42 protein-coding genes, 1 tRNA gene and 1 pseudogene (1 of these 44 only partly in view) are annotated in these 48,935 nt (G+C 57.7%); 21 read left to right on the plus strand and 23 right to left on the minus strand.

Annotation, left to right across the window (positions count from 1 at the left end; genetic code table 11):
* From folE2 to AC2FEE_RS01465, 4 genes are all read left to right on the plus strand, one after another.
* A protein-coding gene (gene folE2 / locus AC2FEE_RS01450; RefSeq protein ID WP_496862564.1) for a GTP cyclohydrolase FolE2 crosses the window boundary here: on the plus strand, positions 1-624 show its 3' portion. It extends 480 nt beyond the left edge of the window; only the last 624 of its 1,104 coding nucleotides appear in the window; its start codon lies off the left edge, out of view; its stop codon occupies positions 622-624.
* Between the two features lie 272 nt (positions 625-896).
* Positions 897-1,763, plus strand: coding sequence for a hypothetical protein (locus AC2FEE_RS01455; protein ID WP_496862565.1), 867 nt, complete (start codon positions 897-899; stop codon positions 1,761-1,763).
* 50 nt (positions 1,764-1,813) lie between these two features.
* A complete protein-coding gene (locus AC2FEE_RS01460) occupies positions 1,814-3,262 on the plus strand; it encodes a TrkH family potassium uptake protein (RefSeq protein ID WP_496862566.1) in 1,449 nt (482 codons plus the stop codon).
* The gene (locus tag AC2FEE_RS01465) at positions 3,262-4,836 is read left to right on the plus strand and encodes a thiamine pyrophosphate-binding protein (RefSeq protein WP_496862567.1); all 1,575 of its coding nucleotides are present in this window, start codon (positions 3,262-3,264) and stop codon (positions 4,834-4,836) included. The genes AC2FEE_RS01460 and AC2FEE_RS01465 overlap by 1 nt, the downstream gene beginning before the upstream one ends.
* A 52-nt stretch (positions 4,837-4,888) precedes the next feature.
* Here AC2FEE_RS01465 and AC2FEE_RS01470 read toward each other — a convergent pair whose 3' ends face one another.
* A complete protein-coding gene (locus tag AC2FEE_RS01470) occupies positions 4,889-6,628 on the minus strand; it encodes a serine protease (RefSeq protein ID WP_496862569.1) in 1,740 nt (579 codons plus the stop codon).
* A 205-nt stretch (positions 6,629-6,833) separates the two neighbouring features.
* On the opposite strand from AC2FEE_RS01470, the gene AC2FEE_RS01475 reads away from it, so the two are divergent.
* A complete protein-coding gene (locus AC2FEE_RS01475; protein ID WP_496862571.1) occupies positions 6,834-7,763 on the plus strand; it encodes a glycine--tRNA ligase subunit alpha in 930 nt (309 codons plus the stop codon).
* An 8-nt stretch (positions 7,764-7,771) separates the two neighbouring features.
* On the opposite strand, the gene AC2FEE_RS01480 is transcribed toward AC2FEE_RS01475, so the two are convergent.
* Entirely contained in the window at positions 7,772-8,404 is a 633-nt protein-coding gene (locus tag AC2FEE_RS01480; RefSeq protein WP_496862573.1) for a MarC family protein, read from the minus strand.
* A gap of 91 nt (positions 8,405-8,495) precedes the next feature.
* On the opposite strand from AC2FEE_RS01480, the gene AC2FEE_RS01485 reads away from it, so the two are divergent.
* The 8 genes from AC2FEE_RS01485 (at position 8,496) to glmM (ending at position 19,464) form a co-directional block, all read left to right on the plus strand.
* Positions 8,496-9,017 carry a DUF6446 family protein gene (locus tag AC2FEE_RS01485; RefSeq protein ID WP_496862575.1) on the plus strand — a complete coding sequence of 174 codons (522 nt, stop codon included), beginning with the start codon at positions 8,496-8,498 and terminating at the stop codon, positions 9,015-9,017.
* A 7-nt stretch (positions 9,018-9,024) separates the two neighbouring features.
* Positions 9,025-10,239, plus strand: a complete 1,215-nt coding sequence (gene gltS / locus AC2FEE_RS01490; protein ID WP_496862630.1) for a sodium/glutamate symporter — start codon at positions 9,025-9,027, stop codon at positions 10,237-10,239.
* Positions 10,240-10,248: 9 nt separating this feature from the next.
* Positions 10,249-12,468 carry a glycine--tRNA ligase subunit beta gene (gene glyS / locus AC2FEE_RS01495; RefSeq protein ID WP_496862576.1) on the plus strand — a complete coding sequence of 740 codons (2,220 nt, stop codon included), beginning with the start codon at positions 10,249-10,251 and terminating at the stop codon, positions 12,466-12,468.
* A gap of 64 nt (positions 12,469-12,532) precedes the next feature.
* Positions 12,533-15,073, plus strand: coding sequence for a putative PEP-binding protein (locus AC2FEE_RS01500; RefSeq protein ID WP_496862577.1), 2,541 nt, complete (start codon positions 12,533-12,535; stop codon positions 15,071-15,073).
* Between the two features lie 186 nt (positions 15,074-15,259).
* Complete coding sequence (locus AC2FEE_RS01505) at positions 15,260-15,901, plus strand: cell wall hydrolase (RefSeq protein WP_496862578.1); 642 nt, start codon at positions 15,260-15,262, stop codon at positions 15,899-15,901.
* Between the two features lie 269 nt (positions 15,902-16,170).
* Positions 16,171-17,091, plus strand: coding sequence for a dihydroneopterin aldolase (locus AC2FEE_RS01510; protein ID WP_496862580.1), 921 nt, complete (start codon positions 16,171-16,173; stop codon positions 17,089-17,091).
* Positions 17,088-18,086: a dihydropteroate synthase gene (gene folP / locus AC2FEE_RS01515; protein WP_496862581.1), complete on the plus strand. Its 999-nt coding sequence runs from the start codon at positions 17,088-17,090 to the stop codon at positions 18,084-18,086. The genes AC2FEE_RS01510 and folP overlap by 4 nt, the downstream gene beginning before the upstream one ends.
* Before the next feature lie 34 nt (positions 18,087-18,120).
* On the plus strand, positions 18,121-19,464 hold the full coding sequence (gene glmM, locus AC2FEE_RS01520) for a phosphoglucosamine mutase (protein ID WP_496862583.1): 1,344 nt from the start codon (positions 18,121-18,123) through the stop codon (positions 19,462-19,464).
* Here the strand turns inward: glmM and AC2FEE_RS01525 are convergent.
* Positions 19,461-20,363 carry a DMT family transporter gene (locus tag AC2FEE_RS01525; RefSeq protein ID WP_496862585.1) on the minus strand — a complete coding sequence of 301 codons (903 nt, stop codon included), beginning with the start codon at positions 20,361-20,363 and terminating at the stop codon, positions 19,461-19,463. The two genes, glmM and AC2FEE_RS01525, sit on opposite strands and share 4 nt — an antisense overlap.
* A 79-nt stretch (positions 20,364-20,442) precedes the next feature.
* Positions 20,443-21,465 carry a ketol-acid reductoisomerase gene (gene ilvC, locus AC2FEE_RS01530; protein WP_496862586.1) on the minus strand — a complete coding sequence of 341 codons (1,023 nt, stop codon included), beginning with the start codon at positions 21,463-21,465 and terminating at the stop codon, positions 20,443-20,445.
* A gap of 131 nt (positions 21,466-21,596) precedes the next feature.
* Between ilvC and AC2FEE_RS01535 the strand changes: the two genes are divergently transcribed.
* Positions 21,597-22,052 carry an Lrp/AsnC family transcriptional regulator gene (locus tag AC2FEE_RS01535; RefSeq protein ID WP_496862587.1) on the plus strand — a complete coding sequence of 152 codons (456 nt, stop codon included), beginning with the start codon at positions 21,597-21,599 and terminating at the stop codon, positions 22,050-22,052.
* Positions 22,049-22,507, plus strand: a complete 459-nt coding sequence (locus tag AC2FEE_RS01540; RefSeq protein ID WP_496862588.1) for an Lrp/AsnC family transcriptional regulator — start codon at positions 22,049-22,051, stop codon at positions 22,505-22,507. The genes AC2FEE_RS01535 and AC2FEE_RS01540 overlap by 4 nt, the downstream gene beginning before the upstream one ends.
* Positions 22,508-22,509: 2 nt before the next feature.
* Here AC2FEE_RS01540 and hutC read toward each other — a convergent pair whose 3' ends face one another.
* A complete protein-coding gene (hutC, locus tag AC2FEE_RS01545; RefSeq protein WP_496862589.1) occupies positions 22,510-23,211 on the minus strand; it encodes a histidine utilization transcriptional repressor HutC in 702 nt (233 codons plus the stop codon).
* Between the two features lie 233 nt (positions 23,212-23,444).
* Between hutC and AC2FEE_RS01550 the strand changes: the two genes are divergently transcribed.
* A complete protein-coding gene (locus AC2FEE_RS01550; RefSeq protein WP_496862590.1) occupies positions 23,445-24,572 on the plus strand; it encodes an aminotransferase class V-fold PLP-dependent enzyme in 1,128 nt (375 codons plus the stop codon).
* A gap of 10 nt (positions 24,573-24,582) precedes the next feature.
* On the opposite strand, the gene AC2FEE_RS01555 is transcribed toward AC2FEE_RS01550, so the two are convergent.
* From AC2FEE_RS01555 to AC2FEE_RS01565, 3 genes are all read right to left on the minus strand, one after another.
* Positions 24,583-25,779 (minus strand): UbiH/UbiF family hydroxylase, encoded by a 1,197-nt coding sequence (locus AC2FEE_RS01555; protein ID WP_496862592.1) that lies wholly within the window; start codon positions 25,777-25,779, stop codon positions 24,583-24,585.
* A gap of 77 nt (positions 25,780-25,856) precedes the next feature.
* Positions 25,857-26,105 carry a hypothetical protein gene (locus AC2FEE_RS01560; RefSeq protein WP_496862593.1) on the minus strand — a complete coding sequence of 83 codons (249 nt, stop codon included), beginning with the start codon at positions 26,103-26,105 and terminating at the stop codon, positions 25,857-25,859.
* A gap of 87 nt (positions 26,106-26,192) precedes the next feature.
* Positions 26,193-26,837: a pyrimidine 5'-nucleotidase gene (locus tag AC2FEE_RS01565; RefSeq protein WP_496862594.1), complete on the minus strand. Its 645-nt coding sequence runs from the start codon at positions 26,835-26,837 to the stop codon at positions 26,193-26,195.
* Between the two features lie 100 nt (positions 26,838-26,937).
* On the opposite strand from AC2FEE_RS01565, the gene AC2FEE_RS01570 reads away from it, so the two are divergent.
* On the plus strand, positions 26,938-27,585 hold the full coding sequence (locus AC2FEE_RS01570) for a GntR family transcriptional regulator (RefSeq protein ID WP_496862596.1): 648 nt from the start codon (positions 26,938-26,940) through the stop codon (positions 27,583-27,585).
* A gap of 3 nt (positions 27,586-27,588) precedes the next feature.
* Here the strand turns inward: AC2FEE_RS01570 and AC2FEE_RS01575 are convergent, their stop codons facing one another.
* Together AC2FEE_RS01575 and carA are read right to left on the minus strand one after the other, a co-directional pair.
* Positions 27,589-29,463 (minus strand): glycosyltransferase, encoded by a 1,875-nt coding sequence (locus AC2FEE_RS01575; RefSeq protein ID WP_496862597.1) that lies wholly within the window; start codon positions 29,461-29,463, stop codon positions 27,589-27,591.
* 85 nt (positions 29,464-29,548) lie between these two features.
* Positions 29,549-30,715 carry a glutamine-hydrolyzing carbamoyl-phosphate synthase small subunit gene (carA, locus tag AC2FEE_RS01580; protein ID WP_496862632.1) on the minus strand — a complete coding sequence of 389 codons (1,167 nt, stop codon included), beginning with the start codon at positions 30,713-30,715 and terminating at the stop codon, positions 29,549-29,551.
* A 183-nt stretch (positions 30,716-30,898) separates the two neighbouring features.
* On the opposite strand from carA, the gene AC2FEE_RS01585 reads away from it, so the two are divergent.
* Entirely contained in the window at positions 30,899-31,384 is a 486-nt protein-coding gene (locus tag AC2FEE_RS01585; protein WP_496862598.1) for a GatB/YqeY domain-containing protein, read from the plus strand.
* A 25-nt stretch (positions 31,385-31,409) separates the two neighbouring features.
* On the opposite strand, the gene AC2FEE_RS01590 is transcribed toward AC2FEE_RS01585, so the two are convergent.
* The 3 genes from AC2FEE_RS01590 to ctaD form a co-directional block, all read right to left on the minus strand.
* A complete protein-coding gene (locus AC2FEE_RS01590; RefSeq protein ID WP_496862599.1) occupies positions 31,410-31,901 on the minus strand; it encodes a DUF2244 domain-containing protein in 492 nt (163 codons plus the stop codon).
* Between the two features lie 44 nt (positions 31,902-31,945).
* Complete coding sequence (locus AC2FEE_RS01595) at positions 31,946-32,545, minus strand: 2-hydroxychromene-2-carboxylate isomerase (protein WP_496862600.1); 600 nt, start codon at positions 32,543-32,545, stop codon at positions 31,946-31,948.
* Positions 32,546-33,143: 598 nt separating this feature from the next.
* Positions 33,144-34,802, minus strand: a complete 1,659-nt coding sequence (gene ctaD, locus AC2FEE_RS01600) for a cytochrome c oxidase subunit I (RefSeq protein WP_496862601.1) — start codon at positions 34,800-34,802, stop codon at positions 33,144-33,146.
* A gap of 304 nt (positions 34,803-35,106) precedes the next feature.
* On the opposite strand from ctaD, the gene AC2FEE_RS01605 reads away from it, so the two are divergent.
* On the plus strand, positions 35,107-35,526 hold the full coding sequence (locus AC2FEE_RS01605) for an HIT family protein (RefSeq protein ID WP_496862602.1): 420 nt from the start codon (positions 35,107-35,109) through the stop codon (positions 35,524-35,526).
* On the opposite strand, the gene AC2FEE_RS01610 is transcribed toward AC2FEE_RS01605, so the two are convergent.
* Together AC2FEE_RS01610 and AC2FEE_RS01615 are read right to left on the minus strand one after the other, a co-directional pair.
* The gene (locus AC2FEE_RS01610; protein ID WP_496862603.1) at positions 35,527-35,811 is read right to left on the minus strand and encodes a MerR family DNA-binding protein; all 285 of its coding nucleotides are present in this window, start codon (positions 35,809-35,811) and stop codon (positions 35,527-35,529) included.
* A 30-nt stretch (positions 35,812-35,841) separates the two neighbouring features.
* On the minus strand, positions 35,842-36,072 hold the full coding sequence (locus AC2FEE_RS01615; RefSeq protein ID WP_496862604.1) for a MerR family DNA-binding transcriptional regulator: 231 nt from the start codon (positions 36,070-36,072) through the stop codon (positions 35,842-35,844).
* Here AC2FEE_RS01615 and AC2FEE_RS01620 point away from each other — a divergent pair.
* Positions 36,034-36,978 carry a cation diffusion facilitator family transporter gene (locus AC2FEE_RS01620; protein WP_496862606.1) on the plus strand — a complete coding sequence of 315 codons (945 nt, stop codon included), beginning with the start codon at positions 36,034-36,036 and terminating at the stop codon, positions 36,976-36,978. The two genes, AC2FEE_RS01615 and AC2FEE_RS01620, sit on opposite strands and share 39 nt — an antisense overlap.
* A 287-nt stretch (positions 36,979-37,265) precedes the next feature.
* On the opposite strand, the gene lipB is transcribed toward AC2FEE_RS01620, so the two are convergent.
* Positions 37,266-37,922, minus strand: coding sequence for a lipoyl(octanoyl) transferase LipB (gene lipB / locus AC2FEE_RS01625; RefSeq protein WP_496862608.1), 657 nt, complete (start codon positions 37,920-37,922; stop codon positions 37,266-37,268).
* 39 nt (positions 37,923-37,961) lie between these two features.
* Positions 37,962-38,621 (minus strand): DsbA family oxidoreductase, encoded by a 660-nt coding sequence (locus AC2FEE_RS01630; RefSeq protein WP_496862610.1) that lies wholly within the window; start codon positions 38,619-38,621, stop codon positions 37,962-37,964.
* A 142-nt stretch (positions 38,622-38,763) separates the two neighbouring features.
* Here AC2FEE_RS01630 and AC2FEE_RS01635 point away from each other — a divergent pair.
* Positions 38,764-38,850 (plus strand) — tRNA-Leu (locus tag AC2FEE_RS01635).
* A gap of 290 nt (positions 38,851-39,140) precedes the next feature.
* Here the strand turns inward: AC2FEE_RS01635 and AC2FEE_RS01640 are convergent.
* The 6 genes and pseudogenes from AC2FEE_RS01640 to AC2FEE_RS01665 all read right to left on the minus strand — a co-directional run.
* Positions 39,141-42,128, minus strand: a complete 2,988-nt coding sequence (locus tag AC2FEE_RS01640; protein WP_496862612.1) for a type III restriction-modification system endonuclease — start codon at positions 42,126-42,128, stop codon at positions 39,141-39,143.
* A 15-nt stretch (positions 42,129-42,143) separates the two neighbouring features.
* Positions 42,144-44,045, minus strand: a complete 1,902-nt coding sequence (locus AC2FEE_RS01645; RefSeq protein WP_496862613.1) for a site-specific DNA-methyltransferase — start codon at positions 44,043-44,045, stop codon at positions 42,144-42,146.
* A gap of 11 nt (positions 44,046-44,056) precedes the next feature.
* On the minus strand, positions 44,057-44,839 hold the full coding sequence (locus tag AC2FEE_RS01650; protein WP_496862615.1) for a DUF4391 domain-containing protein: 783 nt from the start codon (positions 44,837-44,839) through the stop codon (positions 44,057-44,059).
* Positions 44,836-48,054, minus strand: coding sequence for a helicase-related protein (locus tag AC2FEE_RS01655; protein ID WP_496862616.1), 3,219 nt, complete (start codon positions 48,052-48,054; stop codon positions 44,836-44,838). Before AC2FEE_RS01655 ends, AC2FEE_RS01650 begins: the two co-directional genes overlap by 4 nt.
* Positions 48,054-48,242, minus strand: coding sequence for a methylation-associated defense system helix-turn-helix domain-containing protein MAD1 (gene mads1 / locus AC2FEE_RS01660; protein WP_480449972.1), 189 nt, complete (start codon positions 48,240-48,242; stop codon positions 48,054-48,056). Before mads1 ends, AC2FEE_RS01655 begins: the two co-directional genes overlap by 1 nt.
* 115 nt (positions 48,243-48,357) lie before the next feature.
* Positions 48,358-48,837, minus strand: a pseudogene (locus tag AC2FEE_RS01665) (AAA family ATPase); the annotation flags it as partial.
* Positions 48,838-48,935 lie beyond the last annotated feature (98 nt).

Raw genomic sequence — 48,935 nt, forward strand, 5'->3', positions numbered from 1 at the left:
CTGAATGACTACATGACCGATCTGGATAGTTTTGATGCGCGTATTCAAATGCGCTTTTCCTACCCGGATCGTGTCAAAAGCCTGCGATCGGGTCTGGAGGGATACCAGTATTACGACATCGCACTGGAACTGGTCGAACAGAACGGTGTGCGTCAGAAGATCATGCATCTGGACTACGTTTATTCCTCGACCTGTCCTTGCTCGCTGGAACTTAGCGAGCACGCGCGGTCCACGCGTGGTCAGTTGGCGACGCCGCATTCGCAGCGGTCTGTTGTGCGCATTTCGGTTGTTGTCGATTGCGACGCCGACTGTCTGTGGTTCGAGGATCTGATAGCGCTTTGTCGTCGTGCGGTACCGACGGAAACGCAGGTGATGGTCAAGCGCGAAGACGAACAGGCCTTCGCCGAGTTGAACGCAGCCAACCCGATCTTCGTCGAAGATGCCGCCCGCCTGTTCTGCGCCGAGCTTCAGGCCGACCACCATGTTGGTGATTTCCGTGTGGTGGCCAGCCATCAGGAAAGCCTGCACAGCCATGACGCAGTGTCGGTTCTGACCGAAGGCCCGACCTTTGTCTCGGCCAGCCTGGACCCGCGCCTGTTCTCGACCCTCTTTCACATCGGGTGACTGGGAAGGCCCACTTGAAGTCTCGAAATTAGACAAATGGCGAATTTTTGCCGCACCGCAGCAAAAATTGCTGCGGCAGCACTTTCTTTGACGTAAAGTAAAGGGGATTGCAGCCGTGGCACACGCTTTTTTGAACCGTTTCGCCACACTGAGAGGAAGCCGAGACGTGAGACGCCCCGGGACTTCAAGCCTTGGCAATCTGCCCGAGACATCAGGGCGGAGCAGGGTGCTTCTTTTTGAAGGTTGCATCGCTTTCACAGGAGAAACGACTAATGAATCCGATTACCCAGCCGCTGGAATTTCAGGCGGCGGCCATTCGTATGGCCGGCTACGCGGTTAGCAACCAACTGAAGATCATGCAAATTCTGGCCACCTCCGCCATGGAGTTGCCGTTTGCACCTGTACATGCTTTGCACGCATCGTCCGCGCGTCCAGCGCCGGCTTCTGCAAAGCCGGAATTCAAGTCCAAAACGGCCGTCGCCACGCCCAAACCGGCGGCAGCACCGAAGGCCAAGCCGGTCGCGCGGGCCAAGGCGGCTGTGACGCCAAAGGGCGAATCGCCTAAACCTGCCGCGGCCAAAAAAGCGACCGCTTCGGCCAAGAAGGCGGCCGCCCCAGCCAAGGCGACGGCTGTTCCGGCGGCATCAAAGCCCGCCAACGCAGCAAAACCGCAAGAGGCCAAACCTGCGGCTGCCGCGCCCAAGCCCGTGGCGCGCTCCCATCGAACGGCTACGGCGAAGCCCGCAAATGCCAAACCCGCAAGCAAGGCACAGGCGCCCAAGCCCGCCACAGCCAAAACGGTTGCCAAACCCGCAGTGGCCAAGGCTCCGGTAAAAGCGGCATCGCTTAAACCTGCGGCACCTAAAGCCGCCGCTAAGCCCGCAGCGCTCAAGGCACAGGCCCCGAAAACCGCAGCCCCGAAAGCTGAGGTCGCCAAGCCGGTTGAACCTGCGGCAAAACCCGCTGTTCCTGCGGCCAAAACCGCTGCACCTGGTGCCAAACCTGTCACTGCTCAGGCTGAGGCCAAACCGGTCGCATCCAAGGCCGAAACCGCCACATCCGCAGCGCCTCAACGCCGGACGCGTTCGCCTTCGAAGCCGCCCGCGATGCCCACACCCGTCAGTAAAACGGACGAGTAAACGGGACATCCGCTTGACACGGTCGTGCAGGCGCGCCAACGCTGCGCCTCATGACGGACATGCGCCCGGTTGGATATGTGATTGGCCTGTTGGTCGCCATTCTTGGCGCGACCATGATGCTGCCCATGCTAGCGGATCTCATCGAAGGCCGGGGCGAATGGCACGTATTTCTGGAGAGCGGCGTAATCACCATGCTGACGGGCGTTGTCCTGTCCATCAGCTGCTCGAACGGGGTGGGCGAAGGTCTGACGATTCGTCAGACCTTTTTGCTGACTACTGGCGTTTGGGTGGCGCTTCCTCTTTTTGGTGCTATCCCGTTTTTGTTCGGTGAGACAGAACTGCGCTTTGTCGATGCCTATTTCGAGGCGATGTCAGGGCTGACCACTACCGGTTCGACCGTCATATCCGGTCTCGATGACCTACCGCAGGGTCTGCTGCTGTGGCGCGGCGTGCTGCAATGGCTGGGTGGGATTGGCATCATTGTTGTCGCCATGGTGTTCCTGCCCGAACTTCGGGTCGGTGGTATGCAAATCTTCCGCTCGGAAGGGTTTGAAACCATGGGGAAAATTCTGCCGCGCGCGCAAGAGATCGCGGGCCAGATTTCCCTGATCTACGTTTTTCTGACATTTGCCTGCGGCTTGGTCTACGCGGGTCTGGGGATGAGCTTTTTTGACGCCGTCGTGCACGCGATGACCACCATCGCCACAGGCGGGTTTGCGAATTACGATTCCTCCTTTGCGGTGTTTTCGGGACCAACCGAATACGCGGCTGCGGTCTTCATGATCCTCGCAGCGCTGCCGTTCGTGCGATACGTTCAGTTCGCCAACGGCAATACGAACTCTCTTTGGCAAGACAGTCAGATCAAGACCTTTCTGGCGACGATCCTAGTGCTTGTCCTTGTCATGGCAGTATTCCTGATTTCGGTCTTTCCGCATCATTGGGAGCAGGCGTTCCGCGAGTCACTCTTCAATATCACCTCGATTATTTCAGGTACGGGTTATGCCAGCGTCAACTATATGACCTGGGGCAGTTTCCCGGTGATGCTGTTCTTTCTGATCGGCCTGATTGGGGGCTGCGCGGGCTCGACCGCCTGTTCGATCAAGGTCTTCCGCTATCAGCTGTTGTTCGCCTCGATTAAAACCCAGATCAGCCGTATCCGGTCGCCGCATGGTGTGTTCAACCCGCGCTACGACGGGCGCACGATCGGGCCGGATGTTTTGTCCTCGGTGATGAGCTTTTTCATGTTCTTCGTGCTCTCGATGGGCGTGCTGGCCTGGGCGCTGGCGCTGACCGGGTTGGATTTCATCACTTCCGTCTCGGGTGCGGCGACGGCGTTGGCCAATGTCGGGCCGGGGCTGGGGGATCAGATCGGTCCTGCGGGTAACTTTGCCGGGCTGAGCGACACGGCCAAGTGGTTGCTATCCATAGGAATGCTGGTCGGGCGGCTGGAACTGCTGGCCGTCTACGCGCTATTTACTGTCCAATTCTGGAGAAGTTGATGAGAAGACCTCTGGGCGCCCAGATTTCGCATATGTTGAAGGACCGGGGTGTTGATGTGATTTTTGGCATCCCCGGCGTGCATAACCAGGAAATGTATCGGGGCATCGAAGAGGCGGGCATCACGCATGTTCTGGCCCGTCACGAGCAGGGGGCCGGGTTCATGGCCGATGGCTATGCCCGTGCAACCGGCAAACCGGGTGTGGCATATGTGATCACCGGGCCGGGGCTATGCAACATCATGACGCCGATGGGGCAGGCCTATACGGACTCGGTGCCGATGCTGGTGGTGTCGTCCTGTTTGGACGAGACAGACGCAGTGCAGGGCCAGTTGCACCAGATGAAAGACCAGTGTGGCGCAGCCGAAACCGTGGCTGATTGGTCCCGACAGGCAAACACGACACTGGCGGCCTATGGGTTGGTCGAGCGTGCCTTTGAGGAATTCGAACTCTCCCGCCCGCGCCCAAAGCACATCCAGGTGCCCATTGCCCAGCTTGAGGCCGAGGCCGACCCGGCACAGTTTCCCAATCAACCCGGTCTACGTTCCAAAGTGGTGCCGCCTGATCTGGCACCGCTCATGTCCCTACTGAATATCTCGCGGCGGCCACTGTTCATTCTGGGGGGCGGGGCGCGATCCAATCTGTGGCGGCAGATCCTAACCCAGTTGAGGGCCGCGTGTTTTACCACTTATGCCGGTCGCGGTATGGCGGGGCTAGGCTATGCGCTGGATTTCGGTGCTACGCTGCCACGCCCAGGCAGTGCTGATGTGATCGGTTCGGCCGATCTTGTGGTCGCTGTCGGGGCGGAACTGGGTGAAGTCGATCTGTGGCGCGACAAGCTGGGGTATTCATCTCATCTGGTGCGGGTCGATCTTGATCCGCAGGTTCTGTCCGACCATCATCGCGCAGGGATCAAGCTGCAGGTCGATAGCGAGAGCTTTGCCCATGCCCTCTGGGCGGCGATTGACGCCGTTAAGCCGGCAACCGGATGGACGCCCGAAGAGGTCGCCGAGGCCCGCAAACGCTGGCGTGCGGAATCCGATGCCGAGCGTCCCGGGATCGCGCCGGTGCTGGATGCCTTGCGCGATGCGCTGCCAGCCGACACGATGATTTATTCCGACATGACCCAGTTCGCTTATGTTGCGAAAGAGGTCTGGGATATGGCCTATCCCCATCACTGGCATCACCCGACCGGGTTCGGCACACTGGGCTATGCGCTGCCTGCCGGGATCGGGGGCGCAGTAGCGCGCCGGGGAAAACCCACGGCCGTAATCGCGGGGGACTACGGGTTTCACTATACGATGATGGAGTTGGGCACGGCGGTTGAGCTGGGCCTGTCTCTGCCGATCATTTTGTGGGACAACGGTAAGCTGAAAGAGATCGAAGACAGCATGGTCCGCGGGCAGATTGCCCCGAACGCGGTAGTGGCCCGCAATCCCGATTTCTGTAAACTGGCCGAGGCCTTTGGGGCCTTGTCCGCCGCGCCGGAAAACTTGGAAGAGATGCAGGCGGCGGTACGAGCCGCGTTTCATGCGCAGGTTCCGACGTTGATCCGGGTGACCCCGGACATCGCCTAGACAAAAAAACGCCGCCCGAAGGGGCGGCGTTCTTCGATTCTTAAAGATCAGCTTAGTCCCAGCAATGCACCAGAACGGTCATCCCGTTGGCCCGTCGGCTGAGTTCATTGGGTGAGATTTCCGCAGTGGACTGGCCGGGTTGACCGGATACACCGGCCTTTTCCAGAACCGCGTTCAGCCGATCCACTGTTGCGGCCAAACTGACCGAAGCTGGCAGAGTGCGCCCCTCGGACGGGGTGGGCAGCAGCATTCCGACAACCTGTCCGTTGTCGTCGAAGACCGGGCCGCCCGCGTCTCCGGGTTGTGCCGCCAATGCCAGACGTTTCACACCGTCTTCGCCATTCAGGCCTCGCACATCGGTGATCTGGCCATAGGTTAGCGTCGGTGCGCCCAACGCGCCTTCATATGAGAAGCCGGAAACCGCGACCTCGGACTGAATGCGCGGTTTGTCCGCGCTGAATTCGGCAATGCCGATCGGCACGAGGTTGCGGCGGGGGCGCAGCACAGCTACACCAAGATCGGCATCTGCCCAAGCCACCTGAACCTCTTGGTCGTCGTTTAGCGTGATCCGGGTACAACTATCCGTGGCCTCAGAAACGGTCAGGATCGTGCCGTTTGCATCGGTAAAGAAACCGGACCGGGACAGGCGCGGTTTGCGCACCTGCAGGCCCGAGACCAGATCGATCCGCTGATCGGCATCCGCTCCGGCACCGGCGTCCAGTACGGCGTCATTTATAGTGAAGCTGGCCTTGATCGCAGCCAGAACCCGCGCGCGGCGGGCCTCATCACCTTCGGGCCAAACCAGCGTAAAGCCCTTGATCTGGTCGTTTTTCAGCGCCGCTTCGGTATAGGATACGATCCCGTTACCGCGACCCTCCAGAGTGAAACGATCACCACGCAGTTGCCGCGGACCTTCCAGAGGCACAATCTCGAGCGATTGCATCACTTCATAGAGCGCGCGCAACGTAGCCTTGTTGCCTTTCTGGCTTATCAGCAACGCCTTGGCGCCCATGTCGGTGGTGCCATCGAAATGCGCAAAGGGCGCTTCATAACGGTCAAAGCCGATGACACCCAGCGGCAGGTCCAGTTCAATGCCCGCCTGCGTGTCCGAGTGGCGTTCCATACCGACGCTGATCAGCGGCGCGTTATAGTCATCCATTAGCACCTCGCGCTGCGCTGTTGTCAGGACACCGGTGGGCTCATAGCCATTGAAGCTCTGCCAGTTCCCCATCGAACGCCGGGTGCCTGCACCAAACGCGCCATCGATAGTCGAATTATAAAATCCCGCGGCCTGCAGGGCGGTTTGCAGATCCTTACGCTCTTGCGCGGTCAGCAGACGTTCGGATTGCAGCGCTTGCGACCGTGTCTCATCCGAGGGCTGAGGTGTCAGACCGGCGGTGGATTGGCCGGGTTGTGGTGTGGGCTCGACGGGCGGGGTCACTGCGTTCTGATTCAGAGAGCTCGAGCCAATGGGCCAGAACTGCTGTCCCAGAGAATTTGAGAACGCAATGTAGCTGTCCGCCGGGATCTGCCCTTCAGCCCGGTAAACGCGCAAGACCTGTTCGGCGTCGCTGCGCAAATATGGCCCGATAACAATGGCATACCAACCAGAGTTCAGGCGGAACCCGTTCACATCGGGCAGAACGCTCGCATAGGCCTGCGCGCGCTCCTGCGCTTGACGCAGCGACGGGCGGGCTTCGACCTGTACCCAGACGCCGGCCTCCTGCTGTGCAAACACGGCACGCGTGCCGAAGAGAAATAGAAACAAAATTGCAGTGATTACTCGTGTCATTGTCTGCCCGTATCCGCGGTGTTTTGGCTTTGCCGTAGACTACGCGATTTGAAACGCGGAAAGCCATGCCCGGAGAACGGGGAATCTCCAGTGTGGCTGTGCAGTGACAGCCAGACCCGATTGGCCCGTTGACGCTCCTTGGCCCCTTGCATAGGAAGGATAAAACCGACCGGAACCGGGCGCTTGCGTGCCCAAAGGGAATGTCATGACCGAACCGTCCAGCGCACCACGTTCTTTTCAGGAAATCATCCTGCGTCTCCAGACCTATTGGGCTTCGAAAGGCTGCGCCATCCTTCAACCTTACGACATGGAGGTTGGGGCAGGGACTTTTCACCCGGCGACCACATTGCGCGCCTTGGGGTCCAAGGCGTGGGCTGCGGCCTATGTGCAACCATCACGTCGTCCGACCGATGGTCGTTATGGCGAGAACCCGAACCGGTTGCAGCACTACTATCAGTATCAGGTATTGATCAAACCCAGCCCGCCGGACTTGCAGGAACTGTACCTGGGCAGCCTCGGGGCCATCGGTATCGATATGAACCTGCATGACATCCGCTTTGTCGAGGATGACTGGGAAAGCCCCACTTTGGGCGCATGGGGTCTGGGCTGGGAAGTCTGGTGTGACGGCATGGAAGTCAGCCAGTTCACCTATTTCCAGCAGGTTGGCGGCCATGACTGTGTACCGGTTTCGGGTGAGTTGACGTACGGTCTGGAACGACTGGCGATGTATGTGTTGGGCATCGATCACGTGATGGATATGCCCTTCAACGACCCGCAGTCAGCCAGCCCGCTGAGCTACGGCGACATCTTCAAACAGACAGAAGAGGAATATGCCCGCTGGAACTTTGACGTGGCCAACACCGAAGTTCTACTGCGCCATTTCGAAGAGGCTGAGGCCGAATGTGCCGCCATTCTGGCGCAGGAACATGACGACCCCAAAACGGGCAAACGCATCGTCATGGCGCACCCGGCTTATGACCAGTGCATAAAGGCGAGCCATGTCTTTAACCTGCTGGATGCGCGTGGCGTGATCTCAGTGACTGAACGGCAGGCTTATATCGGTCGCGTTCGGGCGTTGGCCAAACAATGCGCCGACGCGTTCTTGCTGACCGAGGCTGCCGGGTTCGAGGCTTGATGGGGCGCTCAAGCCAATCCGGGCAGCAGCACTTTCAGGCCATCCGCAATCATGCTGATTGCGATAGCCGACAGGATCATGCCCATGAAGCGGCTCATGATAACGCGCGCATTGGTCGACAATCGCCTGGCCAAAGCAGACGCGTTCCAGAATGTGATGAACAGCAAAAACAAAACGGCCAGGAAGACGCTTGCATAGATGATGGCATCCATAGGCTTGGAAATATGGTGCGCATAAAGGATCAGCGTCGTAATTGTGCCGGGCCCCACCAAAATGGGGAAGGCCAGCGGGTAGAAGGCAACCGTAGCGGGTTCGGGGTAGTCCTGTTTTTCCCCCTCAGTGCCGTGATGCGCGGTGCTTTCTTTGCCGCTCAGCATGTTCAGGCCGATCATCAGAACAACAAGACCACCCGCAACGCGCAGATCGTCCACGCTGATTCCGAACAGGCCCAGCGTCTGGTTACCGATGGCTGCGAACGCTGCTCCGAGGATCAGGCAGTACGTCGCCGTCTTCGCCGCGACCTTGCGCTGGTCGGCGGGCGTCAGACCATCGGTGACGCTCAGGAATACGGGCAAGTTGGTGATCGGGTTCATGATCGCAAACAGCGCGCCGAAAAACCCAACGGCAAGAGTCATGTCCATTCCAACAACCTCGTTCCAACCTGTATCAGTTTGGAAACTGGCCCATTTCCCTTGAAGTTGAAAGAGGCCGCGTGATCAGGATGCTCAAAAGATGACCGGAAAACTGCTTGCAATCATCCTCGTCGTATCGGCGGCTCTGGCCGGTTTCGGCATGTATTATTTGCAGGTCTATGGGTTCTACTACGATGTCCCCTCTCAACCTGGTCAGGATGTTTCGATATTGGTCGAAGGGGCAGAGGATCCGCAGCCAATCCCGTATTCGGCGTTTCAGGCGATTGATGCTGACAGTTCTCCGATCCGGTACCGGGCATGTTTTATAACCGATCTGAAAGCCCAGGACCTGGCGACATTCCGGCGAGTTGAACACCCCGAACCGTTGACCGCACCGAACTGGTTTGACTGCTACGATGCCGTGGCCATTGCAGAAGCCCTGAAATCCGGGCAGGCACAGGCGTTCATCGGGGCCAAAAACATCCATTATGGCGTAGACCGCATTGTTGTCGTGACCTCGGATGGCAAGGGCTATGTCTGGCACGCACTGAACAATTGCGGTGAAAAGGCCTATGACGGGACTGTCGTGGGCGAGGAATGTCCGCCCCGACCTGAAAACTGAGGCTATCATGACCGACGCAGCGCTTCACGTACCCAATTTTCTGACCGCCACGCTTGGCATTGCGGTCTATCTGATTGGGGCCGAGATAAACGCGCGTGTCGCGCTGCTGCGTCAGTTTAATATCCCCGAGCCTGTCACCGGCGGGTTGTTGGCGTCTCTTGTGTTGCTGTTTCTATATCTCGTGGCAGGGCTTGAGTTGACCTTCGATCTCGCCTCGCGGGATTTTCTGCTGATTGTGTTCTTTGCAGGAATTGGTTTGAACGCTCGACTTGCAGATTTGATTTCCGGCGGCAAACCATTGTTTCTGCTTCTGATATTGACGTTGGTTACGATCGTTGCCCAGAATGTCGTTGGTGCCGCCGGTGCAGTCGCCTTTGGTTACCCGGCGCAGGCCGGGGTTCTCTTCGGATCAGCTTCTCTGATCGGAGGGCACGGCACAGCCATTGCCTGGGCCCCCGAAGTCGGCGCGGTGACCGGTCTTGACGGCGCGACCGAATTGGGCGTGGCCGTGGCGACGCTGGGCCTTGTGCTGGCTGCGTTGGTGGGCGGGCCGATTGCCCGCTTTCTTGTCGAAGGCAAAAACCTGACCCCGGAACGCCCGGGCGAAGAACACACGGTCGGGCTGCCGGATGACGCTGCAGAAACCGAGACCAAGATCGATCACCTGACCATCATGCGCGTGTTGCTCTATCTGAATCTGGCGATCATCTTTGGTTATATTCTGAGCGAGGCCATTGCGGCCACCGGGCTCAAACTGCCCTTGTTTGTTCCATGCCTGATCATGGGGATCGTCATTGCCAACATCCGCACAGCACTGGCGCCCAATGCACCACCGGTGTCGCGGACACCTTCGCTGGCCTTGATCTCGGAATTCTCACTAGGCGCGTTTCTGGCAATGTCACTGATGAGCCTGCAACTGTGGACCATTGCCGAACTGGGGCTGGCTATCGTCGTCATCATGAGCGCGCAGGCCCTGTTTGCTGTAGCGTTCGTCATCTGGGTTCTGTTCCCGGTGATGGGAGGCAATTACCGTGCTGCCGTTCTGTCCGCCGGGTTCGGTGGATTTGCATTGGGTGCGACGCCGACCGCTATCGCCAATATGACCGCAGTTACCAAGCGATATGGCCCGTCTCCTATTGCCTTTATTGTGCTGCCCCTTGTATCCGCATTCTTTGTGGACATCGCCAATGCCATCGTCATTCAGACGATCGTCAATTTCTAAGGACCGAAAATGCCCGACCTGCTGATCGAACTGTTTTCCGAGGAAATCCCCGCCCGCATGCAGACCCGCGCGGGCGAGGACCTGAAAAAGCGGATCACCGACGGTCTGGTTGAGGCCGGTTTGACCTATGCTGGCGCTGCCGCCCTGACCACACCGCGCCGCCTGACGCTGGCGATTGAAGGGCTGCTGGCGGAAAGTCCAACCATTCGCGAGGAGCGCAAGGGGCCGAAAGTCGGCGCACCGGACAAGGCTATCGAAGGGTTCCTGCGCGGGGCAGGGCTGACACATGACCAGCTTGAAGAGCGTGAGACCCCGAAAGGTGCGGTCTACTTCGCCACTATCGAAAAAGCCGGGCGTCCGGCTGCCGAGATCGTGGGTGAAGTTCTTGAGGCTGCCATACGCAACTTCCCGTGGCCCAAATCGATGCGCTGGGGCAGTGGTCCGCTGCGCTGGGTGCGTCCGCTGCATTCGATCCTGTGCATTCTGACCGACGAGGCGGGCGCGCAGGTTGTGCCGCTTGAGGTCGACGGCATTTCATCCGGCGACACCACTGCGGGTCACCGCTTCATGGCGCCGGATCGGTTCTCGGTCACGTCGTTCGACGATTACGCAAACAAGCTGAAGCGTTCCTTTGTGGTGTTGAACCCCAGCGACCGTGCCGAGCACATCTGGAACGACGCGCACAACATGGCCTTTGCCGCCGGTCTGGAAGTGGTCGAAGACAAGGGTCTGCTGGCCGAGGTTGCCGGTCTGGTCGAATGGCCAGTTGTGCTGATGGGGCAGATCGACGAGGAGTTCCTGGAACTGCCGCCCGAGGTGCTGCAGACGTCGATGAAGGAACATCAGAAGTTCTTCTCGGTCCGCAATCCGAAAACGGGTCGGATTGAGCGGTTCGTCACCGTCGCCAACCGCGAAACTGCCGACAATGGTGCAACTATTCTGGCCGGTAACCAAAAGGTGCTGTCAGCCCGTCTGGCCGACGCCAAGTTCTTCTGGGAAAACGACCTGCGCGTCGCCAAGTCGGACATCGCCCGATGGACCCGTTCGCTTGAGAATGTGACCTTCCACAACAAGCTGGGCACGCAGGCTGAGCGGATCGAGCGCATCGCCGCGCTGGCCCGCGAACTGGCCCCGGTGACCGGTGCGGATGCGGATCAGGCCGAGAAGGCCGCACGTCTGGCCAAGGCCGACCTGAGTTCCGAGATGGTCTATGAATTCCCAGAACTTCAAGGGCTTATGGGCCGTTACTATATCGAAGCTGCCGGCGAAGATGCCGCCGTGGCCGCCGTGGCGCAAGAGCATTACTCACCGCTGGGTCCGTCAGATGATGTACCAACTGCGCCGCTGTCGGTAACCGTGGCATTGGCCGACAAGCTGGACACGCTGACCGGATTCTGGGCGATCGATGAGAAGCCCACCGGATCAAAAGACCCGTTTGCGCTGCGCCGCTCCGCATTGGGTATTATTCGGTTGATTTTAGAGAACAACCTGCGTCTACGCTTGGATCGGTTTTTTGATAGTCAGTTGGTTCGAGCAGAAAGTGCTATCAATGAAGCAATGCCAGAACAAAACGTCCGCGATCTTCTGGAAGAAATCGCAGAACATGGTGTTTTTGGCGCTGCTTTCCAGACTGTCAAAGGGAAACTCGAAGGATTGCCCGCGACAGCGTTTCTTGAGCTCGAGAAAAAAGTTCCTGATGCGTCTGATGACCTCCTCTCCTTCTTCCACGATCGCCTCAAAGTCTTCCTCCGGGACGAGGGCATCCGTCACGACATCATCGACGCCTGTATCGCGATGGAGGGAAATGACGACCTCAACCTGTTGGTCAAACGCGCCCGTGCGCTGAACACGGTTATCGCGACCGAGGATGGGGAAAACCTCGTACAAGGCTTCAAACGCGCCAACAACATCCTGACGCAGGCCGAGGAAAAGGACGGGGTCGAATACTCCTACGGCGCCGATGTGAAGTTTGCTGAGACGGAAAGCGAAAAGGCGCTGTTTGCCGCTCTGGATGGGACTCAGGGAGAGATCAATACGGCTTTGGATGCCGAGGATTTCCCCGCGGCCATGTCCTCCATGGCCGCGCTGCGCGGACCGGTGGATGCGTTTTTCGAGGATGTTCAGGTCAATACCGACAATGACATCCTGCGCCGCAACCGGCTGAACCTGCTCAGCCAGATCCGTCAGGTTTGCTCCAGCGTGGCCGATCTCAGCAAGATCGAAGGCTAAGCCAGAACGCCCTTGCGCCATTGGTGCAGGGGCTTATGCTGCGTGCAAATCAAAAGGTGCCGCAGTGCAGAATAACCCACATACCACTCTGATCACATCCGAAGCGCCCGTCACAGCCAACACCCATGGCGGGCGGGCGAAATGCCTGCAACGTCTGGTCCGTCTGGACTTGCCGGTGCCGCGAACGGTGGCGCTGTCTTTTGATGCGGTGCAGAAAATCGCGGACGGGGATGTGCCCGATATCGCGGCGATCCTTGAACAGTTCGATCACGCAGCGCTGCTGTGCGTGCGGCCCAGTTCCGAAGATCCCGATTGGGGCGGCCCTGGCGCGATCCTGAATATCGGCATGAACGACGCGCGCTATGTGGACCTGTCGGACTCGATGGGAGCCGAGGCAGCTGCCGCGCTGTATCTGCGTTTTGTCCAGAGCTTTGCCATCCATGTGGCCCGTTTGGACGCAGATGTATTTGACGATATCGACGCAGATGGCAGCGAAGGGTTGCGCCAATCCTTGCGGGCCTATGAGGATGAAACTGACGAAGCATTCCCACAGGATCGGGGTGAGCAACTGATTGCCGTGCTGCGGTCGATGGCTCGAGCGTGGGACGGAACCTCGGCCCGGTTGCTGCGGCAGGCAAAGGGCGCACCTGCGGATGCAGGGCTGGGCCTGGTCATTCAGGAGATGATCCCAGGAGTGGGGCAGGGTGAATGCGGCTCGGGTGTATTGCAACTGGTAGATTCCACAACGGGAATGCCGCAGATCACCGGCCGATACCTGAGCCAGAGTCAGGGGCGGGATGCCTTGGGCGATGGTGTGGCCGCTCTTTATCTGGAAAAGGATCCGCGCGGGAAGTCTTTGGAAGAAGTGGCGCCAGAAGCCTTTGCTAACGTCAAGGCCCATGCCGCGCTGATGCGCACCAAACTGCGCGAGGAAATGCAGGTCGAGTTCGTGATCGAAAACGACCATGTGCACATTCTGGACGGCGTGCGGGTGCAGCGCAGCGCGCGTGCCGCGCTGCGGATCGCGGTTCGGTTGGCTGAAGATGGCATCATTCCGGCGCAAGAGGCAGTGATGCGGGTCGATCCGCATTCTTTGAACGAGATGCTGCACCGGCAGGTCCACCCTGAGGCGCGCCGGGATGTTCTGACCACGGGTATCGCTGCCAGCCCGGGGGCCGCGACCGGCAAGATTGTCTTCACCGCCGCCGAGGCGCAGGCCAGTGCCGCGCGCGGTGAGCCTTGTATTCTGGTGCGTCGGGAAACCTCGCCCGAGGACGTGCGGGGAATGCACGCGGCCGTTGCGGTGCTGACCGAAAAGGGCGGCATGACCAGCCACGCCGCCGTAATTGGTCGCGGATTGGGTCTGCCCTGTATCGTCGGCGCATCCGAGATGCGGTTCCAGACCAAGAAAAAGATACTGAACGCGCCGGATGGGCGCGTGTTCAAAACCGGCGATACGCTAACGATCGACGGAACTTCTGGGCAGGTGCTGGCGGGGCAGCCTGCCATGCTCGAAGCTGCGCTGGATGACTGTTTTCAAACTTTGATGAGTTGGGCCGATGACGAGCGTGACATCGCCATCCGTGCCAACGCGGATACACCCGCCGATGCGCAGACTGCGCGGAACTTTCTGGCGCAGGGAATCGGCCTGTGCCGGACCGAGCATATGTTCTTTGATCCCGGCCGCCTGATCGTGATGCGCGAGATGATCTTTGCACAGACGTCTTCGGGCCGCGCAGCGGTTCTGGAGCGTCTGCTGCCGATGCAGCGCGAGGATTTCGTACAGTTGTTCCGGATCATGGAAGGGCAACCCGTCTGCATCCGCCTGTTCGATCCGCCTCTGCACGAATTCCTGCCGACAACACGCACTGGACAGCGTGAACTGGCCGAAGCTCTGGACCTGCCGGTCTCAGATGTCGAACGGCGCGTGGCGGAGATGACCGAATACAACCCGATGCTGGGTCTGCGCGGTGTTCGCCTTGGCGTGACCGTTCCTGAAATCTACGACATGCAGGCCCGCGCCATCTTTGAGGCAACGCTTGAGGCCAGCAAAGACGGCGCCCCGGTGGTGCCCGAAGTGATGATTCCGCTGGTTTCTGCCAAGCGGGAGGTTGAGCTGGTGAAATCCCGCATCGACTCGGTGGCGGCCGCAGTGGCGAGCGAACGCGGGCAGGAGTTTGAGTACAGGCTGGGCGTTATGGTCGAAACTCCGCGTGCCTGTCTGCGGGCGGATGAGATCGCGCCGCAGACCTCGTTCCTGAGTTTCGGTACCAACGACCTGACCCAGATGACCTATGGCCTGTCGCGTGACGATGCGGGCCGGTTCATGTCGGCCTATGTGCGTCAGGGTGTATTTGTTGAAGACCCGTTCCATGTCCTCGATCCGGACGGGGTCGGAGAATTGCTGAAACTCGGGGCCGAACGTGGGCGCCAGACGCAGCCGGACGTTACCCTGTCCGTATGCGGCGAACACGGTGGGAACCCCGAATCAATCGCCATTTGCCGCGATCTGGGGTTTGACTATGTGTCATGCTCACCCTTTCGGGTGCCGGTCGCTCGGCTGGCTTCCGCTCAACTGGCGATTTCGTCCAGACTTGGGGGTTGACACAGCCAGATTGCCCTAGGATTAGTGGTTTTCAGGCAACCTTGTGACGGAACTATTTTTTCGCACGGGCGATTTTCCACTTGCGTTTTCTTCTGATCTGGACCTCTTGGCCAGACTGCGCTAAATGCCTCGACGCGCCCGCCGGGGGAGGGTACGGCGCGTTTTGTGCCTGTGCGAGGTTATCTGATGCTACGATACATACTGGCTGCTGCCACATTGGCGGCAACCGTGCTGCCAAGTGTGTCTTTCGCTGAACGGGAAGCCACCAATACTGCCGAACGCGAACTTGTCACCCGGAGCGATCTGCCCGGACAGAACTTTCGCGACTATCTGAATCTGTTCAAGCCCCGCAAAGAGCTTGAGCCGGTAAAAGTTTCATATTCGAAGGCTTGGCTTGACCAACAGCCCAAGGCCAATGGGGACGATAATTTTAAGTGCCTGGCCGAAGCGCTGTACTTTGAAGCGCGCGGCGAAAGCGTACGCGGTCAGTTCGCCGTGGCCGAGGTCATTTTGAACCGTGTCAAAAGCAACCGTTTTCCGAATTCACTGTGTGGCGTGATCAAACAGGGAACGGGCAAAAGATATCAGTGCCAGTTCACCTACACCTGCGATGGCCACAAGGAAGTGATCCGCGAGAAAAAGGCCTATGAGCGTGTGTCCAAAGTTGCGCGTGCCGCAATTGATGGCGTCGCCAAGGAACTGACCGAAGGGGCTACGCACTACCACACCACCGCGGTGAAACCGTCGTGGTCGCGCGTTTACAAGGAAACCGCGCGCATTGGTGTCCATATCTTCTACAGGCACAACTACCGGACTGCGAGCAACTAAAAGGCATCCCCGCGCTGCCTGCTAGGCAGCGCGGATTGCCCAACTCGGCTGATCGTGGGTCCGCAAGCCTGACCCGCCGAAGTTAACGAACTCCAACCAGATTGGCGAACCGCCAAACCCCGGGGCAGGGCGTAACAGGTGTATTGATCCGGATCCGCTTTCCCTGACGCCGCATTCGGTGTCTGGAATGGCGTTTGAAGCGGTGTTATATGCCAGCGCACCATATAGTTTTGGCTGATCAGTCCACCAAGCCCGAAAAGGTCCGTTGCATGAGTTCTGAAATCCGTCTTGCTTTCGCGCACCCGTCCGAGCGGTCCGAAGCGACCGCCACGCGCGGCCCGCTGGATCGCATCTCATTGCGGGACCACATTGTCGAGGTTGAGATCGGCGCGTTTCAGGCCGAGCGCGGCACGACACAGCGTATCTGTTTCAACATCGTGGTCGAGGTGCGCCCGCTGACCGACCCGATTGACGATGACGTGGATCGCATCCTGTCTTACGACCGCGTGACCGAGGCGATTGCGCATGAACTGGCCGCTGAGCGATTGAACCTGCTTGAGACTTTGGCGGATCGCGTAGCTGAACGTATTCTGCTTGAACCTCAGGCCGTAAGGGCCTTTGTAAGAATCGAAAAGCTGGATCGCGGCCCAGGTGCCCTGGGTGTTGAAATCGTGCGCGGAAGGGACGCGATCCATCACGACGTGGTCGAGGAGGAACGCCCCCATCCGCGGTTGGTGTTTCTGTCGAACGAGGCGATTGCCTCGTCCAATCTGGCCGGGTGGGTTGACCAGTTGGAAAACCGTCAGCGTCCCCTGATCCTGTGCGTCGGTGCCGCGGATATGGATGTCCCGCAAACCGGCCACGCGATGACGCAGCGCCGAATTGACCTGCTGGCGATTGAACAGAACGCCTGGGTTCTTGCTGCGAAGGATCATCGCTGTGTGGTAGTGTCAACGCGGACCGAGCTCGACTGGGCGATGAAGAACGGTCAGATCTGCGTTTGGGCTCCTTCCAAGATTGTGCTGGATTCTGTGGACGGCCCATCGGCCGCACCTTCGGACGCCGTCGCCTTGGCGGCGTGGTTCGCGGCCACCTTCGAGGCCAGCGAAATGATGGTGATCGGCGGTGCCTTGCCGAAAGCGCCTAAGACGCCCCTACGCGCCATTCCGGTGGACCAGGCGCAGCTGTGACAGAATACTTCCGACCGCTGGTGCAACACGGCCCGGCCCGCCCGGCTGGCGCGGTGCCTCTTGTGGGCCAGTCTTTGTGGTTCACACATGCCGAACGTCTGTCGCGGACGGAAACCCAGATTGTTGTTTCGGCACAGGACATTCCGAGTGATGTGCTTGCACGCCTGACAGGGCCGCGCGCCGAAATCGCCGGGTTGGCGATGGATCGGCCGCAGATCATGGGGATACTCAACACCACACCGGACAGCTTTTCCGACGGTGGCGTGCACAACTCGGTCGAGGTGGCTGCGGTTGCGGCGGAACGGATGGTAGCGCATGGGGCCAGCATTCTGGATATCGGCGGAGAATCCACGCGTCCGGGGGCTTCTTGCGTAGCGGAAGATGAAGAAATCGCGCGAACCCAACCTGTTATCGAGGCCATCCGCGCCAACACGCAGGCGCTGATCTCCATCGACACCCGCAAGACCAGCGTTGCAAGGGCGGCGTGGGATGTGGGGGCGGGGCTGATCAACGACGTCTCCGGTTTCACCTTTGACCCACGGCTTGCACCGTTTTGCGCCGAAGTTGACGCCCCGGTCTGCGTGATGCACATGCAGGGCGAACCGGCTACAATGCAGGACGATCCTCAATATGACGACGTTCTGCTGGATGTGTACGATTTCCTTGACGGAATGGCTGCGCAGTTGGAGCAACTGGGCCTGAACCGCGACCGGATGGTGATTGATCCGGGCATCGGGTTTGGCAAAACGCAGGCGCATAATCTGGCTCTTCTGCAAAACCTCAGCCTGTTCCACGGAATCGGCTGCCCGATTCTGCTGGGAGTGTCTCGCAAAGGGCTCATCGGGCAAATCGGTCAGGAGCCGCGCAAGGACGCCCGCGCGCCGGGATCAATCGCCGTGGCTTTGGCAGGATTGTCCCAGGGCGTGCAGATCCTGCGGGTTCACGACGTGCCCGAGACTGCTCAGGCCTTGCGTCTGTGGGCTTCCGTCCGGTAATCCCGTCACAGACAAGAATTTACGGAGTGACACGATGCGCAAGCTGTTCGGAACCGACGGGGTGCGGGGCACCGCCAATACCCATCCGATAACGGCCGAGATGGCCCTGCGTATCGGAGCCGCCGTTGGGCGGTATTTCCGTCGCAATAAATCCGGCGCGCACCGGGTGGTGATCGGCAAGGACACGCGCCTGTCCGGGTACATGTTGGAAAATGCGCTGACCGCCGGGTTGACCTCGACCGGTATGAACGTGCTGTTGCTGGGCCCGGTGCCAACGCCAGCCGTGGGGCTGATGACCCGGTCGATGCGTGCGGATCTGGGCGTGATGATTTCGGCCAGTCATAATCCGGCAGAGGACAACGGCATCAAGTTCTTTGGCCCCGACGGATACAAATTGTCCGATCAGGCCGAGCTTGAGATTGAGCGTCTGATCGAAGAGGGCGTCAAACCTGCGCGGGCGCAAAATATCGGCCGCGCGCGTCGGGTGGATGATGCGCGGTTTCGATACGGTGAACGGGTGAAGTCCTCGTTGTCCCGCGACCTGCGTCTGGACGGGCTGAAAGTGGTGGTCGACTGTGCCAACGGTGCCGCGCACCGAACCGCCCCAGAGGTGCTTTGGGAACTGGGCGCCGAGGTCATTCCGGTTGGCATCGCGCCGAACGGCAAGAACATCAACCTGAATTGCGGCTCAACCAAACCTCAGCTGGCGACCGAGACGGTTGTGGCCCACGGCGCGGATGTGGGTATTTGCCTGGACGGTGATGCCGACCGCGTCGTGATGGTTGATGAGTGCGGGCACGTGGCTGATGGCGATCAACTTATGGCGCTGCTGGCGACCAGTTGGGCCAAGGCCGATCGCCTTGAGGGCGGCGCGCTGGTTGCGACGGTGATGTCCAACCTTGGGCTGGAACGGCACCTGGCCGCGCAAGGATTGCGGCTGGAGCGGACGGCAGTTGGTGACCGCTATGTCGTTGAACGGATGCGCGAAGGCGGGTTCAATCTGGGCGGGGAACAGTCGGGACACATCGTCATGAGCGACTATGCCACCACCGGCGACGGTCTGATGGCCGGGCTACATTTTCTGGCCGAGATGGTGCACTCGGGCCGCAAAGCCTCTGAACTGTCGGTACAGTTCGAAACCGTGCCTCAGTTGTTGAAGAACGTGCGTTATCAGGACGGGCAGACCCCGCTGGAAGCCGGCAGCGTCAAAGCCGCCATCGCCGATGCCGAGGCGCGTCTGAACGGGCAGGGCCGTCTGCTGATCCGCAAGTCGGGGACGGAACCTCTGATCCGCGTGATGGCAGAATGTGAGGATGACGCCCTGTTGACGCAGGTCGTTGATGGCATCGTGGCTGAAGTCGAGGCGGTCGCGGGTTAACGCCCGATCAGCATCTTGCGCAGGCTGAACCACTGGCTGATCGCCAGCCCGGTCAGGATCATGATCAACGCGATGTAGAATCGAAGGGGCAGCGCCTCGGACAAAATCCACGCGCCGAATATCATCGACCAGATCGGCACCTGATAATTGACCAGCGTCAGGAAAACAGATCCGGCGCTGCGAATGATCGAAACGCGCAGCAAGGTGGCGAAGGCGGTGGGTAAAAGGCCCAGCGCGATGATCGCCAGGCCGGGGCGCGTACCTTCCCAGTGGGGGAGGCCCTCGGTCACCAGCATGATCGGCAGCAGGAGCGCCGCGCCAACGACCAGTGACAACGCGGCCAAAGCGACGGGATCAACCGGGGGGCAGCGTCGGGTAAAGATCGACGCGCAGGAATAGCACAGGGCCGCCCCGATACAGGCTAGCTGAGCCAGGGGTTCCGCGCCTTGTCCGATTTGTGCCAGCCCCGGGCCGATCAGTACCAGTGCACCACAAAAACCCAGAGAAACCCCTAGGAGCCTGCGCAGGTTCAGCGGCTCATCTGAAAAGAAATGCGCCAATGGCAATACCATTAGCGGTATCGCTGCCATCGACAGGCCCGCAAAGGCCGAGGCCACATATTGCTGCCCCCAACTGAGCAACAGGAAGGGCAGCGCAGTTGACAAAACGCCAATGATGGCGATGTATCCCCAGAGTTTCGGGTTGCCCGAAGGCAGTTTGCGCCCTGTCAGTGCCATCATCACCAGCAAGGTCAACGCACCCAAAGTGGTTCGAGCGGTGGCAACGGTGACCGGACCATACCCTTCCAGCGCCATGGCAACGACCATGAACGTTCCGCCCCAGATGAGGCCTAGGGTGATAACACCGCTCCAATCGCGGGATGTGGGTTGGTCAACCATGTTGTGCTTTGGATTCAGAAACCGTTGTGACCAAAAAAGGGCGGCCGATTGGCCGCCCCTTCGTAAGAACGCGTTAGGATCAGTTCTTTTCCTTGTCGACCATTTTCCCAGCCGAGATCCAGGGCATCATGGCGCGCAGTTTCGCACCGGTTTCCTCGATCATGTGCTCGTCATTGGCGCGGCGCGACGCTTTGATGGTCGGCTGACCAACAGCGTTTTCCAGCATGAAGTCACGAACGAACTTGCCCTGCTGGATGTCGTTCAGGACCTCTTTCATGCGCGCTTTGGTCTCGTCATATTTCAGGATACGCGGGCCGGTGACGTACTGGCCGTACTCGGCAGTGTTCGAGATCGAGTAATCCATGTTCGCGATGCCACCTTCGTAGATCAGGTCCACGATCAGCTTCACCTCGTGCAGACACTCGAAATAGGCCATTTCAGGCGCGTAGCCTGCTTCGACCAGAGTTTCAAAGCCGCAGCGGATCAGCTCGACCAGTCCGCCGCACAGAACGGCTTGCTCGCCGAACAGGTCGGTTTCGCACTCTTCGCGGAAGTTGGTTTCGATGATGCCCGAACGGCCGCCACCGATTGCCGAGCAGTAGGACAGGCCGATTTCCAGTGCTTTGCCGGTTGCGTCATTGTCGACGGCAACCAGGCAGGGCACGCCGCCGCCTTTGACGTATTCACCGCGCACGGTGTGACCGGGACCTTTCGGGGCCATCATGATAACGTCGACGCCCTCTTTCGGTTCGATCAGGCCGAAGTGGACGTTCAGACCGTGGGCGAAAGCGATGGCCGAGCCGGGTTTGATATTGTCATGTACGTATTTCTTGTAAGTTTCTGCCTGCAGTTCGTCGGGCATGGTGAACATGATGACGTCACACCAGGCTGCCGCTTCGGCGATGCCCATGACTTCGAGACCTTCGGCTTCGGCCTTCTTGGCCGATGCGGATCCTTCACGCAGAGCGACGACAAGGTTCTTTGCACCCGAGTCGCGCAGGTTCAGCGCGTGTGCGTGGCCTTGCGAGCCATAGCCCAGGATCGCTACTTTTTTGTCTTTGATCAGGTTGATGTCGCAATCGCGATCGTAATAGACGCGCATGTTTCCGGTCCTTTCTGTTACGGTTGCTGCGCTTGTAGTTCGGAGTGGCTCGGTTGGCGAGCGTTGAAGCATTGAGTAATTATGAAAAAGGTGAAAAGTTATTCGCGAAAATACGAAATGGCGAGTAAATCATGCTTGACGATATGGACCGGCGCATTCTGCGCCATCTGCAGACCGAACCGACCCTTTCTATGGCCGAACTGGCCGAGCGGTGTGGGGTCAGCCAGGGCGTGTGCTGGCGCCGGGTCGAGAAGATGCAGGCGTCGGGCGTCATTCAGGGGCAGGAGGCTGTTCTTGACTGGGCCGCGCTTGGATATACCGTCGAGGTCTCGTTGCGTGTTACGCTGGACAAGACTCAGCCCCGCGCCTTCGATGAGTTCACGGCAGCCGCGCGCAACGTATCGGAAGTGATCGAAATCCAGACCTTTCTGGGCCGTGTGGATGTACGTCTTTCGGTGCTGGCACGCGACATGTCACATTATCAGCAAATCTACCGCGACCGCATTCTGACCTTGCCGCATATCGCCGATATCGAGGCGCTGATGCATATTGCGCGAGTGAAGCGAAACGAGGTTCTGCCGGTATGATCGAGCTTGATGAAACTGATCGCCAAATACTGCGCGCGCTGGCACAGGATGCCACTCAAAGTGCTGGAGCCTTGGGTCGTAAACTTGGATTGTCGCAGCCCGCGACCTGGCGGCGCATCAGGCGTTTGGAAACGGCAGGAGTCATCCGGGGTCGTCGTCTGCGCCTGAATGCCGAGGCGTTGGGATTCGGCGTGACGGTCTTTTTGGGCGTAAAACTGGCCCGCAAGGGTCAGGTCAGTCTGGAGGATTTCGAACGTGCCGTCAGTGCCATCCCCGAGGTACAGACGGTCGAGCACGTCCTTGGCCTGTACGACTATCGCCTTCGGGTTGTCGCCCGCGACCTGTCCGACTTTGAGCGGGTTCTGCGGCGGCGGATCATGACCTTACCCGGTGCCGGGGACGTCGAAGCCAACGTCCTTCTCAGCGAAGAGCGACTACCCGGCCCGATCGGTTAGGGTCAGTACCTGGTTCGAATGCAATAGCCGGGATGGTGGGTCATTCGGGCGAAGGCCATCGGCTCACCATCTTTCCAGGTCGTGCGTTCAAGTTGGATCATCGACGTGCCGGCCGTGGTTCCCATGAATTCGGCCAATCGCCCGTCGGCGGAGATCGCACAGAATGCAACTTCTGCTTCGGTAAAGGGGGCGATATTCAGCAGCCATTCATGCGGGCCTTGCGAGGTTAGATCGGCATTCTCGACCTCGGGTACAGTATCGATGTTGATCCATCGCTCTTCCAGCTGAAACGGGCGGTTGTCGGCATAGTGCATGCAGATCACATGCAGTACGCGCGCGTCTGGTGGGACGCTGAGCTGCGAAGCCAGCCAGCCGGGGCTGGACACTACATTACGTTCGACAAGCGCATATCGATAGGTCGAGTTTTGGTTCTCAACGGCCTGACGCGCCAGTGAAAACTCGAGTTTTGCGTGTTTTCTAGGTTCTTTTTTGACCCGCGTGCCGCTTTTGCGCTTACGCTCTACAAACCCTTGATCGGATAATTCCCGCAGGGCGCGATTTACTGTCGCGCGCGCGCAATTGAATTCTTCGGCAAGCTGCGTTTCCGTCGGCAGCAAAGATCCCTGAGGCCAGATTCGGCTTTCAATACGACGTTTAACTTCGTCCCGTACAACCTGAAAACTGATGCGCTTTTGAGCAGTCACGAGGAACAAAACCTTTCTTCTACAAAGTGTATGTATCTGTTCAGAAACACCTCTGGGTGTAAAGGGGTGGTGACACTATTTGGCGTCACTTCGGGGGGTATATGGTGCAGTTTCGAACCTTAATTGCACGGGGAAATAAAGTTCCGTCGCGTCAATTGTCGGCGCAAGAAAACTGCTTTACCAATCTCGGCAGAAGATTCACGTTGCCCGAGTACTGTTTGAAAGGACAAATCATGCCGGCGCTTTTGGATAGCATTGACCCCAATGGGCTCGAGGAGTTCTCGGTTGTTTTCACAGACCGTTCCCTGAACCACATGTCGGCCCGATTTCAGACCGTCATGCGCGACATCTCAAACATGCTGAAGGACGTCTACAACGCGGATGGCGTTGCAGTAATTCCTGGTGGCGGAACCTATGCAATGGAGGCCGTGGCCCGACAGTTCGCACGCAATGCCAAAGTTCTGGTCGTGCGAAATGGATGGTTTTCCTATCGTTGGAGCCAGATCGTCGAATCCGCAGATCTGACGGCGTCGGCTACGGTGCTCAAGGCGCGCCAAACCGGCAATTCGAGCCCATCTCCGTTTGCACCAGCACCGATCGAAGAGGTGGTATCAACCATTCGAGAACAACGTCCGGATGTGGTGTTTGCGCCGCATGTTGAAACCGCAGCAGGTCTGATTCTGCCGGATGACTATGTGACGACCATGGCGGCGGCTGCGCATGAGGTCGGCGCGTTGATGGTGCTGGACTGCATCGCCTCTGGCTGTGCCTGGGTCGACATGACGGCAACCGGAGTGGACGTCCTGATCTCGGCCCCGCAGAAAGGGTGGAGCGCATCGCCCTGTGCCGGTCTGGTCATGCTGTCCGAACGGGCCGAGGCGCGATTGGAAGAGACGACCTCCGACAGTTTCGCCGTTGACCTGAAGAAATGGCGTCAGATCATGCAGGCCTATGAGAATGGCGGGCATGCTTATCACGCCACGATGCCGACCGACGCGCTGCAGGCGTTCCGGGATACAATGAACGAAACCCGCGATTACGGTTTTGAAAAGCTGCGTGACGCGCAATGGGCATTGGGCAATGGTGTGCGGGCGATGCTGAAGGAAAAGGGCATCGTGTCTGTGGCCGCCGATGGGTTCGGTGCGCCGGGGGTTGTGGTCAGCTATACCTCGGATCCCGAGATTCAGAACGGCAAGAAGTTCGCGGCACTGGGTATGCAGATCGCCGCTGGTGTACCACTGCAATGTGATGAGCCCGAGGGGTTCAGTACCTTCCGTCTGGGTCTGTTCGGGCTGGACAAGCTGTATGACGTAGACGGCACAATTGCTCGGCTCAAGCGCGTGCTGGATCAGGTACTGTGACCCAGGGGCCTCAGCGCACGCCGAGGCCCATCTGCATCAACGTCTTGCGCACAGGCGGCAGGGAATAGAGCGCATTCAGCCCCATCGCACGCGCATCGCGCAGTGGCCGTGCCTCGATCATCGAGGCACGATTCAGCAGGTCGATGCCTTTGACGCGCATCTCGATCTCGGTGTGGCGGGCTTTGTGGTAGGCGTCCAGCATTTGCGCATCGCCCAGACCCTCGGGGCGGGCTTGGGCGAGGTCCAGTAGACTGCGCAAGTCACCGAGCGACATGTTCAGCCCTTGCGCGCCAATGGGAGGCACCACGTGGGCCGCTTCGGCCATCAGGGCGATTCGCTCGCCCGATAGGCGTTCCGCCGACTGGCTTATGATTGGCCAGATGGTCCGGCGCGAAGCCAGTTTCAATGGTCCGAACATCCCGCAGGATCGTTCAGTCATCAGGGCTTCGAACGCCTCGGCTTCGGTGTTCAACAGTTCAACCGCGCGAGGGCCGCGTTCCATCCAGACAATCGCGGATGAGGGCTGACCCTGCCAATCGGGCAGGGGGACCAGTGTGAACGGCCCGCCCGAGCGGTGAATCTCGGTCGAGACATTTTCGTGCGGAATCGGGTGCGTAACCGCAAAGGCCAGCGCCTTCTGGCCATAACGGGTGGTGTGCACGTTGATCCCCGCAGCCTCGCGCATCGGGGAATTGCGCCCGTCCGCGGCGACCACCAGTTTGCAGTGTATACGGCTGCCGTCGCTCAGGCCCACGCGGGCCTCGGCGGTGCGTGTGAACAGGCTGACGGTGCCTGTGCCGGGGCGGAAATCGACATTGGGCAGTTCGGCCAGACGGGCCACCATCTCGCGCCGCAACAGCCAGTTGGGCAGATTCCAGCCAAAGGGCTGGTCCGAGATATCGGCGGCGTTGAAATCGCGCACCACGCGGGGTTCGGGCACCTCGCCGCCCGCATCCACGATGCGCATGATCTGCAGGGGGGCGGCGTGTTCATCCAGCCGCTGCCACAACCCGCATTGCTCCAATAGCCCATGCGCCGGTTGCAGAAACGCCGTAGTCCGTAGGTCGGATCCGTCCACGTCACGCTCGGTGATGGGCGGAGTGGGGTCGACGCAAACTACGTCGAACCCGGCAACTCCAAAGGCCGCCGCAGCGGTCAGTCCGGCGATTCCTCCGCCGGAGATCAGGATGTCACAGCTATCTTTCATGGCCTTGGTCTCCGAAGTCTTGGGCAGAAACTAGTTCGGTTCCAAGGTGGGTGCCAAGTGACATCCTGTCCCGTGTGTCAGCCGCGTGAGATCAGGATGAGGATGAGGAACATCACCGGCACCATCATGACTGCAGGGATATACAGGCCCGGCAGGCCAAACAGCAGGGCCGAGCATCCCCACATGCTTACAATCGCAGCAGCCGTATAGTACCAATCTTCGGCCTCGCCATTGGCGGCATCCTTTGCCAGCCAGCCAAAAACGGGGATTGCAAACAACAGGCGCTGCCAGATGGGCAGGCGCCGAGGCATCTCGATCGCGCTCATGGGAATCTCCAGTTCTGTTCGTCGCTGAGGCGCATATAGGGACGATGCTGCACCTGCAAAATGTGCAGATCGTCGCAGTGTGACAGCCTATCGCAGAAGCCTCAGAAACGCGGTCAGATCGTCTGTGTGATGGTGGATATGGTCGGCCTTATGCGGCTCGGGCGCGACGTGAACGGTGCGCATTCCCATCGCGTGCGGAGCGGCCAGATTGCGCGGGTCATCCTCGAACATCGCAGCCTTGGCTGTGTCGATTCCATCTTGGGCAAAGATCGCTTCGAATGCGGCTTTTTCCGGCTTTGGCTTATAGCCCGCGTGCTCGACCCCATAGATCGCGTCGAACAGACCGCTAAGGCCGCGCGCGTCCAAAACACGCTCGGCATAGGGCGCGCTGCCGTTGGTGTAGACAATGCGACGCCCGGGCAGGGATCGGATGTGATCGGCCAGATCCACGTCTGGGTCCATGTGGCTCATGTCAACCTGATGAACCGCATGCAGATAAGGGTCGGGGTCAAGATCGTGCTCGGCCATAAGCCCGGCCAGCGTAGTGCCGTATTGCCGCCAATAGTGCGAGCGCAGCCGATCCGCCTCGGCCCGGTCCACGCCAATGGCCCGCACCACGTAATCCGTCATCAGCACCTCGATCTGATCGAACAGGCGCATATGCGGCGGGTAGAGCGTGTTGTCCAGGTCGAACACCCATTGGGTGACGTGAGAAAAGGCAGGTTTGACCATGGGTCTGGTTTAGGGCGCGCGGCATCGGTTTTCAATGCCGCTCTTGATCCCGGGGGCAAGTGACGGATAGACATGTTCGAGCGAGGAGACAAACCACCCAATGCCCCAATCCAGACAGCCGTCCAAAGACGCCTACAGCCTAATTCTCGAAGCGATTGACGTGGGCGTTTACAAGCCCGGCAACCGTCTGGTCGAAAGTGAACTGGCCGAGCGGTTCGGGGTGTCGCGCACGCCGATCCGCGAAGCGCTGCAGCGGCTGGAAACGCAATCCCTGCTGGAACGCGACGGGCGCTCGCTGATTGTAGCCTCGCTGGACCACAACCAGATGGCCGAGCTTTATGTGGTGCGGCGCGAGTTGGAGGGTCTGGCCGCGAAATTGGCCGCCAAGCACGCCACCGAGGAAGAGATCAAGGTTCTGCAGGATATAGTAGCCGCTGACGACGCGTTGGTCGATGACCCGACTGCCTTGTCGCGGGCGAACCGGCGGTTTCATGAACAGATTCATCTGGCCTCGCACAACCGTTATCTGGTGCAGCAATTGGACCTTGTGCATCGCACCATGGCGCTGATGGCAACGACGTCGCTGGCGGCGCAGGGACGGGGTGAGATTGCGCAGAGCGAACACAAGGGGATCGTCGAGGCGATCGCAGCCCGCGACGAAGAAGCGGCCGGACGCGCCCTCAAGGAACATATCTCGGTCGCCTTCATGACGCGCCTGAAACAGGATGCCATCCGGCGCGAGAGCTGACCGTCAGTGCGGCAGGCCCTCTTCGCAGGCCTGACCGTGTTGTGTTTTGTCCCAGAAGAACGGGTCTAGCAGTAGTTCCCACAAGGCCTTGTACGCCGCCAGGACGCCCAGCGGAAAATACAGCGGCATTGTCGGCACCCACGGCAGCAGGAAACGTCGTTCGCGCGCGGACACTGCTATGGCGCCAACAAGAGCATTGACGGCCTCTGCAAACAGGAACAGACAGAGCAATGCGCTAAGCCCGGCACCGGCAAGGATCGGATGAAGCGGGCCGGGCAAACCAAAGGTCGACAGCCAGAACAACCACAGGACCGGAGCCAGCAGGAATTGCCCGACGGTCCCAAGGAAGAACGCCTGTACGCCAAAAAACCGCCAAGGGCCGAGTTCTCTCAACAATCGCAGCGGCGACCGCATGTGGACAATGTAGGTGACCATGAACCCCTTGAGCCATCGAGATCGCTGCCTTACCCAAGGCCAGGCGCGAAAGTTGGCCTCTTCGAAAGTGGCGGTATCGACCATTTCGGTACGGTACCCCGCCCGACTTAGCCTTACCCCCAGATCGGCATCTTCGGTGACGTTGTGGGCATCCCAGCCGCCCAACTCCAACAGCTTGTCACGGCGGAAAAAGAATGTGGTTCCGCCCAGCGGCACAACAAGCCCGAGCCGGGCAATGCCTTGCAGGATAACCCGGAACCAACTGTTGTATTCGATGGTAAAGCAGCGCGACCGCCAGTTGGTGAGGGGGTTGTAGTAATCCAGAACACCCTGAAGGCACACCACATCGTCGGACGCCTGTGCAAAGTGCCGGACGACACGTTCGATCTGGTCCGGCTGTGGCGCGTCTTCGGCATCCCAGACGCCCAGAATATCGCCTCGGCAGAAATCCAGCGCATAGTTCATGGCCCGGGGTTTCGTGGTCAGGCCATTCAGGGCAGGCACCTCGACGGTTCTGATCCAGTTGGGCAGATCAACCTGCGCCAGTGTGGATCGCGTCACCTCGTCGGTTTCTTCCAGCACCAGAATGATATCCAGCAGTGCCTTGGGGTAGGACAGCCGCCGCAATCGCCGGATCAGGGCATCAGCAATTTCCCTCTCTTTATAGAGCGGCACCATAATGGACACGCAAGGCAAAGCCAGCGGCGGGCTGGGGGGTGGGGCTTTGGTGGAGCGAGTCCCGTGATGCCAAATGAAACTCAGCAGACCGGCCAGACGCAGGGTCAGAAACAGGATCAGGCTGATCACGGCAGCCGCCACTAGAATGGCGAACGCGGTTAGGGGAAAGGCGGCAAACAGGACCACAAGGCCCGCGAGCGCGGCCGCAGGTCCGGTACGGGATCGAGGGGGCCAGGATCGGCAGCTCTGGTCAAGATCTACACGTGCCTCGGCTGCTTCGGCCAAAGGGTTGGAGAACATGCGCGCGATGGCGCCGTCGATCTGATCTGTGGCTGCGAGTACCGGGATAATAGTGTATCCGGTATCCTCCAGATCGCGTTTCACATCCGGAAACAAATCGGGTCGCGCTGTGGCGACCAGCAGAATGGGCCCCAATCGACGCCAGGGGATGACGTTATGAGCCAGCCAGAAGTCAACCGGCTTGATCTGGCACAGATCGGTATATGGTGGCGAGTTGTCCAGATCAGCGATCTGCAGGCCGGTTTGCTCGGACAGAGCGCTTAGCACGCACTGACGGCTGACCCAGCCCTCGGCAACCAGAATTTCACCTAACGGGGCCTGCTGCCAGGATTGCAGGAACAGAGCTTCGTCCAGCTGCGCATTTGTGATCAAGCCACGTTCGACCAGGCAAGCCCCCAAAGGCTTGCGTTCCTGAGCAGGTATCGGCGCGGCGTGCGCGAAATGCTGCAGGTTCAGTTCGACCATAACGAAACAACCTTGACGCGATTAGTAGGCGTCAGGGTTGCTCAATTAAGGTTAACAGCGGGTTAACCCTGATCATATTACTGTTTCAGGCGGTTGCTTTCTTGTCCGCCATCGCGTGGGCAAAGCGTTCGAACAGATAGAAACTGTCCTGCGGGCCGGGCGAGGCCTCGGGGTGGTACTGCACCGAATAGACCGGGCGGTCGGTCATGCGGATGCCGCAGTTGGACCCGTCAAACAGCGACCGGTGGGTCTCAACCACGCCTTCGGGCAGAGACTGCGCGTCTACTGCAAAACCGTGGTTCATAGAGGTGATTTCGACCTTGCCGGTCTCCATGTCCTTGACCGGGTGGTTCGCGCCATGGTGGCCGTGGTTCATCTTGACGGTCTGACCGCCCAAAGCCAGCGCCAGCATCTGGTGGCCCAGGCAGATGCCAAAGACGGGCAAGTCGGTGGTGTCCAGCACCTCTTTGATCATCGGGACGGCGTATTCACCAGTGGCCGCCGGATCGCCGGGTCCGTTGGACAGAAAGACGCCATCAGGATTGTGGGCCAGAACTTCGGCGGCAGTCGCAGTAGCGGGCAGCACGGTTACGTCACAACCAGCCGAGGCGAGGCAGCGCAGAATGTTGCGCTTGGCGCCAAAATCGACGGCAACCACCTTGTGCGCCGGGGCTTCCTGACGGGTATAGCCATCGGGCCAAGCCCAGCGCATCTCATCCCAGCGATAGCTTTGGGCGCAGGTGACCTCTTTGGCCAGATCCATGCCCTCGAGCCCAGCAAAGCCACGTGCGGCGCCAATCAATGCCTCAATGTCGAAATTGCCTTCGGGGTCATGGGCCAAAGCCACATGCGGCGCGCCTTGCTGACGGATGGCGCGGGTCAGGCGGCGGGTATCCACACCGCCGATCGCGATCCGACCACGGCGGGCCAGCCAGGTTTTCAGCTCTTCGGCCGAGCGCCAGTTGGATGGCTCGGTCGGGTCCCATTTGACAACCATCCCGGCGGCAACCGGGTCACCGGTTTCGTCATCCTCGGGGTTCACGCCGACATTGCCGATATGGGGGAAAGTGAAGGTCACGATCTGTCCGGCATAAGACGGATCTGTCATGATTTCCTGATAGCCTGTCATGGCGGTGTTAAAGCACAGCTCGGCCACGGTCTGACCGGTGGCGCCGAAGCCCATCCCGTAGAACAGTGTACCGTCGGCCAATGCCAGACATGCGGTGGGCTTGGACGGGGCGTTCTCGGCCATCGGACGACTCTCCTGCTGGGTAAATCGGCGCATAACTAAGGGGGTTGCGGCGCTGGGTCAAGTCTGTTCAATTTTTGCGCTATTGTGGAAAATCAATGAGTTAGCTATATTCACTTCTGGTTGTGTCGCGCTTTTTGTTTCGATATGGTCGGGGTTCCTTTTCCATGGGGATGGACAGATCATATGGATATGCGATCAAGGGTGAACTCTGCCCTGAAGCAAGCAATGAAAGACAAAGATGCCGAGCGTCTGTCGACGCTGCGGTTGATTAACGCTGCAATCAAAGACCGCGATATCGCTTCGCGGGCCTCCGACAACGAAGAAGCCAAGGGATGCGGCGATACCGAGGTTCTTGAAATCCTTGGAAAAATGACCAAGCAACGCAAGGAAAGCGCCCGCGCCTATGAAGAGGGCGGACGCCTGGATCTGGCCGAGCGGGAACTGCGCGAGGTTGAGGTTATCGAGGAATTCCTGCCCAAGCAGTTGGATGATGATGAGGTCTCCAAAGCCATCCAGACGGCGATCACCGCGACAGGAGCAGGATCGATCCGCGATATGGGCAAGGTCATGGGCGAGCTTAAGACCCGCTATACCGGCCAGATGGATTTCGGCAAGGTCGGTCCGATGGTCAAGGATCACCTCTGCGCTGCGTCGAACGGCGGCTGCTGACAACCTTCGAAATCTGAAGCTGCAATTACTGCGCGACCGGTTCGCGCAGTTTTTCTGTCAGGTCTTCGTATAGCGCGATACGTTCGTCCTCGGACAGGAACGCCCCGATTTCCACTTCGCGTCCGTCTCCGGTCAGCGTTACGTAGTTTGGAACGGGCCCGCCGCGTTTGTGCATTTCGGGTCGGGCCCAATAGCGGTTGCAGGTCCATTCTTGCTGACCCCTGCGCGGGTCATGGTGGATCAGATGCGCCTTTGTGCCGGTCAGAGTCAGAACCTCAAACACACTGCGGGCGCGATAGTTGCTCTGGATGGCCAACCACAAGCCCAGAACGGTCAGCAGCAGAAAGGGCAGCAGTCCCCAGAGTATGACCGACCCCAGCACCGCCAGCAGGGGAATAAGCCCGAACAGAAACACCGACAGGATCACGATCATCGCTCCACGGCGTGGCAGCGAGTTATGCGGCCAAAGGCGCAGCTCCTGTTCGGTTTCAGAGGTATGTTTCCATCGGTAGGGCATGGCGAACAACTAGCGCAATGCAGTTGCTTATCGAAGTGAAATGATTAGGCCACATGTCCGACGCGCACCCATGACAGCGCATCGTCCAGCCGGTCATCGCCCCAGAAAACCTCGCCGCGGACAACAAGGCTGGGGGCGCCGAACACCCCCAGTTTTGCGGCATGTTCAGTTTCGGCCTCAAGTGCTGCCACAGTATCGGGGCTGCGAGCGCGGGCCAGCACCAGCCTTGGGTCCTGCTGACACCTGTGCAACGCTTCGGTGATGGCAGTTTCACTGCCTGCTTCGACATTCTCTTCGAACCAGATGCGATACAGCGTCTGGGTGAAGTTCTTGCCCCAACCGTCGCCCATGCCCAGCAAGGCGACCTGATTGGTCAGCGCCAGGTCCGAGATCGGGTAGGGCGCGGGCAACTTGGCGTGAATGTGATACTTTGCGGCCCGACGCTCGATATCCCGCCACATATATGCGGACTTCACCGGTTTGCCTGAAAATGGAATATTCTGCTGGTCCTTCATTACGCTGCGCACATTGAACGGCCGCCATCTGACTGAGACCTCATGCTCATCGCACCAGTCGTCCAGACGCATGATTGTCAGGAAACTGTATGTACTGCCAATGGAATACCAAAAATCAATTTCGGGCATGTGATCACTCCGATCCCAGAGTTTCAATTCGTATCATATCCTAAAACGGTCGATTTTTCGAACTTTGCTTGAAATGCGGGACCGGCCAGAGTGAAGTTGCGTTTTTTAAAGCAGTGCTATTTGGACGGCTTACGTGAGTGGAGGCGGACCACCGTAGCCGGTCGTCTGGGGCATATCGATCTCGATTGCCTAACACAGTGCCGAGACTGGTACGTCAGTGACGTCCCCTTCAAACGGGTCTTCCATCGACGCGCTGACCCTAGGCAGCCGTAAACCGAGCCAGCCGATTCAACAGAGCCATGTGCCAAAACGTGTTGATTTGCCTCTGTTGTGCCTTTTCCGATAACCGTCTGGCCTGGAGATTTAGAAGGCACGCGGCGCGATTGGCCTTGCCCTCCAATCAGGGCAAATCGGACTCAACTGGTGGTTCTGCCAGCTTTAAGGCATCTGTATTTCCGCAGGTGCGTCATGAAACCCAATATCTGAATACTGTTCACTGGACACCGAATGTGTCTACGCAGCTGCAGGCCAAACGGGGAGAACAAACAAAAAAAACCCCGCACGAGGCGGGGCTTTTTGTGTTTTCCGAACGGCGGGATCAGTGCGCGTGGCCTTTGTCCCAGTCTTCCTGCTTGGGCAGCTGCTCGAACGTGTGTTCGGGCGGCGGCGAGGGCAGGGTCCATTCCAGCGTGTCCGCGTATTCGTTCCAGGGGTTCGGACGTGTCTCGCGTGCGCCACGCAGCAGCGCGTAGATCACGATGCCGAAGAACAGCAGGAACGAGGCGAATGAGATGAAAGCACCAATCGACGACACGAAGTTCCACTGAGCGAACGCCTCGGGGTAGTCGATGTAACGGCGCGGCATGCCCTGACGGCCCAGGAAGTGCTGCGGGAAGAAGGTCAGGTTGGCGCCGATGAAGAACATCCAGAAATGAACCTTGCCCCAGAACTCCGAGTACTGACGACCTGTCATCTTTGAGAAGTAGAAGTAGACACCGGCGAAGATCGCAAAGACGGCACCCAGCGACATCACATAGTGGAAGTGCGCAACCACATAGTAGGTGTCGTGATAGGCGCGGTCGATGCCGGCCTGCGACAGTACAACCCCGGTCACACCACCAACGGTGAACAGGAACAGGAAGCCGAAGGCAAACAGCATGGGTGTCTTAAACTCGATGGAGCCGCCCCACATGGTCGCGATCCACGAGAAGACCTTAACGCCGGTCGGAACTGCGATGACCATTGTTGCCAGCATGAAGTAGGCCTGCTGACGCAGCGACATACCGACTGTGTACATGTGATGCGCCCACACGACAAAGCCCAGAACACCAATCGCGATGATCGCCCAAACCATCGGCAGGTAACCAAAGATCGGCTTGCGTGCGAAGGTCGCGATCACGTGGCTGATGATACCGAAACCGGGCAGGATCACGATGTACACTTCCGGATGGCCAAAGAACCAAAGGATGTGTTGATACAGGATCGGATCGCCACCACCGGCAGGATCAAAGAAGGTAAAGCCGAAGTTGCGGTCCATCAGCAGCATGGTGATCGCGCCCGCCAGAACCGGCAGCGACAGCAGAATCAGCCACGAGGTGACGAAGATTGACCAGCTGAACAGCGGCACTTTGAACAGGGTCATGCCGGGGGCACGCATGTTCAGGAAGGTGGTGATCATGTTGATCGCGCCGAGGATCGAGGAGGCGCCCGATACGTGCACGGCGAAGATCGCAAGGTCCATGGACATGCCGCCCTCGGTCGTCGACAGCGGCGGGTACAGAACCCAGCCCACGCCCGAACCGGCTTGGTCATTGCCGCCCGGCGCCAGCAGCGACGCAACACCCAGCGAGGTACCGGCGACGTACAGCCAGAAGGACAGGTTGTTCATCCGCGGGAACGCCATATCCGGCGCACCGATCTGCAACGGCATGAAATAGTTGCCAAATCCGCCAAACAGGGCAGGGATGACAACGAAGAACATCATCAGAACACCGTGATAGGTGATCATTACGTTCCACAGATGTCCGTTGGGGGTACATGGGTCGGCCATGAAGCCTTCCAGGCACATGTACTGAACACCGGGGTGCATCAGTTCGAGCCGCATGTAGACGGTCATCAGAACCGAGATCAGACCGGCAAGTGCCGAGACGACCAGGTAGAGAATCCCGATGTCCTTGTGGTTGGTCGACATGAACCAGCGCTGAAAAAAGCTGCGCTGGTCTTCATGGCCGTGACCATGAATGGCTGCGTCTGCCATTATAGGTGCCTCCTGTTGCAACTGACCGCGCAGCCGAACCTCTCCGGCGCGCGGTATTACTGCTGGTTTTAGAATGCGAAAGAGGCGCCTTCAATGGCCGAGTTTGATCTGGATCAAGATTAATTGTCGCGGGTTGGAGGAAAACCCGCGAATACTTGGCCGTGAATAGGGCATATCTGGCGATTGCTTCCGTTATTTCAAGGGGCCGTGAACGTCCATTCGCGCGGCGCGGCAGAGTTCCGCCTTGACCCAAAGGGGTGAGGGCCGCAGAACTAAGCTCAATACCCGAATTCGGAGACTTGATATGGCCGCCTACGATCCCGACAACATCTTCGCCAAGATACTGCGCGGAGAAATCCCTTCGACCCGAGTGTATGAGGATGACGATACACTGGCCTTTATGGATATCATGCCGCGATCGGACGGGCATCTGCTGGTGATCCCGAAAACGCCCTGCCGAAACCTGCTGGACGCATCGGCTGAGCAACTGGCTGCCGTGACTTCAACCACTCAGAAACTGGCGAAAGCGGCGATCAAGGCACTTGACGCTGACGGAGTCACCGTCCAGCAATTCAACGAGGCCGCAGGCGGGCAGGAGGTTTTTCACCTGCATGTCCACATCCTGCCGCGTCATGAAGGTGTATCGCTGCGTGCCCCGGGTCAGATGGGTGATTTCGATCTGATCGCTCAGCATGCGGAAAAGATCAAAGCAGCCCTGGCCTGATCAGCCCTTACGATCATGTGGCCCCAAACAAGCGCTGTGGTCGCCAAAAGTGTGGAGCACAGCGCACACATGATCGTGCCCTCCATCACAGGCCGAGGCTATGCGAGATAACTCCGCCTCAAGCCTACGCAATTGGTCGATACGCGCGCGTATGTCTTCAAGTTGCCGTTCGGCAATCTCATGCGCACGGTTCAGATCAGTGCCTTGGGCGCCCTCCAGTGACAGCAATGCCTCGATATCGGTCAAGTGCAAACCAAAGTCTCGCCCATGGCGAATGAACTGCAACCGTTTTAGCGCGGCATCGTCATAACGGCGTTAGTTTCCGGCCGTTCTTTCCGGCTGTGGTATCAACCCTTTGTTTTCGTAGAACCGGATTGTGGGCACCTTGACACCGGTTCGACGTGAAAGCTCTCCGATTGAGTGCATTTTTGTGCGCTCATCTCTTGAACCTCTAGTGACTAGAGGAATTACATAGGCTGTGTAGCCAAAACAAGGAACAAAGGCACCATGGCACACGATCACGGCCACGAGGGACACACCCATCATCACATTGACCCTGACGCGGGTGATTTGCGTATCGCAGGAGCGATAGCGGTGAACATGCTGCTAACTTTGGCGCAAGTCATTGGTGGCATTCTTTCGGGGTCTCTGGCGCTTGTCGCAGACGCGCTACACAATTTCTCGGACGCAATCGCCCTGATCATCGCGTTCTTCGCGCGCAAGATTGCCCGACGCCCCGCTGATCCGCGTATGAGCTTTGGCTATGGTCGCGCTGAGGTGGTGGCGGCACTGGTCAACTACACCACACTGATCGTTCTGTCGGTGTATCTGCTGTACGAAGGCGTGATGCGGTTTTTCCAGCCCGAGCCTGTCAACGGGTGGATGGTCGTCTGGATCGCGGCGCTTGCTCTGGTCGTCGACCTCATCACTGCGGCGCTGACATACACGATGTCCAAAGACAGTATGAACGTACGTGCCGCCTTTATCCACAATGTGGCCGACGCGTTGGGGCCGGTTGCAGTCATAGTCGCCGGAGCCGCGGTAATCCTGTTTGAATGGACATGGGTCGACCCAGCAGTGACGATCCTGATCTCGGTTTACATCCTGTGGCACGTCAAATCCGAGATCGGGGAAACCATCCGAGTGCTGATGCTGGGCGCACCGCCTGATCTGACGCCCGAGGATGTGGCCTCCGCTATAGAAGAAACAGAGGGTGTGGCTGGCGTCCACCATATCCATTTGTGGAGCATGCAGGAGCAGGAACCGGCGCTGACTGCGCATCTTGAGATCGACGCCCTGAGCTGGACGGACGCGGAAACCATAAGGCTAATAGTGAAAGACACTCTGAAGGCGCGGTTTGGAATTGGGCATGTCACGTTGGAGTTGGAGCGCGCCGACCAAATGCGTGCGACATTGCCCCGATTTGGGCATGACAATTTGCAAGGGCCCTGAAAAGGAATTGCCGTTCCGATTTGGGGTCGGAACGGCAGACTCGTAACCAAACACTTTACCGAATTCCCAGTTTCCCGAGATCACCGGTTTAACACACCACTCACTCTAGAACGGTAAGGATAGCATAGCCGTTAACGCGCGACTTGTATTCCTCGGAGTGAGCTTTCATCCAATTAAACTCAAAACTTTTAGGCAAATTGGTGAATTGCGCATAGGTTCGGAAACAAAAAAACCAGAGGCGAGAGATTGTTAATCCCTATATCGACCAACAGCGATTCGAATCCGGATCAGGCTTCGACAGGTTGAAAGCAATCCGAAAACGTTTTCTGCAATGCGATATCGACATCTTCCATCGTTACAGGCAAGCCAAGATCGACCAGTGACGTGACCCCGTGCTCGGTGATGCCGCAGGGAACGATGCCCGAGAAATGGTCGAGCTCCGGTTCGACATTGATGGAAATGCCGTGAAAACTGACCCATTTGCGCAGCCGCAGACCGATGGCGGCGATCTTGTCTTCGGCGGGTTGACCGGTGGCGGTCAGAGGTTTGTCATGCCGGCGCACCCAGACTCCGACGCGGCCGTCGCGGATTTCACCCTGTACATTGAACTCCGCCAGTGCGGCGATCACCCAGTTTTCAAGTTTTTTGACAAAGCCCCGCACGTCTTTGCCGCGCTTGTTCAGGTCCAGCATGACATAGGCAACGCGCTGACCGGGGCCATGATAGGTGTATTCCCCACCGCGTTTGGCCTCATACACCGGGAAGCGGTCAGGGTCGGTCAGGTCTTCGATTCGGGCCGAGGTTCCTGCGGTGTACAGCGGCGGATGTTCCAGCAACCACACGCATTCGTCCGCTTCGCCCGCAGCGATTGCAGCCACCCGCGCCTCCATGAAGGCAACAGCTTCGGTGTAGTCGGTTAACCCGTCGGTAATCTTCCATTCCATGGCGGTTCCATATCGCGCAGATGTGACAAGGGAAAGAGGTCAGGCAGCCTCGGCCAGGCAACGTTGCAGAATCTCGGCGTAGGTGTCCGTGCCCTGCGCCCCGGATACAAGGTATTTTCCGCCAAACACCATCGACGGAACGCCCGAGATACCCTTGCTGGTCCAAAACTCCTGCTTTTGGCGGACTGCGGCGGCATGCGCACCAGATTCAAGCGCGGATCGCGCGGCGTCAGCATCCAGCCCGGCACCCGCAACCGCACCCAGCAGGACATCTAACTTCGAGACGTCCATCCGGTCAGTGAAATATGCTTGGAACAACGCCAGTTTCAGCGGATGTTGACGGCCCTGGGTTTCAGCCCAGTCCAGCAATTGGTGCGCCGCAAAGGTATTCACCATTCTGCTGTCATCGTCGAAGTTGAACGCAAACCCCAGCTCTGCGCCCAGCTGTTTCAATCGATCCCGGGCCTGCTGGCTCTGCTCGGCAGTCGTTCCGTACTTCTCCATGATGTGCTCGCGCAGGCTCTGGCCTTCGGGCGGCATCGTGGGGTTCAGTTCGAACGGATGCCACCTCAGGCGTGCTAGCACGTTCTCCTGTTTCAGAGCCACGTCAAGCTGTCGAAAACCAACAATACACCAAGGGCAGACGACGTCGGAAACAATGTCAATCTGAACGACGGGTCGGGGATCGGTGGTGGTCATGTCCGCGCTCCTGACGGTGTGATGGCGATACTGTGCAGCAAAAGGTATGGGCGCAGGAAGGGAATTCAAACCGGCGTGTTTTTTGCCTCTTCACATCTCGATCTTCAGCGTCTATACGCCCCTCTACCAAGTCACTGGCAGTGCGGTCGTGGCGGAATTGGTAGACGCGCAGCGTTGAGGTCGCTGTGGGGTAACACCCGTGGAAGTTCGAGTCTTCTCGACCGCACCAGCAAAATAAAAATTACCATTAAAAAACAATCGCATATACAATACGCCTGCGATTCAACCCACCTTTTCATCCACCCTAACGATTACATGGTTAGTCTTGGGTTCTCATTCGTAACAGTTTGCGAAGCATCATCGAAGTCTGCCGAGTCAATAAGTGCTTCTGACCAGTTTCATAAGCTAAGCCGCGAGATAACGGGTGCGCCCTTGGTGTGGTGACACCGCGCATATCTACGATGTTGAGGGTGGATCAGGGGCTTAGCGCAGCCCCTTGAAATTCGCTGTTGTCGGCGCTTAAACGTGCTTGAGCATGTCTTCAACCGAAGTTGATTTGATGTATTGAGCAGGGGCGTCGCCTTCGGCCAGCACGGCAAAATGCCTTTCGCCGCACTTGATCTTCGCCCCTTCTTTGTGGCGAAGATCATCCCACCATCCACTGCCCTTTGTTTCTACAACAAAGAACAGCTTTTCTTGCCCATCATCTTCAACTAATACAGCCCAGTCTGGGTTATAAGTTCCGAGCGGCGTAGGGATTTTGAACCAGGGCGGGAGCTTCGCATAAACCTTTACTGCTTCGTTGGCTTCAAGGTCTTCCGCGAACCTCTTTTCGACGCCCGCCGAGTCATAGACGACATGCTGATAGACCGATTTCTGCGTCTCCAGCGTGTTCTTAAGATAGCCTGTCAGCTCCTCTTGTTTGAACAGCTTTTGAGCATAGAAATGGTCAGCGCCGATACGCTGATAACGAATGCCGTCCACTAGCGCGAGGCGCTTCGCGCGGTTGATTGCTTCCTCGGCTATGTCGATGAACTCCTGCGGGTTCTTTTTGAAGTCGTGCAAACGCCGACTATTCGTCAGGATTTCGACCAAACTTTTGCGCGTGAGATGCGTCTTGTCCTGAAGGTCCGTAAGCAGATCGGGCAGCTCGATATCGCTCTCATTGATCGTCGTAAATATCGATGTGTCGCCTTCGTTTGCCTGCACCCCACCTTTTCCGATGGCAATGTCCGCCTTTCGGAAGCGAGCCCGTGTCTTCGTGATGGGTGGAGCGTCCCGAATTGCCGTCGCGCAATCCTCGATAAGTTTTGGATTGTCAAAGTCCACGCGGTACGTGGTCTTGTGCTTTATCCGATCCCAAAGCTGCTTGAATTCGTCACTCTCCAAAACCGCCTCGCGGGTACGGATGGTCACGCGCTCATCGGCGTTCTTGATTTCCAGCTTGCCCGCGAGTTTACGCAGAATGTCCTTGATATCCGCCTCTTGTTCTCCGAATTCATCGGGAAGCGCTAGCGCGTCTTCCTTTAATGCCGTTCGCAGGGTGTCCAGCACCTTGCCACGACTATCCAAGTATCCTTCGCCCTCCAGGAAGTCCCATATCGCCTCCGACTTTTCCACGCCGAGCGGCGCAGTCGTTCCATCATCGGAAGTCACGGCGATGTTGGCGAACTGGTGTTTTTCCACCACGCCAAAGCGGATGCCCGTGTCAGCTTCGATCTCCTTCTGAAGGTTTTCTGCGAACTGCTCATAGCTTTCCGTTGCGATGACGGTCAGAGTGTTCACATCGAAGCCGCGCAGGCGGTTGCCTTCCTGGTTAACGCAGAGACGCAACCCTCGGCCGAGCGTTTGCCGCCGTTCGCGCTCCGAACCCATGTCGCGCAGGGCGCAAATCTGAAAAACGTTCGGGTTGTCCCAGCCTTCCTTCAAAGCGGAGTGGGAGAAGATAAACTTGAGCTTCGAGTCAAAGCTCAGCAGCTTCTCCTTATCCTTCATAATCAGGTTATAAGCGCGTTCGGCGTTGTCGCGGTTCGTCTGGTTGTTCTCAGCCGTTTCCGTCCAGCCGCCCTTCTTGTCGATGGAAAAGTAGCCGTTGTGGACTTCATCCGCCTCGATATCGAGATCGACCTTCTCGAAGAGAGTCTGGTACGTTTCGCTCTTGGCGAGTTTGCAGTACTCCTCCTCGAATATCAGGGCGTACTTGCCCTTCACGATGTTCCCGTCCTCGTCGTACTGGCGGTAGAATTCCACGCTGTCGATGAAGAACAAGCTTAGCACCTTCACATCGCGCTTTTGCGCGGCGAAACGCATCTCCTTGTCCAGATGCTCTTTGATGGTGCGGCGTATCATCAGTCGCTTGAGGTCATCAGGATTCACGCCGCCGACTTCTTCGCCTGGGTGAAGGGTGACTTCGCCGCCTGGCATGCTCAGCTCCATCGACTCGTTGCCCTTACCGCATTTGATCGTGCCGATGCGAAAGTTCTCGTAGATCGCGCGACCTGTCTCTTGCTCCAGATCATCGCCGTCTTCGACCGTCAGAATGTCACGTCGCACGTTGCCGCCGCGCATGAAGTCCGCTTCGATCTTCGCGCTGATCGAGCCGCCTCGGTTGTGGGTCGAGAGTAGCTTCACGAAGGGCTTGTTGTGCCCTCCCTCAACTTCGAGCGAAGCAACTTCAATCTGTTTGACCAGTTCCCGCTCATAGGCATCCACAGCGTCCAGGCGGTAAACCATGTGGTGCTTGTCCACATGGGTTGCAGAATATCGCAACGTGCAGAGCGGGTTCATGTCATTCAGGGCTTCTTTGCCTTTGCCCTTTAAGCCGCCGTCCACACTTTGCGGTTCGTCCACGATGATGATCGGGTGAGTGGCGCGAACGAGGTCAATGGGCTTTTCGCCGCCCGTTTTCTCGCTGTCCTTGTAGAGGTTGTTCACATCCTTCTTGTTGATCGCCCCGACTGTGGCGACCATGATTTGAATGTTTGGGCTCGTCGCGAAGTTCCGCACCTGGCCGAGCTTAGTCGAGTCATACAGAAAGTACTCGTACCCTTTGGCGATGGGGTACAAGTTCTCGAAGTGGTCACGGGTGATCTGGAGCGTTTTGTAAACGCCTTCTTTGATTGCGACGGACGGCACGACAATCACAAATTTCGTGAAGCCATAGCGCTTGTTCAGTTCGAAGATTGTGCGCAAATAGACATAAGTTTTTCCTGTGCCTGTCTCCATCTCAACCGTGAAGTCGCCGCTCGTCAGGGACTCTGACGGGCGCAGACCGTTGCGAAGTTGGATGGTGCGCAGGTTCTCAAGGATTTCGTCATCCAGCAGCTCCAGGCGGTTGCCAATACCAAGTTCGCTCTCGGTGATACCGAAGGAACCTTGCCCCGTGTCATCGGGACGGTAGGTAACAGTAAACTCCGTGCGGTTGATGTCTTGGCCTTGGAATAAGTCCACGACCGAACCAATCGCCGCGTGCTGATAGTCCAGATTATCTTCAAAATGCAGTTTCATGTGCGCCCTCCGAACTTAAAGACTGCGCACATGAGCGATGCCGTTCTGTTCCAGAATGGCGGTCATATTGGTCTTGGCGATGTCATCGGCAAAGGCGCTGTCGCGAAAGACAACCTGCGTGTCCGACGCGGGCTCAAGTTCCTTGTGCCAAGTAGTAATACCTTGCGCCAAGGGCTCGATTGAGTCCTTGTCGATGTCGGTATCTAGGCAGGCGAAGAGCACACCGAACCCGATGCTATAGACTAACTTGCCCGCGATTTCTTTCTCTTCAATTGGGACGGTCAGATCGACACCGCGCTTAATTAGCAATTCATACAATACGTCTTGCTCGCTCCTGCCTTCGACCAGGTGTTCGGCGTGGTCAAGTAAGCTTTTTTCCAAGTCAGTCGTATCGGGATTCCACGCTCGAATATTGCTGCTGTCCAGCTTGAATAGTTTGAAGCCGAGATCACCTTCGAAGTCTGGGTTCTCCTCCTGAATCTTTTTCGCTGCGCGTCTAATCCTCTCTTTCGATATCTCAGCGATGGTATGGTAGCCCTCCGAATACGCTTCAGTGTCACTTTCAGTTTTTTCAGGAAGTTGAACCATAATGAATCTTCTACTGCCATTGTCCGCAGCATTTAGGGACATCACTGCATGGGCAGTTGCAGAAGAACCCGCAAAAAAATCAATTATTATATCTTCTTCAGACGCATTCGGGGCAATTTGAATGCAACGCTCGATCATAGGGACTGGCTTCGGAAAGTCGAAGACTTTCTTCCCATCGAAGAGGGCGCGAACATCTCGTGCAGCTTTCTTGTTGCCATCCAGATCATTCCAAAGTGGCGACGGTCTCTTGGTTCGCCCTTCCAGGTAATACTTTACATACGGCCACCAAATTTCTTCATCACCACGCTTAGTCTTTTTCCAAAGGATGAAGTCATCCGATAAAAGCCTCTCATATGTTTTTTTCTCGAACCTCCAGCAGCTTTCATATCCAGCAGGCGCAATTGGAAAGACGTCATTTCCATCTGGGTCTTGCACAGCGTAATAAAGCTTGGGGCGATCCGAGCGCCTATCATTCGAACCAGTCTTTCTCATTTGATCGTAGGCGAATTTGCCTCGATCATCTTCATTGTCGAAGCGCTTGATGTCCTTTGCGGTCAAAGGGAGCCCGCTCAAGTCAAACTCCGCATTCTTTGAATAAACGAGCAGGTAGTCGAAGGAACTTCCCAGACCGCCACTATCTTGACCAGTCGTCTGTCCTGTGGCTCTACAAACAGACCCCAGAAAATTTTCTTCTCCGAATATCTCGTCGAGGATATTCTTGAGGTTGGAAAGTTCATTGTCATCAATTGATACAAATAGGACGCCATCATCGCAAAGGAGGTTCTTCGCAAGCTTTATCCTCGGATACATCATACACATCCAATTGGTGTGTTTTCGCCCTCCCGTTTCGGTATTACTCGAAAATTTTGCTCCGCCGGCATCCACCTGACCTGTGTATTTTAGGTAGGTGTCTAGGTTGTCTTGGAATTTGTCCGGATAAATAAATTCGTTGCCCGTATTGTAAGGCGGATCAATATATATAGTCTTCACTTTTCCTGCGTAGCTCTTCTGCAAGAGCTTAAGCACTTCTAGATTATCACCTTCAATGAATAGGTTTTGGGTTTCCCTCCAGTCGGTGCTTTCTGCGGGGCAAGGGCGTAGGGTTCCAGTTGATGGTGTGAGGGCGATCTGGCGGGCTTTTTTCTTCCCATGCCAGTTCAGACCGTATTTTTCCTCAGTTTCTGCAAGATGATCACCGAGTAACTGGCGCAGCGTTTCAAAATTGATACCGTCCTCGGTGAAGGTATCAGGAAAGATCGCCTTCAGCGCTTCGATGTTCTCTTCGACGACGTTCAGACTTTCGCCGTCCTCTTGTTTCAATGCGTCCATTGCTCGCTTCCTCACAATTCGTTGCGAGCCGCTTCGATGCGGTCGCTCAGTTGTTTGATCTTGGTGTTCAGGTTTACCTGAGTGCCAAGGTTTTTCTCTTTCTTCAGCTTATTGCGAAGTTCGCTCCGTTCCTGATGAAATTTCTCAATCTGCCGCAATGCTGTCAGGCGCTCCATCTTGCTCTTTGGCGCTTCTTCCGCTTCAGCTTGCAGTGCGTAGCGTCCCGAATGGACGGCACAGTTCAGGGCAAGCACCCGTGCGATGGCGTCCTGATAAAAGTCATAAAGGTTGCGGTAGCTAAATTTCGTAACACAGAAATCGGACAGAAACGCCGCCTGCGGCGCAAGTGGCGCAGCCAGATCTATCCAGCCCGTGTCATAGCTGGCTTCCGTCACGATCTTGTTCGCATCGGCACGGCTGATCCGTTTGTCGGCGGCAGTGATCGCCAGCCGCGAACCGCAGACGAAAACGATCAACAGGGGGTAGGGGATGGCCTTTTGAATCACCGAGGCAATCCGAGTGTGGCGATCTGCGGCAGTTAGCATCACCTGCAAGATCGCGACCTCAAGATACTCGTGAGCGTTGTCTTCAAGCTTTGGGATGTTGATCGTTGAAGGCTTGATCGTGTAGCTCCATTCGATGCTGTCGATGTCTTCGACAAAGGCCTTCTTGTCAGTCGCTCCAAGCTGTCCGTGCTCATAAAACTGCTTCTTGAACAGGCGCTTGCCGAGGTGGCAAGTCTCTGGCACAGCCAGATTTTCGTGGAACTGATCGATGGTGTGAATTTCCGTCATGGTGTGTTCACTACCATGTAGCTGACCACCTCGAAGTCCTCCATGCCCTGGAAGCTATCTTTGGTGAGGTTCGTGCCGCCACGCGAGAACAAACTTTCGACGCCTTTTTCTTCAGCCTTGCCGACCACGCTTGCGACGGCAGCCTCAAGCAAGGCGCGGTAGTGGCTCATGTCGCGCCCGTTCTTCGTCGTGGCGTTCATGCGGGCGACGGCCTCTGGATCCACAAAGCGCTTGCCGAGGCCGTGCTTCTTCAAGACATCGAGCACCTTCTTCGATTGCGTGAAGGTGAAGCTCACCTGCCCGTCATCGCTCACATAGGTGAGGTAGTAGGGTGCAAGCGCGTAGCCATCATCGTTGCTGACGGGCTTGCCCACATTCTTCAGGCAAAAGATCACGCCCGCAGGCAGGCCTTCCAGCCTGAGCGCATGGTCAAGTGTCGCGGCTGCGAAGAGACCTGTTGGGGCGCTTTCCAGCACGTCCAGGTTCTCTTTCATGAAGGCCGACAAATCCATGCGGAAGTCGTTGAGCGTCAGATCGGCAATCGATACGCCGCCCGACATATCTTCAAGGTCAACGACAGTCTTTTGGAGTTGTTCGAGTTGCTTGCGCCGATACTCCAAATCTTTCATCTGGCCTGCGCTATCCTGCTCGATGACGTTCTCTTCACCCGTGGCTGAGATGTCGAGCAGCACCATACGACCGCTCACTCGCGCTTCCAGGTTGATGTACTCATCCAGCTCCATATTCGGCCAGAAGTTGGCGAGCTGAATGACTTCGTTCTTCGAGCCTAGACGGTCGATTCGACCGAAGCGCTGGATAATCCGCACGGGGTTCCAGTGGATGTCATAGTTGATGAGATAGTCGCAGTCCTGAAGGTTCTGGCCTTCAGAGATACAGTCCGTAGCGATAAGTAAGTCGATCTCTTCCGTCGCTCCTTTATCAATCTTCGACCGCTCCTTTGAGACGGGCGAGAAGGACGCAAGCAGACTGTCGAAGTTTCTGCTTTGCCCTGGCATGTTCGTCTTGTTCGTGCCGCTCCCCGTGATCTGCGCGGCGTTGATGCCGAGCGTATCCCTCGCCCATCCCGCGATGTTTTCGTAAATGTAATTTGCCGTATCGCTGAAGGCTGTAAAAACAATGATTTTGCGGTTGCCTGCGTTGATCGGGTTCTTGCACTTTTCGGCGATCAAGTCGCGCAATCCGTGGAGTTTTGCATCACGGCTCGCGTCGATCTTACGGGCTTCGTCCAGCAACTCGGTGAGCTTGGCGCGGTCTTCCTGCAAATCCTGACGCCAGCGATGTTCGTCCATATCCTTGATGAGCACCTTCACCTTGCGCCCGATCAGGTAGGCGTCGAAATCTGGATCATCGGTTTCTACATCCTCGATTCCAAGTTCTTCGATGTCCTCGGAACTGTGGCGCTCCAGCTTGTCGAGCAGGCTTTCGACCTCGCCGAGCAGTTTCTCCAACGTCAGGCCGAAGGAGTTTATCGAACTTTCCATGCGCTTGAGTAAGTTCACGCGCATCAGGTGGATAAGGCTCTGCTCACGGTCGATCTGGCGGAACACCGACTGACCGCCTTTGACCCTCACATCGTATTTGCGGCTGTACTCTTCCCGCTTGTCTGCCCGCACATATTTTAGCGGCGAGTAGGCGCTTAGGTTTAGCCTTCGGATAGTGCGGTTAATCTCACGCAGCGGCGGGAACTGCCCCTGAGTATCGATGTCAGCCTTTATGTTGATCGGCTGGAGGCGTTCAGGAAACGAGCCGATTTCCGTTACATCGTAGTACTTCTCGATATGCTTTCGCGACCGAGCAATGGTCAGCAGGTCGAGCAGCTTGAAATAGTCAAAGTTCATGCCGTCGAGCAGGGCTTCGACCGTTCTTTCATTCTCCTCCTGGCGCAGCCAGTTGTTGAAGCGTGTCTGCGCCTTTCGCAGTGTTTCCTCAATGCTGCCGATGCCTTGCTCACTATAGGCGCTATCAATGCCTTCTGTGATGAAGGCAACCTGATTCTTCAGGTCATTCATGCGGTTGTTCACGGGCGTTGCCGAGAGCATCAGCACTTTCGTCTTGACGCCCGAGCGGATGATTTCATCCATCAGTCGCGAATAGCGGGTAAGGCCTTCCTTAGCCGAGCTGGAGTTCCGGAAGTTGTGGGATTCATCGATCACCACAAGGTCATAGTTTCCCCAATTTAGCGTTTCGAGATTGATCTCTCCTGACCGGCCTTGCAGGCGGGTCAGATCGGTATGGTTCAAAACATCATAGCTGAAGCGATCTGCCGCGAGCAGGTTGCGCGTGTCGTTGACTGTGTAGACCGTCCAGTTGTCCCGCAGCTTCTTCGGACACAGGACAAGAACGCGGTCATTGCGCAACTCGTAATATTTGATGACCGCCAGCGCTTCGAACGTCTTACCAAGGCCGACGCTGTCCGCGATTATGCAGCCGTTATATTTTTCGAGCTTGTCGATTGCGCCAAGAACACCATCGCGCTGGAACTTGTAGAGCTTGTTCCAAACGATGGTATCCTTGAAACCAGTCTTCGACTTGATGATGTTCTCTTCATCGATATCTTCGAGGAAGTCCTTGAAGATATTGTAGAGGGTCAGGAAGTAGATGAACTCTGGCGTCTGATCAGTGACGAGCCGTTCCAGCCGCTCCAGAAGCAGGGACTTGGCGTCTTCGACGGCATCAGGGTCATTCCAGATCGCCTCGAACCACTCCAGCATTGCTTGAGTGCTTGGCGCGTCTTTCGCGCACATGTTCATGTGGAAACGATTGGAATCCGAGTAACCGAAACCTGTTGAGGTAAACCCCGAACTTCCTTGAATGCCGATGGCATCGCCATCCTTGCTTTGTGCAAGCAAGAGGTTCTGCCCGAATGCGCGAGGGTTCTTCGCAACCTTGATGTCCGCTTTCTCGGAGAGCCATTTGGCGCACTCTTTGGCTATGCGGTTCTGGTCAAGGCGGTTCCGAAACCGTAGTTCGAATTCATCGCCCGCCAGCGCAGCGGTCTTTCCGTCAGCCATATCGTTTGACGGCTCTTGAGCCAGGATAAGGCGAAACACGTCGAGCCCCTTCAACTCACTTCTTAGGGATTCAAAACCGTAGATCGAGAATAGGCCCGAGATCACTGAAAGTCGCGAGCCCGCGTTCAAATGCTCGCGCAGGGCATCTCCGACCTTGCCGTTCTTCTTGTTGTCCAGAATCATTAGTTGTTCGCCCCGCCGTCCTTCATTCGTTCGACAATCCAAGCATCAATCTCTTGCTTTCTAAATCGCCACGCGCCCCCAACCTTGAAGCCTGGGATCTTTCCCTCCGCTGTGAGCCGATAGGCGGTCTTTTCCGTTATCTTCAGATAGGCCGAGACTTCCTTGATCGTCATTATGTCGGTCTGCATGCCTCGCCTCGGAAAAATGGTCGCATAATGAGAAAATACGGAAAGAAACGGGAAGCACAACACTCAGGTGAGTCCCTTGCTCACCCTTATCCGGAGGACGCTCGCGCGGAAGTGCCTACTGTGCGACCGCTTCTGTGACAACTAACGCCTTTGCCCCATCATCGTTGGCTGCGACGGGAAGCGCGACATAATCATCACCCATCATCATCCTGAAGTGCCCGCCGTGGTCGGACTCTTCGAAAATTCTTTGGAACACGTTGAGATAGCGATCAACCTGGCCGGGGTCACAAGCCATATAGAGGTCATCAGTAGCGAAGTGCGATCCGTCATTCACCCACGAGAGCAAGGTGCTACAGATCATCTTGTCCTTGCCGTTGAATCTTTCGATAATGTCTTCAGGTGTTATGCCGCCATAAAATTTGAAGTAGTGTTCAAGGATTCTGCGCATGACGTTCTGTATGGCCGTATCCGAAGGTGGCTTCTGCCTAACTTCTCGCCAGAGCAGTTCGTAGCTTGACTTGATCGGGTTCTCGTCAAATGGCATGAGTTCTGAACGCTGCGATGTTTTGCGCACAACCCAGAATGTCTCATCACTTTTGGCTTTGGCGGCGCTACGTGTCTGCCATCAGCACCCATGGAACAGACTAGGTTGATTGCGTAGCGGAGGATTTCAGGCTCATCGTAACCATCAGA

It is taken from the genome of Ruegeria sp. YTSC199, from assembly GCF_059609725.1.

Bases quoted from the DNA above. Each gene is read 5' to 3' on its own strand.
- ilvC (WP_496862586.1), bottom strand. From the start codon at position 21,465: ATGCGCGTCTATTACGATCGCGATTGCGACATCAACCTGATCAAAGAC.
- carA (WP_496862632.1), bottom strand. From the start codon at position 30,715: ATGGCCGAGAACGCCCCGTCCAAGCCCACCGCATGTCTGGCATTGGCC.
- AC2FEE_RS01595 (WP_496862600.1), bottom strand. From the start codon at position 32,545: ATGCCCGAAATTGATTTTTGGTATTCCATTGGCAGTACATACAGTTTC.
- AC2FEE_RS01470 (WP_496862569.1), bottom strand. From the start codon at position 6,628: ATGACACGAGTAATCACTGCAATTTTGTTTCTATTTCTCTTCGGCACG.
- AC2FEE_RS01540 (WP_496862588.1), top strand. From the start codon at position 22,049: ATGATCGAGCTTGATGAAACTGATCGCCAAATACTGCGCGCGCTGGCA.
- AC2FEE_RS01505 (WP_496862578.1), top strand. From the start codon at position 15,260: ATGCTACGATACATACTGGCTGCTGCCACATTGGCGGCAACCGTGCTG.
- AC2FEE_RS01615 (WP_496862604.1), bottom strand. From the start codon at position 36,072: ATGATGGGTGTGTCCCTCGTGGCCGTGATCGTGTGCCATGGTGCCTTT.
- AC2FEE_RS01555 (WP_496862592.1), bottom strand. From the start codon at position 25,779: ATGAAAGATAGCTGTGACATCCTGATCTCCGGCGGAGGAATCGCCGGA.
- ctaD (WP_496862601.1), bottom strand. From the start codon at position 34,802: ATGGCAGACGCAGCCATTCATGGTCACGGCCATGAAGACCAGCGCAGC.
- AC2FEE_RS01480 (WP_496862573.1), bottom strand. From the start codon at position 8,404: ATGGACATGACTCTTGCCGTTGGGTTTTTCGGCGCGCTGTTTGCGATC.
- AC2FEE_RS01590 (WP_496862599.1), bottom strand. From the start codon at position 31,901: ATGCCCTACCGATGGAAACATACCTCTGAAACCGAACAGGAGCTGCGC.
- glyS (WP_496862576.1), top strand. From the start codon at position 10,249: ATGCCCGACCTGCTGATCGAACTGTTTTCCGAGGAAATCCCCGCCCGC.
- AC2FEE_RS01465 (WP_496862567.1), top strand. From the start codon at position 3,262: ATGAGAAGACCTCTGGGCGCCCAGATTTCGCATATGTTGAAGGACCGG.
- AC2FEE_RS01650 (WP_496862615.1), bottom strand. From the start codon at position 44,839: ATGACGGAAATTCACACCATCGATCAGTTCCACGAAAATCTGGCTGTG.
- lipB (WP_496862608.1), bottom strand. From the start codon at position 37,922: ATGGAATGGAAGATTACCGACGGGTTAACCGACTACACCGAAGCTGTT.
- AC2FEE_RS01640 (WP_496862612.1), bottom strand. From the start codon at position 42,128: ATGAAACTGCATTTTGAAGATAATCTGGACTATCAGCACGCGGCGATT.
- mads1 (WP_480449972.1), bottom strand. From the start codon at position 48,242: ATGCAGACCGACATAATGACGATCAAGGAAGTCTCGGCCTATCTGAAG.
- AC2FEE_RS01525 (WP_496862585.1), bottom strand. From the start codon at position 20,363: ATGGTTGACCAACCCACATCCCGCGATTGGAGCGGTGTTATCACCCTA.
- AC2FEE_RS01605 (WP_496862602.1), top strand. From the start codon at position 35,107: ATGGCCGCCTACGATCCCGACAACATCTTCGCCAAGATACTGCGCGGA.
- gltS (WP_496862630.1), top strand. From the start codon at position 9,025: ATGACCGACGCAGCGCTTCACGTACCCAATTTTCTGACCGCCACGCTT.
- AC2FEE_RS01645 (WP_496862613.1), bottom strand. From the start codon at position 44,045: ATGGACGCATTGAAACAAGAGGACGGCGAAAGTCTGAACGTCGTCGAA.
- AC2FEE_RS01620 (WP_496862606.1), top strand. From the start codon at position 36,034: ATGGCACACGATCACGGCCACGAGGGACACACCCATCATCACATTGAC.
- AC2FEE_RS01475 (WP_496862571.1), top strand. From the start codon at position 6,834: ATGACCGAACCGTCCAGCGCACCACGTTCTTTTCAGGAAATCATCCTG.
- AC2FEE_RS01565 (WP_496862594.1), bottom strand. From the start codon at position 26,837: ATGGTCAAACCTGCCTTTTCTCACGTCACCCAATGGGTGTTCGACCTG.
- AC2FEE_RS01455 (WP_496862565.1), top strand. From the start codon at position 897: ATGAATCCGATTACCCAGCCGCTGGAATTTCAGGCGGCGGCCATTCGT.
- AC2FEE_RS01575 (WP_496862597.1), bottom strand. From the start codon at position 29,463: ATGGTCGAACTGAACCTGCAGCATTTCGCGCACGCCGCGCCGATACCT.
- AC2FEE_RS01535 (WP_496862587.1), top strand. From the start codon at position 21,597: ATGCTTGACGATATGGACCGGCGCATTCTGCGCCATCTGCAGACCGAA.
- AC2FEE_RS01585 (WP_496862598.1), top strand. From the start codon at position 30,899: ATGGATATGCGATCAAGGGTGAACTCTGCCCTGAAGCAAGCAATGAAA.
- AC2FEE_RS01510 (WP_496862580.1), top strand. From the start codon at position 16,171: ATGAGTTCTGAAATCCGTCTTGCTTTCGCGCACCCGTCCGAGCGGTCC.
- AC2FEE_RS01560 (WP_496862593.1), bottom strand. From the start codon at position 26,105: ATGAGCGCGATCGAGATGCCTCGGCGCCTGCCCATCTGGCAGCGCCTG.
- AC2FEE_RS01655 (WP_496862616.1), bottom strand. From the start codon at position 48,054: ATGATTCTGGACAACAAGAAGAACGGCAAGGTCGGAGATGCCCTGCGC.
- AC2FEE_RS01550 (WP_496862590.1), top strand. From the start codon at position 23,445: ATGCCGGCGCTTTTGGATAGCATTGACCCCAATGGGCTCGAGGAGTTC.
- glmM (WP_496862583.1), top strand. From the start codon at position 18,121: ATGCGCAAGCTGTTCGGAACCGACGGGGTGCGGGGCACCGCCAATACC.
- AC2FEE_RS01485 (WP_496862575.1), top strand. From the start codon at position 8,496: ATGACCGGAAAACTGCTTGCAATCATCCTCGTCGTATCGGCGGCTCTG.
- AC2FEE_RS01460 (WP_496862566.1), top strand. From the start codon at position 1,814: ATGACGGACATGCGCCCGGTTGGATATGTGATTGGCCTGTTGGTCGCC.
- AC2FEE_RS01570 (WP_496862596.1), top strand. From the start codon at position 26,938: ATGCCCCAATCCAGACAGCCGTCCAAAGACGCCTACAGCCTAATTCTC.
- AC2FEE_RS01630 (WP_496862610.1), bottom strand. From the start codon at position 38,621: ATGACCACCACCGATCCCCGACCCGTCGTTCAGATTGACATTGTTTCC.